Consider the following 57,671-nt stretch of genomic DNA (forward strand, 5'->3'; position numbering starts at 1 on the left):
GTCAGGCCGGGCGTTTGCCGCTTTCAGACCTTGCGGGTTTCGCCGCGGGGCAGTAACAGGTAACAAAATCATGGCAAAAGAATACAGCCGTACCCAGCGTATCGGCGATCAGATGCAGCGCGAGCTGGCTCAACTGATCCGTCGCGAAGTCAAAGACCCGCGCGTCGGCCTGGTCACCATTACCGCAGTAGAAGTCAGCCGTGACGTCGGTCACGCGAAGATCTTCATCACCGTGATGGGCCAGGACAACGCCGAAGATATCGCTCAAAGCATCAAGGTGCTGAATGCCGCCGCAGGTTTCCTGCGCATGCAACTGGCCCGTGAAATGAAACTGCGCAGCGTGCCGCAATTGCACTTCCACTACGACGAATCCGTTGTCCGTGGTGCGCACCTGTCGGCCCTGATCGAGCGTGCCGTGGCTGAAGACAATCAGCATCCGGTCGCTGCTGAACCTGAAGACACCAAGGAGTAATTCGGTGGCTCAGGTCAAACGTATCCGTCGTAACGTCAGCGGTATCATCTTGCTCGACAAGCCGTTGGGGTTCACCTCCAACGCCGCGTTGCAGAAGGTTCGCTGGCTGCTCAATGCCGAGAAGGCCGGTCACACCGGCAGCCTCGATCCATTGGCCACCGGTGTCTTGCCGTTGTGCTTTGGTGAGGCAACCAAGTTCTCGCAGTACCTGCTCGATTCCGACAAGGCGTATGAAACCCTGGCGCAGCTGGGCAAGACCACCACCACGGCGGATGCCGAGGGTGAGGTTTTGCAGGAGCGCCCGGTGACCGTTGGTCGCGCCGATGTCGAAGCAGCATTGCCGAAATTTCGCGGGCAAATCAGTCAGATACCGCCGATGTACTCGGCACTCAAGCGTGATGGCCAGCCGCTGTACAAGTTGGCGCGTGCAGGCGAAGTAGTGGAGCGCGAACCGCGTTCTGTTACTATTGCGCGCTTGGAATTACTGGCCTTCGAAGGCGATACTGCGCGACTTGCGGTGGACTGCAGCAAAGGCACCTATATTCGCACCCTGGTGGAGGATATCGGTGAGCAACTCGGTTGTGGTGCGTACGTCGCTGAATTGCGCCGTACCCAGGCCGGGCCTTTCACCCTGGCGCAGACCGTGACCCTCGAAGAGCTGGAAGCGGTACATGCCGAAGGCGGCAACGAAGCGGTTGATCGCTTCCTGATGCCATCGGACAGCGGCCTGCAGGATTGGCCGCTGCTGCACTTCTCGGAAGCGAGCGCGTTCTATTGGCTCAACGGCCAGCCGGTGCGTGCCCCGGATGCTCCGAAGTTCGGCATGGTGCGGGTACAGGATCACAATGGTCGCTTCATCGGTATCGGTGAAGTGAGCGAAGACGGGCGCATTGCGCCACGTCGACTGATTCGGTCGGAATGACCGAAACCGGTCTGTGTCAAAGCAGGCTGGCGAGGGTGGCTGTTAACAGGCACGGTCACTACTCATTTATAGATACAGGGATTTGTCCCTGGCCTGTTGAAGTTGTTTCCTTGAAACAGCTTCCTGATAAAAGGATTGCCTCATGGCTCTCGACGTTCAAGAAAAAGCTCAAATCGTTGCTGACTACCAGCAAGCTGTTGGTGACACTGGTTCGCCAGAAGTGCAAGTTGCACTGCTGACCCACAACATCAACAAGCTGCAAGGTCACTTCAAGGCCAACGGTAAAGATCACCACTCCCGTCGTGGTCTGATCCGCATGGTAAACCAGCGTCGCAAGCTGCTGGACTACCTGAAAGGCAAGGATCTGGGTCGTTATCAGACTCTGATCGGTCGCCTGGGTCTGCGTCGCTAATCAGCGATTGCGCTATGAGGTTGGTTGTCTGTCGGACGTCTGCGGTTTACCGCCGGCGGCTTGCAGGCTCCCAGCCTCAAGTTTTATCTGGATACACGTTTTACCCCGGACAAGGGTTGGGCCGATTCCCGACATTGCCCAAGAATTCGCAAGAAACCAGTTCCCCCAAGAGCCACAAAGAAGGTAGGACACCGTGAACCCGGTAATCAAAAAATTCCAGTTCGGTCAATCGACCGTTACCCTCGAGACTGGCCGTATCGCCCGTCAGGCCTCCGGCGCAGTATTGGTCACCGTTGACGACGACGTCAGCGTATTGGTGACTGTAGTCGGTGCAAAACAAGCCGATCCAGGCAAGGGCTTCTTCCCTCTGTCCGTTCACTACCAGGAAAAGACTTACGCTGCCGGTAAGATCCCTGGCGGTTTCTTCAAGCGTGAAGGCCGTCCTTCCGAGAAAGAAACCCTGACTTCCCGACTGATCGACCGTCCGATCCGTCCGCTGTTCCCAGAAGGCTTCATGAACGAAGTGCAGGTTGTCTGCACCGTCGTTTCCACCAGCAAAAAGACCGATCCGGACATCGCTGCGATGATCGGTACCTCGGCTGCCCTGGCTATCTCGGGCATTCCGTTCGACGGCCCGATCGGTGCCGCTCGCGTAGCTTTCCACGAAAGCACTGGCTACCTGCTGAACCCGACTTACGAGCAGCAAGCGGCTTCGAGCCTGGACATGGTCGTTGCCGGTACTTCCGACGCCGTACTGATGGTTGAATCGGAAGCCAAAGAGCTGACCGAAGACCAGATGCTGGGCGCGGTACTGTTTGCTCACGACGAATTCCAGGTGGTGATCAACGCGGTTAAAGAACTGGCTGCCGAAGCTGCCAAGCCAACCTGGACCTGGGCTCCGGCTCCAGAAGCCACCGAACTGCTGGGCGCTATCCGTGCCGAGTTCGGCGAGGCGATCTCCCAGGCTTACACCATCACCGTTAAGGCCGATCGTTACGCTCGCCTGGGCGAGTTGAAAGATCAGGTGGTTGCCAAGCTGTCCGGTGAAGAAGGCCAGCCTTCCTCCAGCGAAGTCAAAGCCGCTTTCGGCGAAATCGAATACCGCACCGTTCGCGAAAACATCGTAAACGGCAAGCCACGTATCGACGGTCGCGACACCAAGACCGTACGTCCGCTGAACATCGAAGTCGGCGTTCTGCCGAAGACTCACGGTTCGGCACTGTTCACCCGTGGTGAAACCCAGGCTCTGGTAGTCGCGACTTTGGGTACTGCCCGTGACGCACAGTTGCTGGACACCCTGGAAGGCGAGAAAAAAGACCCGTTCATGCTGCACTACAACTTCCCTCCGTTCTCGGTGGGCGAGTGTGGTCGCATGGGTGGCGCTGGTCGTCGTGAAATCGGTCACGGCCGTCTGGCTCGTCGTTCGGTTTCGGCCATGCTGCCAGCCGCCGACGTATTCCCGTACACCATCCGCGTGGTTTCGGAAATTACCGAATCCAACGGTTCGAGCTCGATGGCTTCCGTTTGCGGCGCTTCCCTGGCCCTGATGGACGCTGGTGTGCCGATGAAGGCGCCAGTTGCCGGTATCGCCATGGGTCTGGTTAAGGAAGGCGAGAAATTCGCAGTCCTGACCGACATCCTCGGTGACGAAGACCACCTGGGCGACATGGACTTCAAAGTAGCCGGTACCGCCAAAGGTGTGACCGCGCTGCAGATGGACATCAAGATCAAGGGCATCACCGAAGAGATCATGGAAATCGCTCTGGGCCAAGCCCTGGAAGCGCGCCTGAACATCCTCGGCCAGATGAACCAGATCATCGGCCAGTCGCGTACCGAGCTGTCGGCCAACGCTCCGACCATGATCGCGATGAAGATCGACACCGACAAGATCCGTGACGTTATCGGTAAAGGTGGCGCGACCATCCGTGCGATCTGCGAAGAAACCAAGGCTTCGATCGACATCGAAGACGACGGTTCGATCAAGATCTTCGGCGAAACCAAGGAAGCTGCAGAAGCTGCTCGTCAGCGCGTTCTGGGTATCACCGCTGAAGCCGAGATCGGCAAGATCTACGTGGGCAAGGTTGAGCGCATCGTCGACTTCGGCGCATTCGTCAACATCCTGCCAGGCAAGGACGGTCTGGTGCACATCTCGATGCTGAGCGACGCTCGCGTAGAGAAAGTGACCGACATCCTGAAAGAAGGCCAGGAAGTGGAAGTGCTGGTACTGGACGTGGACAACCGCGGCCGTATCAAGCTGTCCATCAAAGACGTGGCAGCGGCCAAGGCTTCGGGCGTTTAATCACCCCCAGGCTTTAGCGCAATGAAATGCCCCGCCGTGAAAACGGCGGGGCATTTTTTTGTCTTCCGCAAACATCAGAAGATCGCAGTCTGCGGCAGCTCCTGCAAAAGCGCGGTGATAACCCGATCATGTAGCAGCTGCCGCAGGCGGCGATCTTTGCTTTTGTGAAAACCGGTGCTAGGTTTAGCCCACTGCCCGTGTAGCTCAGCCGGTAGAGCAGCGCACTCGTAACGCGAAGGTCGCAGGTTCGATTCCTGTCTCGGGCACCACCTTCTTCATCACTCTCACTTTTCGCCATGCGGATTTATGTTCCGCAGGTCAGCTTTTTGTGGGAGAGATGTAAAGAGCCGTGTAATTCGTCATGCAAACGTCCTATATTCGGTGCCTGCATGAGCATCGCCCAGCAGTTTTCAGATGATCCCGAATGGTTCCGAAGGCCGGACAATCCGCGTCAGAGAGATCCTTGATGATCCAGATCCATCCTCCATTCCTAAGATCAGCGAGAACGCCATGACCGAATTAACTCAAGAGCAACGTCACGAACAAGCGCTGGAAAAGTACATTCTGGACGTACCGGACCTGAAAGAAGAGATCAAGGACCTGAGTCCTGATGATCAGAAAGACCAGATCCAGTGGGCCTTCGAAGACGAAGCCGAAGCCCAGGGCTTGCAGCCATGGGAACTGACGCTCAAGTACACGAGCACGCCGGAGGAGTTTGAGGCGCAGCGCCTCGTGCTGCACAAAGAGGCGGCCGAAGTGCTGGGTGTCGAGTGGGACGAGTACTGCGAGATGAACAATCTGGTGGTCTGAAATAAAAACGCCAGCCTCAATCGGGCTGGCGTTTTTTATTGCGTGCAATCTTCAGAGGCTGAGGCGCATCGACAGGTCCACCGCTTTGACATCCTTGGTCATCGCGCCAATCGAAATGTAATCCACCCCGGTCTCGGCAATCGGCAGCAACGTACTTTCGTTGATGCCACCGCTCGCTTCCAGCTTCGCCTTGCCGCCGTTCAGGCGCACGGCTTCGCGCATGTCATTCAGGCTCAGCTCGTCGAGCATGATGATGTCGGCACCGGCGGCCAGTGCTTCCTTCAGTTCATCCAGACTTTCCACTTCGACTTCCACCGGTTTGCCCGGCGCGATCTTGTGCGCGGCGGCAATGGCTTGTGGAATGCCACCGCTGGCAGCGATGTGGTTTTCCTTGATCAGGAACGCATCGTACAGACCGATGCGATGGTTGTGGCAGCCGCCGCAGGTGACCGCATATTTCTGCGCCAGGCGCAGGCCTGGCAGGGTTTTTCGGGTGTCGAGCAACTTGACCTGAGTGGCGCCGACGACATCCGCCAGGTACTGCGCGCGCGTCGCCACACCGGACAGCAGTTGCAGGAAGTTCAGCGCACTGCGTTCTCCCGTCAACAGCGACCGTGCCGGACCTTCCAGATGAAACAGCGGCTGATTGGGCTTGACCCGTTCGCCATCGATCACTTGCCAGTGCACCGCTACGCGCGGATCAAGCTGACGAAACACCGCATCGACCCAAGCGGTGCCGCAGATGACAGCCGCGTCGCGAGTGATGATGGTGGCTTTGGCCAGACGTTCGGCCGGGATCAGTTGCGCGGTAATGTCGCCGCTGCCGATGTCTTCGAGCAACGCACGGCGCACGTTGGCTTCGATTTCGGCGGTCAAATCGGCGAGACGTAGATTCGGCATAACGGGCTCCACAAACAAAGTGATTCGATTATAGGGCCATGGGACGAGCCAACCCAAGGCGAGAACGCGCGCGCTTGCCTGCATCCGGTCGATTTTCTTTGAGCAAACCGCGCCGGGACATGGTCATTGAAAGGGCATAGGGGAAACCCTGACGGCTATGGCGTCGGGTGCAAGTTATGAAAGATAATCCGCCTTGCATTTGACGTCATAGCTTTGACGTCCTGATTGAACTTGTGGAAGCGAGCCGGGTCGGCTTGACCGAACGAATCACCGTTTCAGGAGGCTTGGATGCACAACGACGGGAAAGTAGTGCCTTTGCACAGGGGCACTATCGAACAGGCGAATCATTCGCCGCTCGCCCGCCTGCCTGTCATTCTGCTTCAGGTTCGCGACAAGGCTGCCCAGCAACTGCGTCACGGTTTGCAGGAGCTGTTTGATAACGCCGACGACACGCTGTTTGAAATGGCCGACCGGGCGCGCAATGACGTCGAGCAGAACATCTTCTTCGAAGCCATGCGCGATTTGCGTCTGAAGCGAAAAAACATCGAGCGCGGTTTTCTTGAGCAGTTTCTCGAAGCCTTCATCGGCTTGACCCAATACGATCCCACGCACAACACGCTACCGCATGCCCTGTTTTACGACGAACTGGCTCCGCGCAGCGATGACATGGAGCGCAGCGTGGCGGTCGAGACCATGGTCGGTCGCGTACTCAAGCGTGACGGCTTCGCGCTCGATCAACTGACCGCGCGGCTTAACGCGCTGCTCGGCAACACCCTCGACAATCAGCACAACCCGCTCGGCCCGGCGATGCTTTGCGAGTTTTTCCTGCAAGCCGGGCGTAACCTGGGCGTGGAGATCAAGGTCAAGCTGATCCTGCTCAAACTGTTCGAGCGTTATGTCTTGGCCGACACCGAACAGCTTTATGCCGAAGCCAATCAGTTGCTGCTCGCCACCGGTGTGTTGCCCGAGTTGCAGCCAGCCCCGGCGCGCCGTGCGATTGATCGTGCGATAGCCAATGTGAACAGCGAGGACAGTGACGACACGCCGCCCGTCGACGAAGGCGTGCAGGAGGTCTTCGCCGCGTTGCAACAATTGCTCGCACAGGTGCGCGGAAGTGTCGCGCCGACGCTGGAACCCAGCGTTGCGGCGCAACCGATTTCCACCCGCGACCTGCTGCGCCTGCTTTCGCACTTGCAACAATACGTGCCGGCACTGGCGGCGCAGGACGACTTCGATCTGCGCAATCAGCTCGAACAGTTACTGACCCGGGTCAGCGTCAGAAGCGGCAAATCGCGGATCGTGGGCGATGCGGACGAAGATGTGATCAACCTGATTGCCATGGTCTTCGACTGCATTCTTGAAGACCGCAATGTGCCGGATTCGCTCAAGGCCCTGATCGCCCGGTTGCAGATCCCGATGCTCAAGGTCGCGGTGCTCGACAAGAGTTTCTTCAGCCGTAGCACCCACCCGGCGCGGCGGCTGCTCAACGAAATTGCCGCAGCGGCCATGGGCTGGGGCGATTGCGACGGCGAGGCGCGTGACAATTTGTACCTGCGCATCGAGCAGGTGGTGCAGCGCCTGCTGACCGATTTTGTCGACGACCCGGCGATCTTCTCCGAGTTGCTGGCCGATTTCCTCGCGTTCACCAGCGACGAGCGCCGCCGCAGCGAACTGCTTGAACAGCGCCTGCGTGACGCTGAAGAAGGGCGAGCGAAAACCGAGCTGGCCCGGCGCCGTGTCGAGCGCGCGTTGAATCAAGCGCTGCTGGGTAAAACACTGCCGCCGACCGTGGTCACCTTCTTACAGGACGCCTGGAGCAAAGTATTGCTGCTGACGTGCCTCAAGCATGGTGATCAGTCAGCCGAATGGCAGGCTGATGTACAGACCATGGAGCAATTGATCTGGAGTGTGCAGCGTCATGCAGACGCTGAATCCAGCCTGCGCTTGCTGGCACTGGTGCCGGGGTTGCTCAAGTCGCTGCGTGATGGTCTGAGCAGTTCGGCGTTTGACCCCTTCGCCACCAGCGAGTTTTTCAGTGAACTGGAAGCCCTGCATGTCCGTGTGCTGGAGCGTTCCGTCGAAGCGGATCAGGCCACGCCAATGATCGAAGTGTCGCAGCAGATCGTGCTGCATACCGCCGATGAGGGCGATATGGCGATGACATCGGTACGCTTGCCCCACGACGCCGTCGGTCTGCGTCAGGTCGAGCAACTGCGCCTGGGCAGTTGGGTGGCGTTTCAGGAAGACGATGAACACAGTCTGCGCTGCAAGCTGGCGGCTATCATCGAAGCCACCGGCAAGTATGTATTTGTCGATCGCACCGGCATGAAGGTGCTGGAGCGCAGCCGCATCGCGCTGGCCGTGGAATTCGAGCGCGGCGCGGTGCGTGCGCTGGACGACACCTTGCTGTTCGACCGCGCGCTGGAGTCGGTGCTCGGCAATCTGCGGCGACTCAATCGCGGCAAGTGATCGCGCGCCGGGGGCCGTCACGGCATACTGGGCGCCAACACAGTCGGCGTTGAAGGAATCGGTATGCAGTTGGATCCCGCTAGCGGGTGGTGTCACGGGGTGCAGGTCTGCCCATCGCCCAACTTCAATGAACGCCCTGCGGGCGAAATTTCCCTGTTGGTCATCCACAACATCAGCCTGCCGCCGGCGCAGTTCGCCACGGGCAAGGTGCAGGAATTTTTCCAGAATCGTCTGGATGTCACCGAACATCCCTACTTTGCAGGGATCGCTGACCTGCGCGTCTCGGCGCACTTTCTGATTGAACGTGACGGCAAGGTCACCCAGTTTGTCTCCTGTCTTGAGCGGGCGTGGCACGCCGGCGTGTCGGTCTTCGAGGGACGGGAAACCTGTAACGATTTTTCCGTGGGCATCGAGCTGGAAGGCACGGATGATCTACCGTTCACCGACGCGCAGTATCAGGCGTTGACGGCGTTGACCCGCCAGTTGCAAAACGCATTTCCGGCCATCACCGGCGCCCGCATCTGTGGGCACAGCGACATAGCACCCGGGCGTAAGACCGATCCTGGCCCGGCATTCGACTGGGCGCGTTACCGCGCAGCCCTGGCACAAGAGGAAGGACAATGAGTTTTCTGGTGTTACTGCTGGCGCTGTGGATCGAGAAGTTTTCGGCCCTGCGTCATCGGGTTCAACGCGATGGCGGATGGATCCGCGAACTGAACAAGCTCGAAACCAGCGCGCGGCTGGCCAAACAGCCCTGGCTGGTGCTGACGATTCTGGTGCTGTTTCCGGTGGCGTTGCTGGCGCTGCTGTTGCTGGTACTGGAGCCGGTGGCCTACGGCTTGCTGGCGTTGCCGGTGCATTTGCTGGTGGTGATTTACAGTCTGGGGCGCGGCGACTTGCTTGGCGGTCTCGGGCCGTTTCGCGATGCCTGGCGCCGTGAGGATCTGCAAGCGGCGGCGCATGTCGCCAAGCGCGATTTGAACATTTGCGCCGACAGCGGCGAGCAATTGCTTGAAAGCGTGCAGGGGCATCTGCTGTGGCAGGCCTATCAGAGCTTTTTTGCGGTGATCTTCTGGTATTTCGTGCTCGGCCCGGTGGCAGCATTGGCGTATCGCCTGTTGGCGCTGGCGCAGGAGCACGGCCAGAATCCGGCATTGGTCGAGCGTGCCGCGCAAATGCGGCATGCCTTTGACTGGCTACCTGTACGCTTGCTGGCCGCGAGTCTGGCGCTGGTCGGCAACTTTGTCGCGGTCAGCCGGGTGATGCTGCATGAATTGCTCAACTGGAACATCGGCGCTGCGCAACTGATCAACCGTGTCGGCCTGGCAGCGGGGGAGATTCCACCTCCGGTGGTCGGGCCGGACGGCATCAATACCCTCGATTGCCTGTGGGAACTGCTGCTGCGTGCGGCGGTGCTGTGGTATGCCGGGTTTGCCTTGTGGACAGTTTTGATCCACTGATTTAAAGAAAGATCAAAAGATCGCAGCCTGCGGCAGCTCCTACACAGGGATTGTGTATTTCCTGTAGGAGCTGCCGCAGGCTGCGATCTTTTTTCGTTAACCTTAAGTTACAAAACCTCCCTTCGATTTGAGCTATACAGAGATGGCGCCCGATAGTGGCTATCTGCTGTCGCCCCGCGCCTGCCAATAAAAACAAGAAAAACCAAGGGAGACTTCCAGTGAAGAGCTTGCTCTATCCCGCCGTCTCGCTGATGAACCGTCTGAGCTTCGGCATGAAGTTCAGCCTGATCAGCGTGCTGTTCCTGGTACCGATGCTGGTGACCAATTTCTATCTGGTGCGCGATTCCTATCGTGAATTCCAGGGTACTCGGGTCGAGCTGCAAAGCCTTGATCTGTTGGGCAGCAGCCTGGCCCTGCGCCGGGATCTGGAAACCCTCAACAACCTGGTGCAGATCAACGTCACCCTCGGCCAGTCCGGCAAGGCCGGGAATGTCGAGGCGCAGATCACCACGCTCGAACAAGCGGTTCTGGCGCGCCTGCAAGGGCTGGCCGCAATGACCGACGATCCCGAGCAGATCAAGGTATTCGAAGGCAAGCGCGATGAGATGATCGCCGCGTTCAAGGCGCAGCAAGTGGAAAACTCGCTGCAGAGCAAAAGCGCCTTGATCGGTAAATTGTTGGCCAGTGCGCAGATTTTCAGCCAGATCATCACCAGTCAGGCCGGGCTGAGCCGCGACAACCAGAGCGACATCCGTCAGCTCAGCGAACTGGTCACTCTGATCACGCCGAGCGTCACGCAAACCCTCGGCGAAGGCCGGGCGATGGGCTCGTATTCACTGGGCCAGGGTTTTCTCAACAGTTCTTCGAGTACCCGTTTCGATGAGCTGTTGGTGCAGATCGAAAAACTCCAGGCCGAGTACGCTCTGAAACTGCAGGACGCCCTCGGCTCCAGCAAAGCCGCACGGGAAAACCTCGCCGCTGTGGCTGATAGCAGCAAAGCCTCGCTCAAACAGGCCAGTGAGCTGTTCGAAGAGCAGGTGGTGATGGCCGATACGCTCGATGCGCCATGGCAGGCGTTTTACGATCAGGTCACCGCGCTGATCGACCGGACTTACCAGCTCAACGAAGCCACGTTGAAATTCCTCGACACCCAATTGCAGCAGCGTCTGGCGCAGAACCGCACGCACATGGTCTTGCAGGCGGTGGCGCTGTCGGTGGTGTTTGTGCTGATTTTCTACCTCTATGGTGGCTTCTACGCCTCGACCCGCACCACGCTTAAACGCTTGGGCGCGATGATGGATAAGGTCGCGGCCGGTGACATGACGGTCAACTTCAAGGCCAACAGCCGCGATGAATTGGGGGAGTTGGGCGAAGTGTTCAATGGCACGGTGAGGAAGATTCACGACTTGATCGAGCGCGTAGGTCAGACCGTCGCCGAGGTCGAGCGTCAGGCCGGGCAGGTCGAGAATGTCTCCGCACAGAGCAATCAGGCGGTAGCGGGGCAACGCACGCAGATCGAGCAAGTGGCAACGGCGATGAACCAGATGTCGGCCACTTCGCTGGAAGTGGCGCGCAGTGCGGCGGCAGCGGTGAGCAGTGCCCACAGCGTGAATGACGAGACCATCAGTGGTCGTGGCCTGGTCGAGTCGCAGCAGGGCAGCATTGCCGCGCTGGCCAGCGAAATCGACCAGTCGGTGCTGGTGATCAACCAGTTGGCCAGTGACAGCCAATCGATCAGCCGCGTACTGGAAGTGATCAAGAGCATCGCCGAACAAACCAACCTGCTGGCGCTTAATGCCGCGATCGAAGCGGCTCGCGCTGGCGAGCAGGGGCGTGGTTTCGCCGTGGTCGCAGACGAAGTGCGCACCTTGGCCAAACGCACCCAGCAATCGACCGAAGAAATCGAACAGATGATCGCCAAACTGCACGGCGGCGTCGGCGCGGCGGTAAAAGCCATGGGCGTCAGCCATCAGATGGCCAGTGGCACGGTTGGCCAGTCGGAAAAGGTCCAGCAGGCGCTGGAGAACATCCTCGGCGCGGTGGGCATGATCGTCGATCAGAATCAGCAGATCGCTGCAGCGGTTGAACAGCAAACGGCGGTGGCCCATGACATTGACCAGAACATCGTCGAGATCAACCGCGCCGGCGAACGCACGGCGCAAGGTGCGCACCAGACCGAAGACGCCAGCCGGGCGCTGTCAGCCCAAGTGGTAGAGCTTAAACAGCTGATCAGCGCCTTCCGCGTCTAAGTCGTACGCACTACCTGTGGGAGCGAGCCTGCGCGCGAATGCAATCTGTCAGTGACATTGCTGTCACCTGACACACCGCTATCGCGAGCAGGCGAAGGCCCACAATGGGCCGGGTTTTGTCAGAACCTTTTGTAGTACTTTTTCACCTTCTGCCGTAAGCCCAGTCCTGTTTTTCTCCGTGCTCTGGCTTTTTTCCGTCAATGAACCAGTATCCATGCTCGACTGATCGCGTAGAGGAGGCCGCTCATGTCTGTTGCAACCTTGGGAGTCCAGGGCCGGTGTGCTCATTGCCAGACCACACTGTTGCTCAAACCCTGGCAACTCAATGCCATCTCGATCAATGAACCGTTCACCTGCGACCATTGCCAGCAAACTCTGGAGTTACGCTGTCCGCAACAGATCAAGCGCTTCAAGTCCCTCGATTCACTGGCACTGCTGCGTTTCAGCGCTTCAGTAACAGTCTGCACTGCGCTGCTGGTGGCGTTGGTGATGGAATGGGTGGGACTGCTGAGCGTCACCGAGCAACTGAACGCGTCACTGATCACGATTTTCGTGTACTTCGTGGTCGTCCGTTATGCGCGTCAGCGTCAACACATGACGCTGATTCTCGAAGCCGCCAAGGCCCACGCCGATTGACTCACACCGACTGACTCACATCGACTGACTAACGCGGACTGACTGTAGGAGCTGTCGAGTGAAACGAGGCTGCGATCTTTTGATCTTAAGGCAGAATCAAAAGATCGCAGCGTGCCGCAGCTCCTACAGGGGCGTGTTACCAGCCAAACACTGCGCAGCTGTTGGCGGTACTTGCCGTGGCCAGTTGTTGCGGGCTGATATTCATCAGCTCCGCCAACGCCTCGCAAATCGCCGGCAAGTGCGCCGGACTGTTGCGCTGACCGGGAAACATCGCGGGGGCCATGTCCGGCGAATCGGTTTCCAGCACGATCGAATCCAGCGGCAATTCCGCCAGCACCCGATGCATGCGCAACGCCTGCGGCCAGGTCGGCGCGCCGCCCAGGCCCAGTTTGAAACCGAGTTTGATGTACTCCCGCGCTTCTTCACGGCTGCCGGCAAAGGCGTGGATGATCCCCGCGCGTTTGAGCTTGAAGCGCTTGAGCGTGGCGATTACCGCCGCATGGCTGCGCCGGACGTGGAGCAGCGCTGGCAACTGAAAGTCTGCGGCCAATTGCAGTTGCGCCTCGAACAGCACCTGCTGCCGTTCGCGATCCAGCGTTTCGATGAAGTAATCCAGACCGATCTCTCCCACCGCACACAACTGCCGATGACCACGCAGCCGCGTCAGCCAATCGCCGAGCGCCGATAAATCCTCAGGCCGATGCTGATCGAGATACACCGGATGCAGACCGAATGCTGCGTACAAATCCGCATCGCTCTGCACCAGATCCCACACCCGTTGCCAGTTACCCTCATAGACGCCCAGCACCACCATTCGCCGCACCCCGAGGGCGCGGCTTTCGGCGAGCAACGCCAAGCGATCGGCGTCGAAGTCGGGGAAGTCGAGGTGGGTATGGCTGTCGATCAGCTCCACGGCTCAGTCCCGGTGAATACGCTGCTTGAAGGTCCGCGCAATGGCCTGCACGCCGGGTTTGTATTGCGACTGCTCGACCGCCGCCAGTGCCAGTTCCAGCGCCTTGTCGGCGATCAACTGGTGTTGCTGGGCCATGGCGTTGACTGGCAGCGGCAGGAAATCCAGCAATTGCGTATCGCCGAAGGTGCCGAGGCGCAGCGGGCGGGATTTCAGCGGGAAGTCATGCAGTGCGTCGAACACACCTTGCAGCAGCACGTAGGAAGTCGTCACCAACGCATCGGGCAAATGCCCCAGACGTTGCAGGAGTTCTTCCATCAATTGCTTGCCGCATTCACGGCTGAAGGACTCGGCGTGCTCGACCAGCACTTCGCCTTTGAAGTCGACCAGCGCCTGTTTGAAACCGGCGGCACGTTCCTGGCTGATGCTCAGTTCCGGGCGCGCGCCGAGCAGCACAATCTGCTTGGGTTGCGGATCGAGCAGGCTCTGGGTCAGATGCAGGCTGGCTTCGCGGTCGTCACTGATCACCGAGCAGAAATGCTCCGGCTCCATAACGCGGTCGATGGCGATGATCGGCAGCCCTTTGGCCTGCAACTGACGATAGCTGTCATCCCCGGCGGGCAGGCAACTGGCAACGATCAACGCATCGCAGCGGCGCGCCTTGAACAATTGCAGCAATTGGCGCTCGCTGTCGGGCGCATCGTCGGAGCTGGCGATCAGCAATTGATAGCCGCGTGCCCGCGCACCTTGCTCGAGCAGCTTGGCGATCCGCGCGTAACTGGGGTTTTCCAGATCCGGCAGAATAAAGCCCAGCGTGCGCGTGTGCCGACTGCGCAGCCCGGCCGCTTGAGGGTTTGGCGTGAAGCCATGCAGATCGACCACCGCCCGCACCCGCTCGACGGTCGCGGTGCTGATGCGTTGCTGTTCGGCCTTGCCGTTGATGACGTAGCTGGCGGTGGTCACGGACACTCCGGCCAACCGCGCGATATCACTGAGTTTCAACCCGGGATTTCCTTGTTTATTCGAGCTTGCCGCAACATTTTCGCCAATCCTACCCGATTAGGGCAGGCGACTTATTGCCTGCGCGCATCCGACAAGTTGGACTTCAAGGATGGGACATTATCGAGTAACGTGCCGAACAATCTAGATTAAACGTTTCAGCAAGCGTATTTTCTACGTTTTAGACGCCGTTGGCCGGTGCTGCCGTGAAACCGCCAAAACTGCCGCTGAAAAGCAAAGCGGCAGAGCGCCTAAGCTGCAACCATCCAAAACAATACCTGGCACTCATACAGCGCCAAAAAGGAGATCGCATGCTCGAGCTCACTATAGAGCAGATATCCATGGGCCAATCGGCTGTGGATAAACCCGCAGCCCTGCAACTGCTGGCCAATCACCTTGTGGCCGATGGTCTGGTCGCCGACGGTTACCTCGCCGGCCTGCAGGCTCGGGAAGCCCAGGGCTCGACCTTTCTCGGTCAAGGTATTGCCATTCCCCACGGCACTCCGCAAACCCGCGATCAGGTGTTCGCCACCGGCGTGCGCCTGATGCAGTTCCCCGAAGGCGTGGATTGGGGCGATGGCCAGATCGTTTATCTGGCGATTGGCATCGCCGCCAAATCCGACGAACACCTGCGTCTGCTGCAACTGCTCACCCGTGCCCTCGGCGAGACCGATCTGGGCCAGGCCCTGCGTCGCGCCAGCTCCCCTGAAGCGCTGCTGAAACTGTTGCAAGGCGCGCCGCAAGAGCTGGCGCTGGATGCACAGATGATTGGCCTCGGTGTATCGGCCGACGATTTCGAAGAACTGGTCTGGCGTGGCGCGCGTCTGTTGCGTCAGGCCGATTGTGTGAGCAACGGTTTCGCCGGTGTGTTGCAGCAGGTCGAAGCGCTGCCGCTGGGCGATGGTTTGTGGTGGCTACACAGCGAACAGACCGTGAAGCGTCCGGGCCTGGCGTTTGTCACCCCGGACAAACCGATGCGCTACCTCGGTCAGCCGCTCAGTGGGTTGTTCTGTCTGGCCAGCCTTGGCGAAGCGCACCAAGCGTTGCTTGAACGCCTGTGCGCGCTGCTGATCGAAGGTCGCGGCCATGAACTGGGCCGCGCTACCAGCAGCCGCAAAGTCCTCGAAGTGCTCGGCGGTGAATTGCCCGCCGACTGGCCGAGCGCGCGCATTGCCCTGGCCAATGCTCACGGGTTGCATGCACGTCCGGCGAAGATCCTCGCGCAACTGGCAAAGAGTTTTGACGGCGAGATTCGTGTGCGCATCGTCGATGGTCAGGACAGTGCCGTGTCGGTGAAGAGTTTGAGCAAGCTGCTTAGCCTCGGCGCCCGTCGCGGTCAGGTGCTGGAACTGATCGCCGAGCCGAGTATTGCCGCTGATGCCTTGCCGGCATTGCTCGCTGCTATCGAAGAAGGCCTCGGCGAAGAAGTCGAGCCGTTGCCTGCCGTAAGCCAGCAGCGCGAAGTCATTGCCGACATCGCCGAAGTGCTGATCGCTCCGGCATCCGGCGCTCTGTTGCAGGCGATCCCGGCAGCACCGGGCATTGCCATCGGGCCTGCGCATATTCAGGTTCAGCAAACCATCGATTACCCGTTGCGCGGCGAGTCCGCCGCCGTTGAGCGCGAGCGTCTCAAGCAAGCGCTCAGCGATGTGCGCAGCGACATTCAGGGCCTGATCGAACGCAGCAAAGCCAAAGCTATCCGCGAGATCTTCATCACCCATCAGGAAATGCTCGACGACCCGGAACTCACCGACGAAGTCGACACCCGTCTCAAACAAGGCGAAAGCGCCGAAGCTGCGTGGATGGCGGTGATTGAAGCGGCGGCCAGACAACAGGAATCGCTGCAGGACGCGTTGCTCGCCGAACGTGCAGCGGATCTGCGTGATATCGGTCGCCGCGTGCTGGCGCAACTGTGCGGCGTGCAGACCGCGAGCGAGCCGGAGCAGCCTTACATTCTGGTGATGGACGAAGTCGGCCCGTCCGATGTCGCGCGGCTGGATCCGGCACGCGTCGCGGGGATTCTCACCGCACGCGGCGGCGCCACCGCGCACAGTGCAATTGTCGCGCGGGCTCTCGGCATTCCGGCGCTGGTCGGTGCGGGCGCGGCAGTCTTGCTGCTGCAACCGGGCACGCCGTTGCTGCTCGACGGCCAGCGCGGTCGCCTGCACGTCGATGCCGATGCCGCGACCCTGCAACGCGCCGCCGAAGAACGCGACACCCGCGAGCAACGCCTGAAGATTGCCGCCGAACAACGCCATCAACCGGCACACACTAGCGACGGTCACGCCGTCGAAGTGTTTGCCAACATTGGCGAAAGTGCTGGCGTGCTCAGCGCGGTGGAGCAGGGCGCCGAAGGCATCGGTCTGCTGCGCACCGAACTGATTTTCATGGCCCATCCACAAGCACCGGACGAGGCCACGCAAGAAGCCGAATACCGTCGCGTCCTCGACGGTCTCGCCGGGCGTCCGCTGGTGGTGCGCACGCTGGATGTCGGCGGTGACAAACCGCTGCCGTATTGGCCGATCGCCAAGGAAGAAAACCCGTTCCTCGGCGTGCGCGGCATTCGCCTGACCTTGCAGCGCCCGCAGATCATGGAAGCGCAATTGCGCGCCTTGCTGCGTTCTGCCGACAACCGTCCGCTGCGGATCATGTTCCCGATGGTCGGCAGCGTCGAAGAGTGGCGTCAGGCTCGCGACATGACCGAACGTCTGCGCCTGGAAATCCCGGTCGCCGATCTGCAACTGGGGATCATGATCGAAGTGCCGTCTGCCGCATTGCTGGCGCCGGTGCTGGCCAGGGAAGTCGACTTCTTTAGCGTCGGCACCAACGATCTAACGCAGTACACCCTGGCCATCGACCGAGGTCACCCGACGCTGTCGGCACAGGCAGACGGCTTGCACCCGGCGGTGCTGCAACTGATCGACATCACCGTGCGCGCGGCCCATGCCCATGGCAAATGGGTCGGTGTCTGCGGCGAACTGGCGGCGGATCCTTTGGCGGTGCCAGTGCTGGTCGGCCTCGGTGTCGATGAACTCAGTGTCTCCGGGCGCAGTATTGCCGAAGTGAAGGCGCGCATCCGCGAACTCAGCCTGACCCAGGCGCAAACCCTTGCTCAACAGGCCCTGGCCGTGGGCAGCGCGAATGAAGTGCGCGCACTAGTGGAGGCCCTGTAATGGCCAAGATTCTTACTCTGACCCTCAACCCGGCGCTCGACCTCACCGTCGAACTGCCACGCCTGGAGGCCGGTCAGGTCAATCGCAGCGACGAGATGCACACCCACGCCGCCGGCAAAGGCGTGAACGTCGCGCAGGTGTTGGCGGACCTCGGCCATCAACTGACGGTCAGTGGTTTTCTCGGTGAAGACAATCTGCAAGCGTTCGAAACCCTGTTCGCCAAGCGTGGTTTTGTCGACGCGTTTATCCGCGTGCCGGGTGAGACACGCAGCAACATCAAGGTCGCCGAACAGGATGGCCGCATCACCGATATCAACGGCCCGGGGCCGGTGGTCGACGCCGCCGCGCAGCAGGCGTTGCTCGAGCGTCTGCTGCAGATTGCGCCAGGTCACGACGCCGTGGTGGTCGCCGGCAGTTTGCCCCGTGGCGTGACCGCGCAGTGGTTGCGTGAATTGATCGAACGGCTCAATCAGCTCGGTCTGAAAGTCGCCCTCGACAGCAGCGGCGAAGCGTTGCGCGCGGCGTTGCAGGCCAGTCCGTGGCTGATCAAACCGAACACCGAAGAACTTGCCGATGCACTCGGTTGCGATGTGGTTTCACACGCAGCGCAAGCGCAAGCGGCGGCGCGCTTGCATGCTCAAGGCATCGAGCACGTGGTGATTTCCCACGGCGCTGACGGCGTGAACTGGTTCAGCGTCGGTTCGGCGCTGCACGCCACGCCACCGAAGGTCAGCGTCGCCAGCACGGTCGGTGCCGGTGATTCGTTGCTGGCCGGCATGCTCCACGGTTTGCTCAGCGCCGACACGCCTGAACAAACCCTGCGCACGGCCACCGCGATTGCGGCGATGGCGGTGACCCAGATCGGTTTTGGCATCAACGACGCCGCGCAACTGGCGCAGCTCGAACAGGGTGTGCGCGTGCGCCCCCTGACAGAACAATAAGAGGGTTTGTCATGAAATTAGCCATTGTTACGGCTTGCCCGAACGGCATGGTCACCAGTGTGCTGTGCGCGCGACTGCTCGATGCGGCGGCGCAGCGTCAGGGCTGGAGCACCAGCGTTGAAGTGGTCGATGCGGCGCACCCGGAACGTGAATTGTCGGCGGCGACCATTGAGGCGGCCGAGTGGGTTTTGCTAGTCGCCACAGGCGCGGTCGACATGACGCGTTTTGTCGGTAAACGGGTTTTCCAGATTGCCCCGGCGCAGGCGCTGCAGGATGTTGAAGCGGTGCTGCGTCGTGGTGCTGAAGAGGCAGAGGTTTACCTCGCCAGTGAGGTTCAACCGGCGACGGAGGCGCCGCGTGCACCACGCCTCGTCGCCATCACCGCGTGCCCGACCGGTGTCGCGCACACCTTCATGGCCGCCGAAGCCCTGCAGCAGACGGCCAAGCGTCTGGGTTACGACCTTCAGGTCGAAACCCAAGGCTCGGTGGGCGCGAAAACCCCGTTGAGCGCAGCGGCGATTGCCGACGCTGACGTGGTGTTGCTGGCCGCGGACATCGAAGTCACCACCGAGCGTTTCGCCGGCAAGAAAATCTATCGTTGCGGCACCGGGATTGCGTTGAAGCAGTCCGAAGCCACGCTGAAAAAAGCCTTGGCCGAAGCGGTTGTGGAAAACGCTGCGGGCGACGGCAAGGCCCCGGCCAAGCAGGAGAAAACCGGCGTCTACAAACACCTGCTGACCGGTGTGTCGTTCATGCTGCCGATGGTGGTGGCGGGCGGTTTGATGATCGCGCTGTCGTTTGTGTTCGGCATCACCGCGTTCAAGGAAGAAGGCACGCTGGCCGCTGCGCTGATGCAGATCGGCGGCGAGACCGCGTTCAAATTGATGGTGCCGCTGCTGGCCGGTTACATCGCCTATTCGATCGCCGACCGTCCGGGCCTGGCGCCGGGGATGATAGGTGGATTGCTGGCGAGCACCTTGGGTGCCGGGTTCATCGGCGGCATCGTCGCCGGGTTTATCGCCGGTTACGCGGCGAAGGCAATCAGCCGTTATGTTGTCTTGCCGCAAAGTCTTGAGGCGCTGAAACCGATTCTGATCATCCCGTTGTTCGCCAGTTTGTTTACCGGCCTGGTGATGATTTACGTGGTCGGCAAACCGGTCGCGGGCATGCTCGGGGCGCTCACGCATTTCCTCGACAGCATGGGCACCACCAACGCGATTCTGCTCGGTGTGCTGCTCGGCGGCATGATGTGCGTCGACCTCGGCGGGCCGATCAACAAAGCCGCGTATGCGTTCTCGGTGGGGCTGCTGGCGTCGCAGAGTTATGCGCCGATGGCGGCGACCATGGCGGCGGGCATGGTGCCGCCGATTGGCCTGGGTATCGCTACGTTTATTGCACGACGCAAGTTCGCCCAGACCGAGCGAGAGGCCGGTAAAGCGGCGCTGGTGCTGGGGCTGTGCTTTATCTCCGAAGGCGCGATTCCGTTTGCCGCGAAAGACCCGTTGCGGGTGATTCCGGCGAGCATTGCCGGTGGTGCGTTGACCGGTGCGTTGTCGATGTACTTCGGCTGCAAACTGATGGCGCCGCATGGTGGCTTGTTCGTGTTGGCGATTCCGAATGCGATCAACCATGCGTTGTTGTATTTGCTGGCGATTGTGGCGGGGAGTTTGTTGACCGCTGTGGTCTATGCAACGGTCAAACGCCCAGAGGCCGTCGAGCTGGCGCTGGAACCGGCCAAGGCCTGACTGACAACACAAATCCCCTGTGGGAGCGAGCCTGCTCGCGAATGCAATCTGCCAGCGACATGTATGTTGACTGGCACACCGCTTTCGCGAGCAGGCTCGCTCCCACAATGGTTGGTGGTGTCATGGCGAGTTCATGTAGGCGTGCTTAAGTTTTCCTTTTTTCAGGGAGAACAGCATGAGCGATTTCAACCCCGGTCGCCGGCGTGTCGTGCAAGGTATCGGTGCCGGTCTGCTGATGCCGGGGCTGGCGCCGGCGGTGATTGCGTCGGTCAAGGATCGGCCACAACTGACCGACGGCGTGCAGTCCGGCGACCTGCAAGGCGACCGCGCGATGATCTGGAGCCGTAGCGATCGCCCGGCGCATATGGTGGTCGAGTGGGACACCCGCAGCCAGTTTCGCCATCCGCGTCGGCTGGTCTCGGCGCTGGCCGATGCGCGAACAGACTTCACCGCCCGCGTCGAACTCACCGGACTGCCCGCCGATCAGGCGATTTTCTACCGCGTATATTTCAAAGACGCCCGCACCGGCGTCGCCAGCGAACCGTGGCTGGGCCACCTGCGAAGCGCTCCGACGGCGCGGCGCAATATTCGTTTCGTCTGGAGCGGCGACACCGTCGGCCAGGGTTTCGGCATCAACCCGGACATCGGCGGCATGCGCATCTACGAAGCCATGCGTCTGCGCCTTCCGGACTTCTTTATCCACAGCGGCGACACCATCTACGCTGACGGCCCGGTGCCCGCGCAGCTCACCACCGAAGGTGGGCGCATCTGGCGCAACCTCACCACCGAAGCCAAGAGCAAAGTCGCGCAGACCCTCGACGACTATCGCGGCAACTACCGCTACAACCTGATGGACGAAAACATCCGCCGCTTCAACGCCGAAGTGCCGCAGATCTGGCAGTGGGACGACCATGAAGTGGTCAACAACTGGTCGCCGGGCAAGCAACTCGACGAGCGTTATCAGGAGAAAGATATCCACACCCTGGTCGGCCGTGCACGCAAGGCCTGGCTGGAATATTCACCGATGCGTTTGCAGGCTGCCGACGGTGGCGGACGGATTTATCGCAAGTTGAGTTACGGGCCGATGCTCGATGTGTTCGTGCTCGACATGCGCAGTTATCGCGGCGCCAATGACGACAACCTCGGCGCGGCGAAAGCCTTTCTGGGGCGTGAGCAACTGGACTGGCTCAAGCGCGGCTTGAAGAAATCCAAAGCCCAATGGAAAGTCATTGCCGCCGATATGCCGATCGGTCTTGGCGTGCCGGATGGCGAGGTCAGCCCGGGTGTCCCGCGTTGGGAAGCGGTGGCCAATGGTGATCCGGGACCGGCGCAGGGGCGCGAGCTGGAAGTCGCTGAACTGCTCGGCTACCTGCGCGCGCAACAGGTGCGCAATTTCGTCTTTCTGACCGCCGATGTGCATTACTGCGCGGCGCATCACTATCACCCGGATCGCGCGGCGTTTCAGGATTTCGAACCGTTCTGGGAGTTTGTCGCCGGGCCGTTGAACGCCGGGAGTTTCGGGCCTAATCCACTGGATAAGACTTTTGGCCCGGAGGTGGTGTTCGAGAAGGCGCCAGCGGTGCAGAACAGTTCACCGTTTGCCGGGTTCCAGTTTTTTGGCGAGGTGAATATTGAAGGGCAGAGCGGGGAGATGAGTGTGGTGTTGCGGGATTTGAATGGGGTGGCGGTGTTCGAGAAAAAACTGCAACCAGTCTGAAGATCAAGAGCGACCCTCATCGGAACGCCGCCCGCCCAGCCCTCTCCCGGAGGGAGAGGGGGCTGACCGAGTTTTCTTGCGTCATACATCGACCTGAAAGACCGAGTCGATTATGAGATCAGCACAAAGCGTTGTTGCCGATTATGGATTCGGTGAAAGACGTTCAGGTCGGTGTATAGCGTGAATCTCTCGCGGTCAGTCCCCTCTCCCTCCGGGAGAGGGTTAGGGTGAGGGGCTTTTAATAAACATCACGCCGATAGCGGCCTTGCTCAATCAACCGCTCGACTTCAGCGCTGCCGAGGATGTCGTTGAGCACCTGATCCACACCCGAGGCCATGCCTTGCAGGCTGCCGCAGATGTAAATCACCGCACCGTCTGCCAGCCATTTTTTCAGTTCATCGGCCGACTCACGCAAGCGATCCTGCACATAAACCTTCTCTGCCTGATCCCGCGAAAACGCCAGATCCAGCCGTTCCAGATCCCCATTGATCAACCATTCTTCCAGCTCCGCACGGCAGAGGAAGTCGTGCTCGCGATTGCGCTCGCCAAACAGCAACCACTGGCGCTGTTGGCCATCGGCAATCCGCGCCTTGAGCAAGCTGCGCAAGCCAGCGAGACCGGTGCCGTTGCCGATCAGAATCATCGGCAGCGGTGCGTTTGGCAGATGGAAACCACTGTTGCGCCGCACCCGCAAGCTGATGCTGCCGCCCACTGGCGCATGCTCAGTCAGCCAGCCGGAACCGATGCCCAGGCTGCCGTCCGAGTGCTGCTCCTGACGCACGATCAACTCCAGCACGCCGTCGGCGGCAATCGAGGCGATCGAGTATTCGCGCATGGCCAGCGGCACCATCGCATCGACCAGCGATTGCGCATGCAAACCGACCAGATGCGCGCGGTGCTCGGGCAACTGACGCGAAGCCAGTGCCACTTCCAGCGGTTCATCAAGGCCGTTGATTTTCACCGTGGTCTCGCCGCGAATGCCGAGACCGTCGAGGAAGTGCTCGATGACCCACGGGCAGTTGCGCGGCAGCACTTCGACCAAGTCGCCGGCCAGCCAACTGCTGGTGTTCGGAGCGCTCAGCCCCAGCAGATAAACCGGCGAACCGCTGCTGTCCGGGTTCATCAACTCGCGGCGCAGCAGCGTCCAGTTATCGTAGCTCGGCGCTTGCCAGGTATCGACGGGGGCTTGCCCGGTGAGCAGTCCCAGTTGAGTCTGCCAATGGCGCAGCGCGTACGGATCGCCACTGTCGACTTCCACCGGCGCGAAAAGGGTCTTGCCGCCGTGTTCGCTCAACCATTGATGCAGGCGTTTGGCGAAACCACAGAAGTGCTGATATTGACGATCACCCAGGCCGAGCACCGAGTAATTCAGGCTGTCGAGGGTTGCCGCTTTGGACAGCACTTTGCGTTCGAACCCACGCGCGCTGTCCGGTGCTTCGCCGTCGCCAAACGTGCTGACCACGAACAGTGCGTTGTTCGATTCACGCAAATCCTGCTCGCTGACATTCGCCAGCGGCTGCACTTTCACCGGCAGTCCGGCGGCCTGCAATTGGCCGGCGGTCTGCCACGCCAGTTGCTCGGCAAAACCACTCTGGCTGGCAAAACCGATCAGCCATGCCGAGGCACCGCCGGCCGGTTGCGCGAGGTCTTTGCGTGCGTCCTTGATCTGTTTCTTCTTGCGCCGACGATCGAGGTACAGCAGCCATCCGGTGATGAAGAACAACGGCATGCACACCGCTGCGAGCGTGATGATGATCCGCCCGACGAGACCGAAATAGCTGCCGACGTGCAGCGCATAAATACTGGTCAGCAGTTGCGCCTTGAAGCTCTTGTCGGCGTAGCGGTCAACGCGTTTGACGATGCCAGTGGCCGGGTCGAGGGTGATCTGGTTCAGCGCGCGATCATGCGGCGAGCTGTCGAGCAGGTAGAACACGGTCGCCGGTTGGCCCGCGACGGCCGGCATGCGGATGTTGTAGGCGGCCAGACCCGGACCGGCAGCGCTGTAGATGCTGCTCCACATCGCTGCGTAATCGGCGGTGGGCGCCGGACCTTCTGGCGCCGGACCGCGACCACCGCGCACGCGCTCGTTTTGCGGTGCATCGGAAAGCAGCTTGGTCAGGCCTTTGTTGTACCACTCGTACGACCACGACAACCCGGTCAGCGCCAGCAGCAGATACACCAGCAGACACCAGGTGCCGGCCACCGAATGCAGATCCCAGTTGAAGGCGCGGCCCTTTTTCTTCCAGTCGAGGGTCAGCCACACGCGCCAGCTGTTCCACTGGCGCGGCCAGCGCAAATACAGACCGGAGAGGCAGAAAAACAGCAGGATTAGCGTGCAGGCACCGGTGATATTGCGCCCGGTATCGCCCATGGCGAGGAAGCGGTGCAGTTGCAGCATCAGGCCGAAGAAATCCTGGCCGACGGCATCGCCCATGAACTCGCCGGTGTACGGATCGAAGTAGCGCATCTCACCGCGCCGCTCGCCTTTGGGCGGGGTGAAGAACACGCGCGCAGCGTTGCCGCTGTCGGTCTCGACCCAGAGCATCGAGACTTTTTTACCGGACGTGGCTTCGATGCGCTCGACCAGTTCGACCGGTGGCAAGACCCCGGCGACCTGTTTGTCTACCTGCAGAACCGACGGATTCATGGCCCGCAGGATTTCGTCCTGAAACGAATAGGCCGCGCCGGTGATGCCCATCAACGCCAGCACCAGGCCTGCGGTGATGCCAAAAAACCAGTGCAACTGGAACAGGGTTTTCTTCAACACGTCACTCGCCGTCCGTTCGAAAATTGTCTTCACGGCGCGCATTATGCCGTGGGTTATCGAGAAGCGTTCTTTATTACGCACAAAAGCCCCGTTCAATTGAATGAACGGGGCTTGCTCTTCTGTAGGAGCTGCCGAAGGCTGCGATCTTTTAATCTTTGTTTTTCAACATCAAAAGCAGAATCAAAAGATCGCAGCGTGCCGCAGCTCCTACAAGTTGTTTAGAAGTGGAAGTTGGTGCTCAACAGCGCCGTACGGCCCGCCGCCTGGTTGGCGAAGTGGGTCGAGAAGGCTTTGTCGTAGTAGGTTTCGTTGGTCAGGTTCTGCACGTTGAGTTGCAGGTCGACATTCTTGGTCAGCTTGTACGCCGCCATCGCGTCGTAGCGAACATACGAATCGACCATGGTGGTGTTGGCCACGCTGCCGTACACGTCGTCGACGTAGAACGCACCGCCACCGATGGTCAGCTTCGGCGTGACCTGATAAGTGGTCCACAGGCTGGCGCTGTTTTTCGGCGTGTTCGGCAGTTCGTTGCCGTTGTTGGCCTTGTTGGCCGGCAGGTCACCACCGTCAACCTGTTCGCTGTCCATGAATGCGTAACCGGCGAACACTTGCCACTTGTCGGTGATCTTGCCGCTGGCCGACAACTCGATACCTTGTACACGGGTCTTGCCGGCGTTTTCGTACGAGGTGGTGTCGACTTGCACACGCGCGTTTTCTTTCTCGGTGCGGAAGATGTCGGCGGTCAGCGACAGGCGATCATTGAGCAGATCCCACTTGGTGCCGATTTCATAGTTCTTGGTGGTTTCCGGCTCCATGTCGCTGCTCAGCAGGTTGCCGCTGCGATCCGGGGTGCCGCCCAGCGGGTTGCCTTCCTGACCTTCGCCCAGGGTGTTGCCCGGTGGCGTGGCCGAGGTGGCGAAGGAGGCGTAGATGCTGCCGTTTTCCGCAGGCTTGTAGACGACGCCGAACTGCCCGGTGACGAACTCGCTGGTGTCATCACCCTTGGACGTGGTGGTGCCGGCAGCGTTGTAGGTCTTGTAGTCGGTGTCGAAGTGGTCGTAACGCAGGCCCATGTTCACCAGCCACTGCTCGTTCAACTCCAGCGTATCGAACACATACAGCGCGTAGGTGTTGGCCTGGGTATCAGTGCCGGCGTAATTACGCGAGATCGCGCCGTTCCACGGATCGTTCGGATTCGGGTTCGACAGCGAGGTGCAGTTGTAGCCGCTCGAGGCGCCGATCATCGACGGGGTGCAGTTGGTGGTCGCGGCGCTGGTGCGCGGCGTGGTGTCGGTATTGACGTTGTACGAAGACTTCTGGCTTTCCTCACGGGTGTATTCAACGCCGGTGGAGAAGCTGTTCTTGAAGCCGGCGACGTAGAAGTTGCCGAACAGGTCAGTCTGGTTGGTGGTGGTCTCGGTGTTGCTTACGCGGGTATTCGCCCGGCGCCAGAGACTGCCATTGTTGACGTTGCCCTTGCTGTCGTCCGGCTGGGTCAGGATGTAATCCTGCATGCTGGTGCCATGGCGCAGGGTGTTCTTGATCGTCAGCGAGTCGCTCAGGTCATGTTCGATGGCGAAGGTCGCGGTGTCGGTGCGGCCCTTGCGGAAGTCGCGATCCAGACCGTAGAAATTGCTGTGATCGCCGCCGGCGTAGGGCTTGTCCGGGTTGGACTTGGTGCGTGCAGCCGAACCGCCGGCCGGGATGGTGTAAGGGATGCCCGAATCCGGCGTGTCGTTGCTTTCGAGATGGTAGTAATCGAGGTTGACGCGGGTGTCGGTGCCCAGGCCAAACGCCAGGGAAGGCGCGATGCCCCAGCGGTCGTAGTCGACTTTGTCGCGACCGGCGACGTTGCTCTCGTGGCTCATCAGGTTCAGACGGCCAGCCGCGGTGTCGCTGAACTGGTAGTTGCCGTCGAGGGTGTAACGCTGAGTCTGGTCGGAGCCCCAGGTGAAACCACCGTCGAACGAGTTACCCAGGTGCGCTTTCTTGCTCACCAGGTTGATGCTGCCGCCCGCTGCGCCACGACCGCCGATGGCGGAGTTCGGGCCCTTGCTGACTTCGATGTTTTCCACGGCGAAGATTTCGCGGCTCTGCGAACCGGTGTCGCGCACGCCGTCGAGGTAGGTGTCGCCCTGGGCGTCGAAACCGCGGATGAATGGACGGTCGCCCTGTGGGTTGCCGCCCTCACCGGCGCCGAAGGTGATGCCCGGCACGGTGCGCAGCGCGTCCTGCATGTTCAGGGCGCCGGTGTCTTTGAGCACCTGTTGCGGAATAACGGTGACCGAGCGCGGCGTGTCGACCAGCGGCGCGGTGTACTTGGGCGAGGAGGCTTTCTCGACCTGGTAGGACGTCGAGTCCTGGGCCTGGCCAGTGATCGAGGTGGCGTCCAGGGCGATGGCATTGCCGGCGGCTTTGCTGTCGGTTTTTTCCGCGGCGAAGACCATCTGGCCAGCGGAGCCGGCGGTGATTGCCACACCGATTGCAGAAGCGAGCAGGCGTGGTGAACTGACCGGTAATTGTGCGTGTTGACGTGCCATTTTTATTCCCCTCCCCAAGGATTTGAGGCGGCGGAATATAGGGTAAACAGGTATTCGTATCAATTGCGAAACATTGTTATTCGCACTGAATTTACATTCTTTACAATTTAACCTTACGGTTTTTGCCAGTTCATCCGTCTCTCGGGTTTTACACGGCCAATAAGAATCAATACCATTGCCGCCTCTTTGCCATCAGGTGACATCGCCATGCTGTTGCACATCCCCGGTCTGTTCGCAAAAGACGAAGTGCAGCGCATCCGCGAGGCGCTGGAGCAGGCCGATTGGGCCGATGGCAAGATCACCGCCGGCTTTCAATCGGCCAAGGCCAAGCACAATCTGCAACTGCCCGAAGGCCATCCGCTGGCGAAGGAGATCGGCGCGGCGATGCTTGAGCGGCTGTGGAAAAATCCACTGTTCATGTCCGCTGCGCTGCCGCACAAAGTGTTTCCGCCGTTGGTGAACTGTTACACGGCCGGTGGCAGTTTCGACTTCCACATCGACAACGCCGTGCGCCAGCCCAAGGGCAGCATCGAGCGCGTGCGCACTGATTTGTCGGCGACTCTGTTTTTCAGCGAGCCTGAGGATTACGACGGCGGCGAACTGGAAATCCAGGACACCTACGGTACTCAACAGGTGAAGTTGCCCGCCGGCGACATGGTGCTGTACCCGGGCACCAGCCTGCACAAGGTCAATGCGGTCACTCGCGGCGCGCGTTATGCGTCGTTCTTCTGGACGCAAAGTCTGGTGCGCGAAGACAGTCAGCGCGCGTTGCTGTTCGAGATGGACGGCGCGATTCAGCAACTTACCCATGACATGCCAGATCACCCGTCGCTGATCCGCCTCACCGGCACGTATCACAACTTGCTGCGTCGCTGGGTCGAGGTATGAGCTTTCAACTGCGTCGCGAGGAGGTCCTCGACGCCTCGGGGCTGGCGGCGATGCTCGAAGAAGGTCCGGCTCGGGCAGCGCAGGCAATTCTGCTCGCGGCGGGTGAGGGCGAAGTCGAAGCGCAGGCGTTGCTCGGGCAGATTCTTCTCGACGGCCGAGGCATCGCGCAGGATCAACCGCTGGCGCTGCGTTGGTTCGGCATCGCCGCTGGGCGCGGGCATCTGATGGCGCGCAACATGCTCGGTCGTTGTCATGAGCATGGTTGGGGCGTTGCGGCGGATGGGGCGATTGCCGCGCAGCATTATCAAATCGCAGCGGAAGCCGGACTGGATTGGGCGATGTACAACTTTGCCAATCTGCTGGCGACCGGGCGCGGTGTGGCGGTGGATCATCTTCAGGCGTTTACGCTGTATCGACGCGCGGCTGAACTGGGCCATGCGAAATCGATGAATCTGTTGGGGCGTTACCTGGAGGAAGGGCAGGTGTGCCCGGCGGATCCCTCGGCGGCTCGCGATTGGTATCGGCGTTCGGCTGAGGGCGGGGATTTTCGCGGGCAGTTCAGTTTTGCGGCGGTGTTGGCGGGTGAAGGGCGGATTGATGAGGCCGTCATGTGGCTTGAGAAAGCCTTGGCGGGAGGCAATCTGAATTTTCTGCGGGTGGCGAGTCAGACGCTTTCAAGTGCGACAGATCCCAGAATCCAAGGGATGGCTGCTCAGTTCGCGCATCGATGCACAGACTTGCAGCGCGTCTGAATTCGCAAGCCCTCACCCTAACCCTCTCCCAGAGGGAGAGGGGACTGACCGAGTTGATTGTTTGAGGTACACCGACTTGCGATACCGAGTCGAACTCAGGTTTTGAACTGCACTGGGTCGGCTCCCTTTCCCCCTCGCCCCCTTGGGGGAGAGGGCTGGGGTGAGGGGGATCGATATCGGCCCCACCACAGAAATCACGCCAAACACACATGTCTAGTCCTGAAATAGGTTTACACCTGTTTCACCCCAACGCCCGATGCACCGCATCGGGCGTTTTGTATTTTAAGGACAGGTGCGGGCGTTCCTGGTTGTAGATCAGGATCGCTTGTCGCACCATTTGCTCCGCTTGCGCCAAGTCTGTCGGCCGGTGGAGTAATAGTTCTGTTTTCAAGATGCCGTTGACCCGCTCTGCCAAGGCGTTTTGGTAGCAGTCGTAGCCATCCGTCATCGAACACGTGATGCCATGCTTGGCGTGGAGCTTTTGATACAGCGCCGAGCAGTACTGGACTCCTCGATCCGAGTGATGGACCAGTTTCTGACGTGTTCGACGTGCCTTTAACGCCATGCGTAAGGCTTGGGCCACCGAGTCGGCATGCAGGCTGCCATGCACGTGATAACCGACAATTTTTCTTGAGAAGGCATCTGTGACCAGGCTCAGGTAGACCGGATCGTCACGCTGGGTGGACAGGTAAGTAATATCGGCCACCCAGACCTGTTCCGGACCGGTTGCAACGACTTGCTGCGGACCTGGCTTTAGCAGATTGGGATGGCAGCGAAAGTGATGATGGCTGTCGGTCGTCTTGTGATAGGCCCGTTTCCTGCGAACCAACTGCCGGTGCTCGCGCAGCACTTCAAACAAGCGATCCCGGCCAACATGCAACTCAGGTTTCTCACGCTCCGCGTGCATCAATGACTGGAGCTTGCGTGCGCCAATGCAGGGTTGGCGCACTCGGATTGCCTGCACAAACTTGATGAGTTTCTGATCTTGATCGACTCGCGCCCGATAGACGCGATCACGCTTGTAAAAGGCTTGGCGACTGATCCCCATAAACTGGCAAGCCCTGCTGACACTCAGGGTTTGGGTTTGCGCAACGACTTGCCGGGCCGCTTTTTTACAATGGATACGCCGTAGTCATTCTTCAAGACATCAACCACATCTTCAAAGAATTTGGCTTTCTGATTTGCTAGTGCCAGTTGCTCCTCAAGCTCTTTGATTCTCTGCTCGGGGGTCAAAGGCAAAGTTGGCTCGTCCATCGGTCGAGTCCTCTGCGTACGAATGGAGGCGCCTTGGCTCCAATCTTGTCGACCATGCTTGCGTAACCAGACCAACACCGTCGATCGACCCTGAATCCCATAACGCCGTTGAGCCTCTTTATAACTCAACTCGCCTTTTTCTACTTGGTCGACAACCGACAATTTAAAAGTCAGCGTGTAATCGCGCTGACTACGTTTTGCGCCCGTATCCATTGCACCTTCCTGATAAAAAGCCAGAAGGTGTAAACCTTATCCAGGACGAGACAACAGACACAAAAAAGCCCATGACACGTCATGGGCTTTTCACTTGCAGCTAGAGGCTTGAAACTCGTAGCTGCTCTTAAACGTAGAACGACTTCAACGGCGGGAAGCCATTGAACTCAACCGCGCTGTAACTGGTGGTGTACGCACCGGTCGACAGCCAGTACAACCGATCACCAATCGCCAGGTTCAGCGGCAGACCGTACTTGTAGTTCTCGTACATGATGTCGGCGCTGTCGCAGGTCGGGCCGGCGATCACGACTTCTTCCATCTCGCCTTTCTTCTCGGTCCAGATCGGGAACTTGATCGCTTCGTCCATGGTTTCGATCAGGCCGGAGAACTTGCCCACATCGGTATACACCCAACGTTCAACGGCAGTGCGCGACTTGCGTGCAACCAGTACCACTTCGCTGACCAGAATACCGGCGTTGGCGATCAACGAACGGCCCGGCTCGAGAATGATTTCCGGCAAGTCATCACCAAAATCTTCTTTCAGGAAGCGGATGATTTCTTCGGCGTAGGTTTCCAGGCTGTTGGTGCGGGTGATGTAGTTGGCCGGGAAGCCGCCGCCCATGTTGATCAGCTTCAGATGGATGCCGTCTTCTTCTTTCAGACGTTCGAAGATCACTTTGACCTTGGCGATCGCTGCGTCCCAGACGCTGATGTCGCGCTGTTGCGAGCCGACGTGGAAGGAGATGCCGTAAGGCACCAGGCCCAGATCGCGAGCGAGGATCAGCAGGTCCATGGCCATGTCGGTCTGGCAGCCGAATTTGCGCGACAGTGGCCAGTCAGCGGTGGTCGAGCCTTCGGTGAGGATGCGCACATAGACTTTCGAACCCGGCGCAGCCTTGGCGATGTTGCGCAGGTCGGCTTCGGAGTCGGTGGAGAACAGACGCACGCCCTTCTCGTAGAAGTAACGGATGTCCTTGGATTTCTTGATGGTGTTGCCGTAGCTGATGCGGTCCGGGCTGACGCCGCGATCCATCACCTTGTCCAGCTCGTAGATCGAGGCGATGTCGAAGCTCGAGCCTTTCTCTTTGAGCAGGTCGATGATCTCGACGGCCGGGTTGGCCTTGACCGCGTAGTAGACCTTGGCGAATTCGAAACCGGCGCGCAGGTCATCGTAGGCCTGGGCGATCATCGCGGTGTCGATCACCACGAACGGGGTTTCCTGTTTGTCGGCGAACGCTTTCATTTTGTCGAATGTAGCGCGCGCGAAATAGTCTTCGACCTGGATCGACATACTTGGGAACTCCTACTGGCAAACGTTAGTAATCAATGGGTGCAAATGAACGCCCTCCGTATCCCCACTTTGGTTCGCCTACTTCCCAAGGCATGTCGCCGAAAGCAAAAAGGCCATGGGAAATGCAGCTTCTTTCCCTTGGCCTTGCTGTCTCGTCGTCAGTACTTGAGCCGGATGGATCGTTTCCAGCATGGACGTTCGGCGCGAACTTTAGGGCGTGAGGGGCCTGAGATCAACTAAAAATGTCGCGTTTTTGCACGCTTCTGACGTACGTCGCGGATATCACTCTTTGTAGCCGACCGAGATGACGGACAGATGTTCCCCGGGAATTTTCGAGTGTTAAAAATACCTGCACGTTCGCGGATTTTGTCGGCGAAGTCGTGGGTAAGTGTGATGGCTGCAACATCGGCGACGTTGGCGGCGAGGGGAGGGTGTGAGGGGGATTTTGCCGGTTTCGAGCAACAGGTTCGAGAGCAATTCAGAGAGGTGGGTGTTGAGATTCTTTTCCGCCCTGTGAATGACGTGGTAACGCCCCCGATCCTGTAGGAGTGAGCCTGCTCGCGATGACTTTTTTTCAGCCGACATCTTCATTGACTGATATTGCGCTATCGCGAGCAGGCTCACTCCTACAGGGGGTGTGTTCTTACCGGGTAATCAGGCGACCACAGCCTCAGCCGGCGAGACGATATTGGTCTTCATCCCGCGCGAACGCCCCGAACTCAGATAAGCCGCAATCGACTCCTGCGTGACCTCGCCGAGGAACACCCGCTCGGCATCCATCACCGGCAGCCATGCGCGATTGAACTCGTACATCCGCGACAAGAGGATGCGCAAATGTTCGTCGTACGCCGCTGTGGCGTTGAACTCGCGCAGATATTGCGCGCAAGTGCCGGTCTGACGGTGCAGATCACGACGGCGCACGTAACCCAGCGCCTTGTTCTCGGCACAGGTGACCACCACGTAGCGACGGTCATGCTCGTCCATCAACTCCAGCGCATCGGCTACCGGCGTCTCCGGGCTCACCGACGGCGCGTTGTCCGCCGCATCTTCCGCTTTCACCAACAACAGACGCTTGAGCGTGCTGTCCTGGCCCACGAAGCTGCTGACAAAGTCGTCCGCCGGGTGCGCGAGCAGCGTGTCCGGATGATCAATCTGCAGCAGTTTGCCGGCGCGGAAGATCGCGATCTTGTCGCCGAGTTTGATCGCTTCGTCGATGTCGTGGCTGACCATGATCACGGTCTTGTTCAACGCGCGCTGCATCTCGAAGAACTCGTTCTGGATCATCTCGCGGTTGATCGGGTCGACTGCGCCGAACGGTTCGTCCATCAACAACAGCGGCGCATCCGCCGCCAGTGCGCGGATCACACCGATGCGCTGTTGCTGACCGCCGGACAATTCACGCGGGTAGCGATGCAGATATTGCTTGGGTTCCAGCTTGATCATGCTCATCAGTTCGCGGGCGCGGTCGTGGCATTTCTGTTTGTCCCAGCCAAGCAGTTTCGGCACGACCACGATGTTTTCTTCGATGGTCATGTTGGGGAACAGGCCGATCTGCTGGATCACGTAACCGATGTTGCGACGCAGGGTCACTTCGTCGAGGTCGGTGGTGTCTTCGCCGTTGATGAGGATCTTGCCCGAGGTCGGCTTGATCAGGCGGTTGATCATCTTCAGCGTGGTGCTTTTGCCGCAACCCGATGGCCCGAGGAACACGCAGATTTCGCCTTCATTGACGGTCAGGCTCACCGAGTCCACGGCTTTGACATCTTTGCCGTTGCTTTGGAAAGTTTTGCTGAGGTTTTGAAGTTCGATCATTTGAGTAGTCCTTTTGGAGTCAACGAGCGTTGCAGCCATTGGAGAAACAGGTCAGCGAAAATGGCCAGAAGACTGACCAGCAGCGCGCCGACGATCAGCATCGACATGTCACTGCGGCTGATGGAGGCGAGGATCAACACGCCGAGGCCACCGGCGCCGATGGTCGCGGCGATGGTCATCACGCCGATGTTCATCACCACGGCGGTGCGCACGCCGGCGAGGATCACCGGTACGGCGATCGGCAACTCGACCATGCGCAGGCGCTGGCCGAAGGTCATGCCGATGCCGCGTGCGGCTTCACGGATGCCCGGTTCCACGCCGGTGAGGGCGAGGTAGGTATTGCGCATGATCGGCAGCAGCGAATAAAGGAACACGGCGGTGATCGCCGGCATCGGCCCGAGGCCCTGACCGAACTTGGAGTAGAACGGCAGCAGCAGGCCGAACAGGGCAATCGATGGCACGGTCAGCAGCACCGTGGCGCTGGCCTGCAAGGGACCGGCGAGAGTCGGGAAGCGTGTCATCAGAATGCCCAGCGGCACGCCAACGACAATCGCCAGGGTCACGGCGATACCAACGAGGGTGATGTGCTGCCAGGTCAGGTGCATCACCTGCTGCCAGTCGAGATGGGAAAAGGCGTTCAGGAATTCCATGACTTCTCCTCTCTTAATTCAGCGGATGTTGGCGCAGGAAATCGGCGGCAACTTTCGATGGGCTTTCGTGATCGACATCGACCCGCGCGTTGAGCTGGCGCATGGTTTCGTCATCGAACAGTTCCGCCAGTGGCTTGAGTTGCTCGGCCAGTTGCGGGTGCGCGTCGAGGTAGGCCTGACGCACCACCGGTGCGGCGGTGTAGTCGGGGAAGTAGTGCTTGTCGTCTTCCAGCAACTTGAGGCCGAAGGCGTTGAGGCGACCATCGGTGGTGTAGACCAGACCGGCGAACACCTGGCCGTTACGCAGCGCGGTGTAGACCAGTCCGGCGTCCATCTGGCGGATATTCTTGCGGGTCAGGTTCATGTCGTAGAGCTTGACCATGCCGTCCAGACCGTCGGAGCGGTTGGCGAACTCGGTGTCCAGTGCCACCAGGTGATTGGTCTTGGCTTCAGCGCGCAGGACCTCGTTCAACTGGCTGATGTTGTTGATCTGCGGATAGGCCTCGGCGACCTTTTTCGGCAGCGCGAGGGCGTAGGTATTGCTGAATTTCGACGGCGTCAGCCAGACCAGGCCTTTTTTCGCGTCGAGTTCCTTCACCCGGGCATAGGACTGGGCGCTGTCGAGTTTTTCAGTTACATGGTTGTAGGCCACCAGCGACACGCCGGTGTACTCCCAGAGCATGTCCAGTTGCCCGCTTTCGTGGGCGCTGCGGGCGAGGTTGCTGCCCAGACCGCCGGTGATCTGCGCGTCGTAACCTTTGCTGCGCAGGTATTGCGCGGTGATTTCCGCGAGCAGCGTTTGCTCGGTAAATACTCGGGCGCCGAGACGGATGACCGGTTTTTCAGCGGCTTGGGCAATACCTGCGAATAGCAGGATACAGCCCAGAATCAAGCTCAATCGTTTCATAGGTATTCCTTCACAAAAGCCTTAAGACGGGCGCAAACCGCGTTCCAGCCAGAGACGGCTGGCGAGGGTGACGACGCCATCGAGCAGCAAGGCCAGTAGCGCGGTGCACGCGGCGCCGAGCAGCAGTTGCGGCTGATTGTTCAGGGCGATGCCAGGGAAGATCAGGCTGCCGAGGCTGTTGGCGCCGATCAGGAACGCCAGCGGCGCGGTGCCGACGTTGATCGCCAAAGCCACCCGCACACCACCGACGATGATCGGCACGGCGTTGGGCAATTCGACTTTCCACAGCACTTGGCGCGGGGTCATGCCGATGCCGACGGCCGCTTCTTTCAGCGAGCCCTGGACGTTTTTCAGGCCTTCGTAGGTGTTGCGCACGATCGGCAACAGGGAGGCGAGGAATAGGGCGAAGATCGCCGGGCCACTGCCGATGCCGAGGACGCCCAGGGCAATCGCGAGCACGGCCAGCGGAGGCACGGTGTTGCCGATATTGAAGATTTGCATGAAGCGTTCAGCGCGGCCGACCATGGTCGGGCGACTGAGGAAGATGCCGGCGGGGATGCCCACGACCAGGGCGGCCAGCATTGAAGCGAGGACGAGAATCAGATGAGCTTGCAGGTAAAACAACAAATCGTCGCGGTAGTGTTCGATCGTGTTGATGCCGATCCAGTGGACCAGCAGGGCCAGGAGCGCGATCACCACCGCACCTCCCATCAGCCCTTTGCCATAGCGGATAGCCACAGGCGGACTCCTTTTTTTGTAGTCGGCGAACGCTCTCCCGTGTGGCATGCCATACATGGCTGCCGGGAATAAACGTTCGCGAGAAGCAGCTCCCTCAGCACCGGCAAAAAGCGGTCTGAAAGCGAGCCATGAGCGCAGCCTCGTCAGGCTAACTTGCTGATTTTTCAGCCCCTGACGAAAATTCGTAACAGGGGATGGACGTCTCCGTGCTTTAAAAGGTTCCCACGTTAGACATTGTTTGGCCACCCTGTTGGAGCTGCCGCAGGCTGCGATCTTTTGATCCGGCATTTAAAAACAAAATCAAAAGATCGCAGCCTGCGGCAGCTCCTACAGGGGTTTGCGGGTCCGAGGGACGGTGGTTTGGCGATCACTTTTTAAGCTATACTCGCCGCCCTTTTTTGAATCACCGCCAGGCGATTTCCCATGACCAACCAGGCCGCCGAAGTCGCGAAACGCCGCACTTTCGCCATTATTTCCCACCCCGATGCCGGTAAAACCACGATCACCGAAAAGCTCCTGTTGATGGGCAAGGCGATCGCTGTGGCCGGTACGGTGAAATCCCGTAAATCCGATCGCCATGCGACATCCGACTGGATGGAGATGGAGAAACAGCGGGGTATTTCCATTACCACGTCGGTCATGCAGTTCCCGTATCGCGAACACATGATCAACCTGCTCGACACCCCGGGCCACGAAGACTTCTCCGAAGACACCTACCGCACCCTGACGGCGGTCGACTCGGCATTGATGGTCCTCGACGGCGGTAAAGGTGTCGAGCCACGTACCATTGCGCTGATGGACGTCTGCCGTCTGCGGGACACGCCGATCGTCAGTTTCATCAACAAACTCGACCGTGACATCCGCGACCCGATCGAACTGCTCGACGAAATCGAAGCCGTTCTGAAGATCAAGGCCGCGCCGATCACCTGGCCGATCGGTTGCTACCGCGACTTCAAGGGCGTGTACCACCTGGCCGACGACTACATCATTGTCTACACCGCCGGTCACGGTCACGAACGCACCGAAACCAAGATCATCGAGAAGCTCGATTCGGACGAGGCGCGCGCGCATTTGGGCGACGAGTACGACCGTTTCATCGAGCAGCTTGAGCTGGTGCAGGGCGCCTGCCACGAATTCAACCAGCAGGAATTCCTCGACGGTCAGTTGACCCCGGTGTTCTTCGGTACGGCATTGGGCAACTTCGGTGTCGACCATGTGCTCGACGCCGTCGTTGATTGGGCACCGCGCCCGCTGGCCCGTGTCGCTAACGAACGTACTGTCGAGCCGGTCGAAGAGAAGTTCTCGGGCTTCATCTTCAAGATCCAGGCGAACATGGACCCGAAACACCGCGACCGCATCGCCTTCATGCGCATCTGCTCCGGCAAGTACGAGAAAGGCATGAAGATGCGCCACGTGCGCACCGGCAAGGACGTGCGCATCGGCGACGCCCTGACGTTCTTCTCCTCCGAGCGTGAACAGCTTGAAGAAGCCTTTGCCGGTGACATCATCGGTTTGCACAACCACGGCACCATCCAGATCGGCGACACCTTCAGCGAAGGCGAAACCCTTGGGTTCACCGGTATCCCGCACTTCGCCCCGGAGCTGTTCCGTCGCGTACGTCTGCGTGATCCGCTGAAGTCCAAGCAGCTGCGTCAGGGTCTGCAGCAGTTGGCCGAAGAGGGGGCAACGCAGGTGTTTTTCCCGGAGCGCAGCAACGACATCATTCTTGGCGCCGTGGGTGTGCTGCAGTTCGATGTGGTCGCCAGTCGTTTGAAGGAGGAATACAAGGTTGAGTGCTCGTATGAGCCGATTACTGTGTACTCCGCGCGCTGGATTGAATGCAGCGACAAGAAGAAGCTTGAGGAGTTTTCCAACAAGGCTGTGGAGAACCTGGCAGTCGACGGCGGTGGTCACCTGACTTACCTTGCGCCGACGCGGGTTAACCTGGCGTTGATGGAAGAGCGTTGGCCGGATGTGAAATTCCGGGCGACGCGTGAGCATCACTAAGCTTTTAGTTGGTTTGTCCGAAGCCCTCTAGGTGCCTGCCTAGGGGGCTTTTTTTGTTTGGTTGGTTTTGGGGGTATATCCGTTTCTGCGGGTGTTGCTGATTACGGTTTCGCCCTTACGGCGACTCACTTTTTTGACAAACGCCTCAAAAAAGTAAGCAAAAAAACGCTTGCTCCTACGTGCGGCCCGCTCGCTGGGGCTCGGGGTTCCTTCGCTCCGGGATCGATCCGGGCGCAGCGCCTACGGTTTGCTTCGCTGCACCTCCTCTCGCTGTGTTTGGCTTCGCCAAACGGTCGCTGCGCTCCCACGCCCGGATCAATCCCTCCGTTCAGCCTTCCGACGTCGCCCGTGGATCAAGATCAAGAGCTGCAGCCGAGCTAACGCTCATCCTGTTGAGTGGTGGAAGAGCATGCATGCGGTCGGCTTTTGTTCCGTGTTGGATTCGCCCCTCATCGGAACGCCGCCCGCCCAGCCCTCTCCCGAGGGAGAGGGAGCCGATTGGTGGGCCTCTCAAAATTTGCGTTCAACGCGGTATCGCACGTCGGCGTAGCTCCCCCAAACAACTCGATCAGTCCCCTCTCCCTTTGGGAGAGGGCTAGGGTGAGGGGCTTTTGATCTCGAATCGTTTTGTTGTTCGTATGGTTTCCTGGATGGCGCGAAGAACCTTTTAGTGCGCGCAATGGCTGTAAGACGACTCGGTTTTCTGTGGTCTCGATGTTCTTGAACGCGACAACCGGCAAGCTGGCCGTTAGTGTTCCAGTTCCACGCAAGTCGCTTTGAGAGGTCAATGGAATGGCGAGTCGACTGACTCACTTGCTAAGGCTGAATGGCTATTTCGGCGTAATGGCCTGGGTGCTCGCAGCGCTGTTGTTCATCAATCGCCTGAGCAGCATGGTCAAGCTGTTCATGGCGTTGTACTTGCGTCAGGAACTGGGGCTGGCGATCGAGACGGTGGGCTGGTTGTTGTCGGCGTACGGTGCGGGTTTGCTGGTCGGTTCGATGCTCGGTGGCTGGCTCAGTGATCATGTGCGCACGGCGCGGCTGACGGCGGCGTTGTTCTTTGTTTCGGTGTGGGTGTTGATTCTGCTGGGGCTGGTGACGCAGGTGCCGTTGCTGGCGGCATTGCTGTTGCTCAGCGGCACCATCGATGGGGCTATTCGTACGCTGCACCAACGCCTGATCATGGAATATTGCGAAGTCGCTCAACGCTCGCGTGCGCAGGCCTTGAGTCGGGTGGCGCGCAATCTCGGTATGGCCGCCGCCGGGGTGGCGGGCGGGGTGTTGGCGCAGACCGATTTTCGCTGGGTGTTTTTTGGCAGCGCGGCGATGACAGTGCTTGCGTTGCTTTGGTTTGTCCGCACCACGTGGCATCGTCCGGTGCTGAGCAATGACGAACCCTCCACCACCGGCGCGGATGGAGCAGTTGTGCCCTATCGCGACAAACCGTTCCTTTGGTTGCTGGCAGCGACCGCTGTGCTCGGCATCGCGTTCGACACGGTCTACAGCACGCTGGGGAATTATCTGCGTGATTACTATCACTTGAGCACCGAGGCCATCGGCTGGCAGTTCGGGCTCAATGCGCTTTTGGTGATCGCGCTGCAGATTCCGCTGTCCCACTGGGGCGAGCGTTGGGGCACGCGTCGGCAAATGCTGGCGGGAAGTGTGTTGCTGGCTTGCGGGTTGGGCATGCTGCCGTTCGGTTCCGGGCTGTTTTACGTCTGCCTGTCGACGCTGATCTGGACCTTGGGCGAGGCCTTTTTCATGCCGCCGCTAAATGTGCTGGCCATGCGCTTTGCCCAGGGCGGCAAAAGTGGTCAGTACTTTGGCCTGTTCTTCATGAGCTGGAGCGCCAGTGCGCTGTTGTCACCGGTACTCAGTGGCCAGTTGTATGGCCAGTTTGGCGGTCACAGTGTGTGGCTGGCGAGTGCGCTGCTGGTGATGATTTCCATGCCGTTGACGTGGCAGGCAACGCGATCCCGCGGCGGCGCTTAGCTGTTGCGGCTATGGGCATTATTCGAAAACTGTCTTTCCATGAAGGGCATTTCTGCCTGCTCGTTAGCGTCCTATCTGGTGAACCCGATGGATCGGAACTAGATTTCACACAGCGCCAGTCAGGCACGAATGTCTCACCTGAAAAAGGATGGAGTCGGCTATGAAAAGCAGATTGCTACGGGTTTTATTGCTGTTGAAAGTGATGGTCATGCTGTCCCTCGGCACCGCGACGGCCTGGGCCGAGTGCGAGGATCACGATTCCCAGGCCTTTAGCGGACAGGTCGGGCACAGCGGATTGATGCTTGCCAAGTCCGAGTCCGAGCCGGGCGATCAGGGGCAGGGTGGTAGCGCCGATGACGACGACTCGACCACCGATGATCCGGACTCTGATGATCCGGACGATGGCGATAGCCAGACGTAGATTACAGACAAAAGAAAACCCCTTCTGCCTCGACTGATGCGCAATCGAGGTGGAAGGGGTTTGGTTAACACTTTATCCCTGAAGAAATACGATCCCTGTAGGAGCTGCGGCACGCTGCGATCTTTTGATCCTGATTCTGACAATCAAAAGATCGCAGCCTCGTTTCAGCTCCTACAGGTTTTGTATCGCTCTCCAGATTTGTTTATGCCGCGCCGTCAAGGAACTGCTCGGCGTAGTGGCAAGCCACCTGCCGGCTGTCGAGCTGGCGCAACGCCGGCTCTTCGCTGCTGCAACGCTCGGTCGCATACGGGCAGCGCTTGTGGAAAGCGCAGCCCGGTGGCGGGTTCAGCGGGTTGGGCAGTTCGCCGACGATCTTGATTTTCGGCTTGTTCGGGTCCGGGTGAATGGTCGGGGTTGCCGACAGCAGCGCCTGGGTATACGGGTGCAACGGACGCTCGTAAATGTCGTTTTTCGGGCCCAGTTCCACTGGACGACCGAGGTACATCACCATCACGTCATCAGCCACGTGTTGCACCACCGCGAGGTTATGCGAGATGAACACGTAGGCCGTGTTGAACTCTTGCTGCAGATCCATGAACAGGTTGAGCACCTGCGCCTGAATCGACACGTCGAGCGCCGAGGTCGGTTCATCCGCCACCAGTACTTTCGGTTGCAGCATCATCGCGCGAGCCAGGGCGATACGTTGACGCTGACCGCCGGAGAACATGTGCGGATAGCGCTGATAATGCTCAGGACGCAAGCCGACCTGCTTCATCATCGCCTGGACTTTCTCGCGACGTTCGGCAGCGCTCAGGTTGGTGTTGATCAGCAGCGGTTCGCCGAGCTGGTCACCGACTTTCTGCCGTGGATTCAACGACGCATACGGGCTCTGAAACACCATCTGCACGTCTTTGCGCAGTTGCTTGCGCTGGGCCTTGTCGGCGCCGGCGACTTCCTGGCCGGCGATTTTCAAGGAGCCGGACGACGGATCTTCAATCAGCGTCAATGCGCGGGCGAGGGTGGATTTGCCGCAGCCCGACTCGCCTACAACGGCGAGGGTCTTGCCGGCTTCCAGTTCGAACGACACGCCATTCAGCGCGCGTACAGTCGCGTGGCCCTTGAACAGGCCACGGGAGACTTCATAGTGACGGGTCAGGTCGCGGGCGGTAAGTACGACGGCCATTACGCCACCTCCTGGTTCAGCGGGAAGAAGCAGCGGGCGAGGCTGTGGGCTTTCGGATCAAGGCCTGGACGCTGCGCGCGGCAGCTGTCCTGCACGTACGGGCAGCGCGGCGACAGCAGGCAGCCCTGCGGACGGTCGTAGCGGCCCGGAACGATGCCCGGCAGGGTCGACAGGCGTGAGGCGCCGAGGCTGTGTTCGGGAATTGCCTTGAGCAACGCTTCGCTGTACGGGTGCGCCGGGATGTCGAACAGTTGCGGCACTTGGCCGACTTCAACGGCTTGCCCTGCGTACATCACACAGACGCGCTGAGCGGTTTCTGCCACGACCGCGAGGTCGTGAGTGATCAGCACCAGGCCCATGTTCTGTTCTTTCTGCAACGCCAGCAGCAGATCCATGATCTGCGCCTGAATGGTTACGTCCAGCGCCGTGGTCGGTTCGTCGGCGATCAGCAGTTTCGGCTCGCCGGCAATCGCCATGGCGATTGCGACGCGCTGGCTCATACCGCCGGACAGCTGATGAGGGTAAGCGTCCATGCGGCTGGCGGCGCCCGGGATTTCGACTTTTTCCAGCAGTTCGATCGCACGTTTACGCGCTTGCTTGCCGGACATTTTCAGGTGCAGGCGCAGCACTTCTTCGATCTGGAAACCGACGGTGTAGCTCGGGTTCAGCGCGGTCATCGGGTCCTGGAACACCATCGACAGGTCTTTGCCGACGATTTGCCGGCGCTGACGGTTGCTCAGCTTGAGCATGTCTTTGCCGTCAAAGCTGAGCGAGTCGGCGGTGACGATGCCGGGATGTTCGATCAGCCCCATCAGCGCCATCATGGTCACGGATTTACCCGAACCCGACTCGCCTACGATGGCCAGTACTTCGCCTTTGTCGACTTTCAGGTCGAGGCCGTCGACCACTGGGGTCGCGGTCTTGTCGCCGAAGCGAACGTTGAGATTCTTGATTTCTAGCAGTGACATGGGAATCTCCTCAGGCGGCGTTCTTGAGTTTCGGGTCCAGCGCATCGCGCAGACCGTCGCCCATCAAGTTGATTGCCAGCACGCTGAGCAAAATGGTCAAACCAGGCAGGCTCACGACCCACCAGGCGCGTTCGATGTAGTCGCGGGCCGAGGCCAGCATGGTGCCCCACTCAGGAGTTGGCGGTTGTACGCCAAGGCCGAGGAAGCCCAGTGCGGCGGCATCGAGAATCGCCGAGGAGAAGCTCAAGGTCGCTTGAACGATCAGCGGTGCCATGCAGTTGGGCAGCACGGTGATGAACATCAGGCGTGGCAGACCGGCACCGGCCAGGCGCGCGGCGGTCACGTAGTCGCGGTTCAGTTCGCCCATGACGGCGGCACGGGTCAGACGCACGTAGGACGGCAAGGACACCACAGCAATGGCGATCACGGTGTTGATCAGGCCAGGGCCGAGGATGGCGACAATCGCCACAGCCAGCAGCAGCGACGGCAGGGCCAGCATGATGTCCATCAGACGCATGATGGTCGGGCCGATCATTTTCGGGAAGAAACCGGCGAACAGACCGAGGAGTATCCCCGGAATCAGCGACATCACTACCGATGACAAGCCGATCAGCAGCGACAGACGCGAGCCCTGGATCAGACGCGATAGCAGGTCGCGACCGAGTTCATCGGTGCCGAGCAGGAACTGCATCTGCCCGCCTTCCAGCCACGCCGGTGGCGTCAGCAGGAAGTCACGGTATTGCTCGCTCGGGTTATGCGGCGCGACCCATGGCGCGAAGATCGCGCAGAAGATGATCAGCAGCATGAACAGCAGGCCGGCAACCGCGCCCTTGTTCTTGGAGAAGGCTTGCCAGAATTCTTTGTACGGAGACGGGTACAGCAGGCTTTGATCCGCGCTTGCGGCGGACGTGGCTACTGAGGATGTTGGAGTGCTCATGGTATGGACCTCAGCGCTGATGACGGATGCGTGGGTTGGCAAAGCCGTAGAGGATGTCCACTACGAAGTTGACCAGAATCACCAGGCAGGCGATTAACAGGATGCCGTTTTGCACAACCGGATAGTCCCGGGCGCCGATGGCTTCGATCAGCCATTTACCGATGCCGGGCCAGGAGAAAATGGTTTCGGTCAGTACCGCACCGGCCAGCAGGGTGCCGACTTGCAGGCCGACCACGGTCAGTACCGGAATCAGCGCATTGCGCAGACCGTGCACGAATACCACGCGCGACGGCGACAGGCCTTTGGCTTTGGCGGTGCGGATGTAGTCTTCACGCAACACTTCGAGCATCGACGAACGGGTCATCCGCGCGATCACCGCCAGCGGAATGGTGCCGAGCACGATGGCCGGCAGAATCAGGTGATGCAGGGCATCGAAGAACGCGCCGACGTCATCGGCCAGCAGGGTGTCGATCAACATGAAACCGGTGCGCGGCTCGATGTCATAGAGCAGGTCGATCCGTCCGGAAACCGGCGTCCAGCCCAGGCTCACCGAGAAGAACATGATCAGGATCAGGCCCCACCAGAAGATCGGCATCGAATACCCCGCCAGGGAGATGCCCATCACCCCGTGGTCGAACAGGGATCCTCGCTTGAGTGCCGCAATCACCCCGGCCAGAAGCCCGAGAATGCCGGCGAACAGCAGGGCGGCCATGGACAGTTCCAGGGTCGCCGGGAAAAGGGAGGTGAACTCGGTCCATACGCTCTCACGGGTACGCAGGGATTCGCCGAGATCGCCGTGGGCCAGTTTGCCGATGTAGTCCAGATACTGGGCATACAGTGGCTTGTTCAGACCTAGGCGTTCCATTGCCTGAGCGTGCATTTCGGGGTCGACCCGACGTTCGCCCATCATCACTTCCACGGGGTCGCCCGGAATCATGCGAATCAACGCGAAAGTCAGCAAGGTGATGCCGAAAAACGTGGGGATCAACAACCCCAGTCGGCGGGCAATAAAACTAAACATCGTGTGTGGTACCTCATCAGCCGGTTAGGCGTGCCCGGCGTCCCTGGGGTCAGGGACGCCGGGAGTTTCTTATCTACTTCACCTGGGTGGTGGCGAAGTTATTAGTGGTGAGAGGGCTGATGTGATAGCCCTCTACGTTGTTGCGCATTGCGGTAAACATCCTGGTGTGGGCCATGCTGATCCATGGCTGGTCCTGATTAAACAGCACTTGCGCCTGTTCGTAGAGCTTGGCGCGTTCGGCCGGATCTACTTTAGCCCGTGCTTCATCCAGCAGTGCCTGGAATTTCTCGTTGCACCAGCGTGCGTAGTTTTCGCCGTTCTTGGCGGCTTCACAACTGAGCATAGGCGTCAGGAAGTTATCCGGGTCGCCGTTGTCGCCCGCCCATCCGGCCGACACCATGTCGTGTTCGCCAGCCTTGGCGCGTTTGAGCATTTCGCCCCATTCCATCACGCGGATATCGATCTTGATCCCGACTTTCGCCAGGTCAGCCTGCATCATTTGCGCGCCGAGCATCGGGTTGGGGTTGGTCGGGCCGCCGCCGTTGCGGGTAAACAGGGTAAACACGGTGCCTTCCGGAACCCCGGCTTCCTTGAGCAGGGCGCGCGCCTTGTCGAGGTCGCGTGGCGGGTTCTTCAGGTCGTGGTTGTAGCCCAGCAGGGTGTCCGGGTACGGGTTGACCGCAACGGTCGCATTGCCCGGGCCAAACAGTGCGTTGACATAAGCGGCTTTGTCGAAGGCGATATCGATCGCTTTACGCACGCGCACGTCGCTCATGTATTTGTGCTGAGTGTTCATGGCGATGTACGAGACGGTCATCGCGTTCAGCTCGTCGACCTTGAGCTTGTCGTCTTTCTTGATGCTCGGGATGTCATCCGGTTTTGGATACAGCGCGATCTGGCACTCGTTGGCCTTGAGCTTTTGCAGGCGCACGTTGTTGTCGGTGGCGATCGCCAGGATCAGCGCATCGGCCGGTGGCTTGCCACGGAAGTACTCCGGGTTGGCCTTGAAGCGCACCTGCGCATCCTTGGCGTAACGCTGGAAGATGAACGGGCCGGTGCCGACCGGTTTGTTATTGAGGTCGCCGGTCTTGTTGGCCTTGAGCAACTGATCGGCGTACTCGGCGGAATAGATGGCAGTGAACGGCATCGCGACGTCGGCCAGGAACGGCGCTTCGCGACGGGTCAGGGTGAACTTGACCGTGTTGTCGTCGACTTTTTCTACGCTTTTGAGCAGTTCCTTGAAGCCCATGCTTTCAAAGTACGGGAAGCCCACGCTCGACAGTTTGTGCCACGGGTGATTCGGGTCCAGCTGACGCTGGAAGCTCCAGACCACGTCGTCGGCGTTCATGTCGCGGGTCGGCTTGAAGTATTCAGTGGTGTGAAACTTGACGCCTTTACGCAAATGGAACGTGTAGGTCAGGCCGTCTTCGCTGATGTCCCAGGTGTCTGCCAGGGCCGGAACGATTTCCGTGGTGCCGGGCTTGAAGTCCACCAGACGGTTGAAGATGGTTTCGGCCACAGCGTCCGCCGTGACTGCAGTTGTGTACTGGACCATATCGAAGCCTTCCGGACTGGCTTCGGTGCAGACCACCAAGGGTTTGGCCGAGACGCCGACAGCGACACTCAGCAACGCAGCCGCGATGGCCGCACGTAGGGGAAGCATTTTCATCGATAACCCTCTGCAATCGGTTGAAGACAAAAAACCGAACGGCCGACTCATCATGAGTCAGCCGTCGGTTGGCGTTTTTTACAGGATGTTGAATGGAATCGTGGTCACGAGACGGAACTCGTTGATGCTGCCGTCGGACTGGAATTCGCTCGCACGGTGCGCGGTGTAAGTGCCGCGAATGGTGGTGGCCTTCAGAGGACCGCTCTGTACGGCATAGGTGGCCCCGATACCGTATTCATAGTGGTGTTCGCCATCCTGTTCCTGGATGCCGTCATAACCCTTGCCTGCCACGCCTTTGTTGCCGTTGTAGTGGGTGCCGTCGATGCCCCAGCCACGCGCCTGGTAGATGTTGAACTTCAGGCCTGGAACGCCGTATTCAGCCATGTTGATGGCGTAGGAAATCTGGAAGGATTTCTCGTTTGGGCCGTTGAAGTCCGACAGCAGGGAGTTGGCCAGGTAGATGCCGTTGGTTTCGTGCAGGTAGTCGAAGTACTCGTTACCGTTCACTTGCTGGTAGGAGAAGGTCAGGTTGTGGGCCTGGTGAGTCAGGCCGAACGACAGCGAGTAAGTATCGTTGTCGATGTCGCCCAGCAGCTTTTTGCCTTCATCCACGGTCTTGTAGTAGTTCAGGCCGGTGGTCAGGGCGAGGACACTGCTGTCACCCAATTCATGGGTGGCACCGAAGTAGTACTGGTTCCACAGGTCTTCGACCTGAGTGCCCCACAGGCTGGTTTTCAGGCTTTCGAGCGGCTGATACGTGATGCCGGCGGTGTTTACGTGGTCGGATTCGACACGGCCGTTGGCATATTCAGCACGGAATTTCTGCAGGCTTTGTTCCGAACGTGGCGAAACACGGTCGAAAGTGGCCAGGTCGAAGGACAGGTTGTTCAGTTCTTCGCTGTGCAGGGAAATACCCTCGAAGCTCGAAGGCAAGGCACGGTTACCGATCACGTCGACTTGCGGGCTGCTGAAGCCCATGCGGCCGGCGGTCAGGGTGGTGTTGGAAACGCGGGCCTTGATGTTGGCCAGGCCCAGCTTACTCCACTGATCGACCGCATCACCGCTGCCCTTGTGTGTCAGCGTACGGTTGTTGCCTGACGCCGCGCCAGTTTTTGGCGCGCCACCGTTACCGGCCGCGAGGTTCTCGCGGTCACGCTCCAGGGCGATCGCGTTGTAGGCTGCCACTTCAGTGCTGAAACCTACTGTGCCCTCGGTGAAGCCGGAGTTGTACTTGACGATGGTGCCCTGAACCCAGTTGATCCGGCGGTCGGTTTCGGCCAGCGAACCATTCTTCTTGTAGGCGAACTTGCCGCCGCGCTCCAGTTGTTCGTTGGCATACCAGTTACGCGTTGTACCGGTGATCGACTGACCTTCGACGAAGCCGGTCGCTTCAGCCTGGGCGCTCTTGGTATTGACGGTCACCGGAGTGAACGCCTGACTTTGGGTTTCTGCGTACGCCGTGGCGGTGACGCTGCTGATGGCCAGGGCCAGTATCGCGGTGCTGCTCAGTTTCATGGGTGAAGCTCCTTTACTTTCTTTTTATGCCGGCTTTTTTTGGTATGCCGGTTATTGGTTTAGAACTCATTCACACATCGCAAACGTTTGCAAAAGGCCGGATTGGCGAATTTCGGCAAAGCGCTTGCGTGAGGGGCTAGACAGCGCCCCCCAGCGTTGCGGCTAATCGGTTGCTTTAATCGATACCGACACCCGAGAACACGTTGCGACCGAACGGGCTGACTTTGAAGCCCTCGATCCTCGCGCTTAACGGTTGGTTGACCGTCGAGTGGGCGACAGGCGTGATCGGCACTTGCTGTTTAAGCAATTGCTGAGCCTGTTTGTAGAGCACGGTGCGCTGGTCGCGATCAGTGACGACCTTGGCCTGCTTGATCAGCTTGTCGTAAGCCGGATCGCACCACATGGAGTAGTTGTTGCCGCCGATGGCATCGCAGCTATACAGCGTGCCGAGCCAGTTGTCCGGATCCCCGTTGTCACCGGTCCAGCCGATCAGGCTGATGTCGTGCTCACCATTTTTGGTGCGCTTGATGTACTCGCCCCATTCGTAGCTGACGATCTTCACTTTCAGGCCGATCTTGGCCCAGTCCGCCTGGAGCATTTCGGCCATCAGTTTGGCGTTCGGGTTGTACGGGCGCTGCACCGGCATTGCCCACAAGGTGATCTCGGTGCCTTCCTTGACGCCAGCAGCCTTGAGCAGCTCTTTGGCTTTTTCCGGGTTGTAGGCGGCGTCTTTGATGCTGTCGTCGTAGGACCATTGGGTCGGCGGCATGGCGTTGACGGCCAATTGGCCAGCGCCTTGATAAACAGCGTTGAGAATGCCTTGTTTATTCACCGCCATGTCCAGCGCTTGGCGCACTTCGAGCTGGTCGAAGGGCTTGTGGCGCACGTTGTAGGCGATGTAACCGAGGTTGAAGCCCGGCTTGGAGATCAGTTGCAGTTTCGGGTCGGCCTTCAGCGCTTCAACATCGGCAGGGCGCGGATGCAAGGTGATCTGGCATTCGCCGGCCTTGAGCTTCTGCACGCGCACCGAGGCGTCGGTGTTGATTGCGAAGATCAGGTTGTCGAGTTTGACCCGGCTCGGATCCCAGTAGTGTTTATTACCGGTGTAACGAATGTTCGAGTCTTTCTGATAACTCTTGAACACGAACGGCCCGGTGCCGATCGGTTTCTGGTTGATGTCACTCGGCTTGCCTTCGGCCAGCAGTTTGTCGGCGTATTCGGCGGACAGGATCGCGGCGAAGCTCATGGCGATGTTCTGAATGAACGCGGCGTCGACGCTGTTGAGCGTGAACTCCACGGTCAGCGGCCCGGTCTTCTCGACCTTGGCAATGTTCTTGTTCAGGCTCATTCCGTTGAAGTACGGGAACTCGGTGGGATAGGCCTTACGGAAAGGTTGCTGTGCATCCAGCATGCGATTAAACGTGAACAACACGTCGTCGGCGTTTAAGTCGCGAGTCGGCTTGAAGTAAGGCGTTGTATGAAATTTCACACCTTCACGCAGGTGAAAGGTGTACTTGAGGCCATCCTCGGAAATATCCCACTTGGTTGCCAGGCCCGGGACGACATTGGTCGCGCCTTTTTCGAACTCGACCAGACGGTTGTAGATCGGTTCGGCGGCGTCGTTATCGGTCGCTGTCGTGTACTGCGCGGTATCAAAACCTGCCGGGCTGCCTTCAGAGCAGAACACCAGGCTTTTGCTGGCGGCGAAACTGGCGGACGAGGCGGCCATCAAACCGGCGCCCAGCAATGCGGAAAAAACCAAGGTATGGCGCATGACGCTCCCTCTTTTTTTAGTGTTGTTTCGATGCGCCGCGGTCCCGTCCAGGGACGTTGTGGTGGCATCGAGCTCAAACCAGTTCGTACAGCAAACCGTTAGCGCACGCAGTCACTGGTCAGAACCCGACGGTAGGGGCCGTGGGTCTGGCAGTAAATGCGTTGAGTCCTAAAGACTCGTAGGAAAAGGCAACACATCCTGTACCACCCTGGTAAGACAGGGCGGAAACGGCTGTAGGCAAATTCCTAACTAATCGGCAGAAAAAAACAGCGGCGACGCTGGAAACGTCGCCGCTGTCTCTTTTTAATTGCTGACGCTGACGCCGTAGAAGGAGTTCAAGCCGAATGGGCTGATCTTGAAGTCCTGCACGTTGGCGCGCATGGGTTGATACACCGTCGAGTGAGCGATAGGTGTCATAGGGACTGCATCTTTGAGGACGTGTTGCGCCTCTTTGTACAGTTCGGTGCGCTTGGCCTGATCGGTCGTGCGCTTGGCTTCCTTGACGAGGCCGTCGAACTTCTTGTCGCACCACTTGGAGAAGTTGTTGCCGCTGAGCGAGTCGCAACCGAACAGCACGTTCAGCCAGTTGTCCGGATCACCATTGTCACCGCTCCAGCCAATGATCATGGCCTGGTTCTCGCCACCTTTGGAACGCTTGATGTACTCGCCCCACTCGTAGCTGGTGATCTTCACTTTCAAGCCGATCTTGGCCCAGTCGGACTGGAGCATTTCAGCCATCAGTTTGGCGTTCGGGTTGTACGGACGCTGCACCGGCATCGCCCACAGCACGATCTCGGTCCCTTCCTTGACGCCGGCTTCCTTGAGCAGCTGTTTGGCTTTCTCAGGATCGTATTTGGCATCTTTGATGGTGGTGTCGTAAGACCATTGGGTCGGCGGCATGGCGTTGACGGCCAGTTGGCCTGCGCCCTGGTAAACCGAATCGATGATCTGCGGCTTGTTCACCGCCATGTCCAGCGCCTGGCGAACGCGCAGGTCAGCCAGCGGGTTCGCCTCGTTGCTGCCCTTGACCTTGTCCATCACGTTATAGGCGATGTAGCCCAGGTTGAAGCCAGCCTGGTCAGGCATCTTCAGGGATTTGTCTTCTTTCAGCGCTTTCAGGTCGGCTGGACGCGGGAACAGGGTGACCTGGCACTCGTTCTTTTTCAGCTTCTGAATACGTACCGACGGGTCGGTGGTGATGGCGAAGATCAGGTTGTCGATCTTCACGTCTTCAGGCTTCCAGTAATCCTTGTTGCCGGTGTAACGGATGTTGGAATCTTTCTGGTAGCTCTTGAACACGAACGGACCAGTGCCGATCGGCTTCTGGTTGATGTCGGCAGCCTTGCCTTCTTTCAGCAGTTGCGCTGCGTATTCGGCGGACTGTACCGACGCGAAGCTCATGGCCATGTTCTGGATGAACGCAGCGTCGACTTCTTTCAGCGTGAACTTGACGGTGTGGTCGTCGACTTTATCGATCTTGGTGATGTTGGTGTCCATCCCCATGTCGGTGAAGTACGGGAATTCGGTCGGGTACGCCTTACGGAACGGGTCATCCTTGTTAATCATGCGATTGAAGGTGAACAGCACGTCGTCGGCGTTGAACTCACGAGTCGGCTTGAAATACGGGGTGGTGTGGAACTTGACGCCTTCACGCAGGTGGAAGGTGTAAGTCAGGCCGTCATCGGAAATGTCCCACTTGGTCGCCAGACCAGGAACGACGGCGGTGCCGCCACGCTCGAACTGGGTCAGACGGTTGAACATGGTTTCGGCTGAGGCGTCGAAGTCGGTTCCGGTGGTGTACTGGCCTGGGTCGAAACCGGCCGGGCTGCCTTCGGAGCAGAACACCAGGTTAGTCGCAGCGGATGCGAAAGGTGCGGAGGCTAACAAGCCTGCGCCGACTAAAAACGGAATGACCGCGTGTTTAAGCATGTTGGCCTCATGATTTGTTGTCATTTTTTAGTTGTGAGGTACGACCTCGTGAGTCGTGCCTGCGGATACTTATGCAGGGGCCATACCCATTGCAAGATCCAGAGTGACTAGCGGCCTCAAAGCGTGGCACGAACGTACCTTAATGTCGCATCTGTATAACTTCTGACGCATTTGACCGTTTGCGGGTGGTTTTTACGGTGCAAATGAAGCCCCAAAACGGTGCGTTGGTCACGTTGTGCGCGCCGCCTTGGGGCTTGGTGTTACTTATTTATACCCACGCCATAGAAGGGGGTTAGACCGAACGGGCTGATCCGGAAGTCAGTGACTTCCTTGCGCAGCGGCTGGAACACCGTGGAGTTGGCAATCGGTGTGATCGGCACCTGCTGCTTAAGGATCAGTTGCGCCTGTTGATACAGTTTTACCCGTTGTTGCTTGTCCGTGGATAACTTGGCCTGTTGCACCAGTTTGTCGTAGGCCGGATCGCACCATTTGGCGTAGTTGCTGCCCTTTACAGCCGCGCAGCTGTAGAGCACGCCAAGCCAGTTGTCCGGGTCACCGTTGTCACCTGTCCAACCATAGATCATAGCGTCGTGTTCGCCATTTTTTGCGCGTTTGATGTACTCACCCCATTCATAGCTGACGATGTTGGCCTTGATGCCAATCTTCTCCCAATCCTGCTGGATCATCTGCGCCGACATCCGTGCATTCGGGTTCGAAGCGCGTTGCACTGTCATCGCCCAGAGGTTGATGGTTGTACCCGGCGCAACCCCTGCTTCTTTCAGTAGCACCCGCGCTTTGACCGGGTCGTAGGGGGCATCCTTGATGGTCGGGTCATACGACCATTGCGCCGGCGGCAAGGCGTTTTGGGCCAACTGGCCGGCGCTTTGGTAAACGGCTTTGATGATCGCCGGTTTGTCGATGGCCATGTCCAGCGCCTGCCGAACCTTGAGCTGATCGAGTGGCGCGTGGGTGGTGTTGTAGGCGAGGAACCCGAGGTTGAAACCGGCCTGTTTGAGCACGCGCAGGTTCGGGTCTTTCTCCATCACTTCGATGTCGGCCGGGCGTGGGTAGCCGCTGACCTGGCACTCGCCGGCCTTGAGTTTTTGCAGGCGCACGGCGGCGTCCGGGGTGATTGAGAAGATCAGGTTGTCGATCTTCACGTCCTCGGGTTTCCAGTAGCTCCGGTTGGCGGCGTAGCGGATCTGCGAGTCCTTCTGGTAGCGCTTGAACACGAACGGGCCGGTGCCGACGGGTTTCTGGTTGAGGTCGGCGGCTTTGCCTTCCTTTAACAGTTGTGCGGCGTATTCGGCGGACTGTATTGAGGCGAAGCTCATCGCGAGGTTTTGCACGAAAGCCGCGTCGACGTTGTTGAGGTTGAAGCGCACGGTGTGGTCGTCGAGTTTTTCTACCGATTTGATCGTGGTGTTGAGGCCCATGTCGGTGAAATACGGGGATTCGGCGGGGTAGGCCTTGCGGAAGGCGTTGTCCGGGTCGAGCAGGCGCTGGAAGGTGAAGAGGACGTCGTCGGCGTTGAAGTCGCGGGTCGGGGTGAAATATTCCGTTGTGTGGAATTTCACGCCTTGGCGCAGGTGGAAGGTGTATTGCAGGCCGTCCGGGGAGATGTCCCATTTTGTCGCCAGGCCGGGTTCGATGTCGGTGCCGCCGCGCTGGAATTGGGTGAGGCGGTTGAAGACGGTTTCGGCGGAGGCGTCGAAGTCGGTGCCGCTGGTGTATTGGCTGGGGTCGAAGCCGGCGGGGCTGGCTTCGGAGCAGTAGACCAGGGTGGTGGCTGCGTTTGCCAGCGGGGCGGTTGTGGCCAGGGCCAGGGAGATCAGGAGCGGTTTGAGGGTGGATCTTGGCATGGAGTCCCCGGGGCGTTGGAGGTGGTTGTGTTTTTAGGGTAGCGGGGATTTGGGGGGCTTCGGAAATATCGTTTTTCTTGGGGGAGTGTCTATCTCGGTATATCTGGGCGGTTTTTGTTGGGGGCATATCCGTTGCTGCGGTAACGGCGGCTTAGGGTTCCGCCCTTACGGCGGGTCACTTTTTCCAGACGCCGAAAAAGTAACCAAAAAGGCTTGCTGGTATGACTCACCCACATAGGTAACAAAACAGTTCAAGCACATAGGTAACAGTTTTTAACTGGCACTGGTCGATTCCGAGGATCTGACCATGCCGTGGCGAGAGCTGAAACCTATGGACCTTAAAGTGATGTTCATCGCCGACTATCTGTCCGGTCGGCTCAACTTCAGTCAACTCTGTGCGGCTCACAGCATCAGTCGCAAGACTGGCTACAAGTGGGTGGCCCGCTACAACGCGGACAGCATCAATGGCTTGGCGGAGTGCAGTCGCAAGCGTCATTCTCAAGCACAGGCTGTGCCGTTTGCGGTCAAAGAAGCCATTCTTGAGCTGCGGCGCCAAGGTCAAACCACGCCGGGCCCGAAAAAGATCCAGACAGCCCTGCAAGAGCGGTTTCCAGATCAGCCGCCGCCCTCCAAAACCACGATCTACAACGTGCTTAAAAAAGCGGGGCTAGTGGTGTCTCGACGGTTGCGTCAGCGTGTCGCTGTCTATCCAAAACCACTCCAGAAAGCCGACCTTCCTAATCAGCTCTGGAGCGCTGATTACAAAGGCCAATACCTGACAGGAGACGGTGTCTGGTGTTACCCGTTGACGGTAATGGATCACGCCAGTCGATTTTTACTGGCTTGTGAAAGTATGCCGAGCACGACTTTCAAGGACGCCAAAGCCACCTTCGAACGGTTATTTAAGACGTATGGGATGCCTGAGCGGATCCGCACTGATAACGGTGTCCCTTTTGCCAGCGGCGGGCGTGCGGGGTTATCACAATTATCCATTTGGTGGGCTCGTCTAGGCATCATTCATGAGCGGACTCAACCTGGGCGACCTGAGCAAAACGGACGGCATGAACGCATGCACCGCACGCTTAAAAGTACATTGCCAAGACCGCCGGAAATTGAGTGGGGAGCTCAGCAGAAGCATTTTGATCTGTTCATGCAGCACTATAATCATGAGCGTTTTCATGAGGCATTGGGGCAGAAAACCCCGGCCTCTTGCTACATCAGCTCTTCACGGGTATTTCCGAGAAAGTTGCCGGAGATGAAATACCCCAGCCATGTTGAGGCATACCGAACGGACTCCAACGGCGTAGTGAACAAAGGAAGGCTCAGAATCTATGTGGGCTATGTCCTGAAACATCAGATAGTCGGATTGGAGAGCATCAGCGAGGGTGTTTGGGACATCATCTTTGGGCCTGTTCTACTGGGACGTGTTGATGAACGAGACGCTAAGGATGGTTATCTGACGCTCAAAGTAATCAAAAATAAGTGATCAGGTGTTACCCATGTGCCTGAACTTAACTGTTACCTATGTGGTTGTCCCGTTCATGCTCCTACGTGCGGCCCGCTCGCTGAGGCTCGGGGTTCCTTCGCTGCGGGATCGATCCGGGCGCAGCGCCTACGGTTTGCTTCGCTGCACCTCCTCTCGCTGTGTTTGGCTTCGCCAAACGGTCGCTGCGCTCCCACGCCCGGATCAATCCCTCCGCTCAGCCTTCCGATGTCGCCCGTGGATCAAGATCAAGAGCAGGCGAGCTGACACTCGGCCTATTGAGTGGTGAAGAGCACAGCGTGCTCGGCTTAGATTCTGTGGTGGGGCTACCCCTCACCCCAACCCTCTCCCGAGGGAGAGGGGGCCGATTTGTGTGCTTTTCAAAGCCTGAGTTCAACTCGGACTTTCACGTCGGCGTAGCTCCCCCAAACAACTCGATCAGTCCCCTCTCCCTCCGGGAGAGGGCTAGGGTGAGGGGCTTTTGATCTGTTTCAGCGTCTGAGTTCGGCTCGGTATTTCACGTCGGCGTAACTCTAACAAACACCTCGGTCAGTCCCCTCTCCCTCTGGGAGAGGGCTAGGGTGAGGGTTGGCTTTTGGCTGTTTAAATTTGTGCCAGATAATCAGAACCTTCCCACAAGGTTTTCAGGTTGTCCGTCGGACGTGGGCTCTCTAGTCTCAGGGTGTCGCTGAATGTTCAGTGATCGGGTGTGAGAACCCGCCGAGCTTGAAACTGGCACCAGTAAGACCATAATTGCGGCCGGCTTATTAGCTGTCGCAATGCCTTATGGCGGCTGTGTGCGGGCAGACTTCGGTCTGGCCGGTTTTCTGCTCACCGGTTTCTCACTCCGCACATAGCTGCCACCCTTTGCCACGTGAGAAATGGCTAAGGGCGGCTCGAATGACGAGCAGATTTATATGAAAGATAAAATTGTCCCCGATCCACCCCTCGAACCCACAACCCCGCTCGAAGACGCCATCCGCGCCGACGACCAGATCAAAACCCGCGAAGCCATCAAACGCGCCCTGGATTTCTACCTCAGCCCCGACCCGGTCAAACCCCGGCAACCCCGCACGATGTTTCTGATCCAGCCGAACATCGACACCGAAAGCCTGCTGGCGCATGCCTGTGAGTCACTGGCGTCGGCGAACACGCTAACGGGTAACTTTGCCGATCAGCTTGGCCGGCCCGAGCGTCATACGGCACTGGCGATCCAGCAGATCATCATGCTGGCCGAGCTGGCGGTGAACCGGGCGCTGGATCGGGTTGATCCACAAGCTTGAGACCGCGGTATCGTTCATCGCGAGCAGGCTCACTCCTACATTTGGAATGCGTTCCCCTGTAGGAGTGAGCCTGCTCGCGATGACGCCAGAACAAACAACACAAATCCCGGACACAAAAAAACCGCCGATCATTCACCGATCGGCGGTTTTTCATTCAGCCCACGTCACATCACTGCATCAACACTTCAATCGAGCCATCAGCGGTCATGCTCACCTGGCTGGTGCCGGCTTCAACTTCCGGCGTCACTGGCGCCGAATCCATCGCCGCTGCTTTCATCATCATCGGTGCGCGCAGGTACGGTTGTGGATAACCGTTGCTGTTGAGGTTCAGGTTGACGATTTTGTAACCCTTGCCGCCCAGCGCATCGGTGGCCAGTTGGGCGCGGGCCTTGAAGGCGGTGACGGCTTCTTTGAGCAGCGCGTCTTCGCTGGACTTGCGCGTCGGGTCGGCAATGGCGAAGTCCATGCCGCCCATTTTCAGGTCGGTCAGCAGTTCACCGGTGAGTTTGGACAGGGCGGTGAAGTCGGCGCTTTCCAGGCGCAGTTCGGCGCGTTCACGCCAGCCGGTGATTTTCTGGCCTTTGGTGTCGTAGATCGGGTAGCTGTTGCGGCTGCCCTGGCGCAGGGTGATGTCTTTGACTTGCTTGGCCTGGGCCAGTGCCTTGTTCATGGTGGTGCTGACGTCGGCGGCGAGTTTGGCCGGGTCGGTGTTTTGCTCTTCGGTGTAGAGGGTGACGATCATCAGGTCGCGGGCGACTTCCGTGCTGACTTCGGCGCGCAGGGAAATCTGGTTGTAGTGCAGCTCATCGGCGGCCAGGGCCGGAAGGCTGGCGACGCTGCCGACGGTCAGGGCGAGAAGGGCGGCGCTGCGGCGGAATGTGTGCATGAAAGCTCCTTGATGAGGGCGCAGGTGATGGTTCGGGGGCCTGCGTGAAACCATCAGACTCTAGCTTTTATGATCCGGTTCGCCCAGTTACAACTTCTATACAGATAACAGCGAAGCTGCGAGCGACAAGCTCAAGCTTTGACCAGTAGCTTGCAGCTCGAAACTTGCAGCTTGTACGGTGTGGTCGTTTGCCGCACTTTCGCCTCTCAAGGCCGCGGCTTGGTTATACTCCGTGCGATCCGCCTGGAGCGCTCATCAGGAGAGCTCATGCTCGCCCCCGTACAACTGACTTCCGCCACTCGCCAGAACCTCTGGCGGCTGACTTTCATTCGCACCCTGGTGCTCGGCGCGCAGGCCGGTTCCGTAGGCCTGGCCTACTGGCTGCAACTGCTGCCGTTGCCGTGGGTGCAACTGGCGATGACCCTCGGCTGCTCGACGCTGCTCTGCGTGTTCACCGCCGTGCGCCTGCGCACTTCGTGGCCGGTGACCGAACTCGAATATGCGCTGCAACTGGCCTGCGATCTGGTGATCCACAGTGCGCTGCTGTATTTCTCCGGTGGTTCAACCAACCCGTTCGTTTCCTATTATCTGGTGCCGCTGACCATCGCGGCGGTGACGCTGCCGTGGCGCTATTCAGTGATTCTGTCGGGCATCGCGCTGGCGCTGTACACGGTGATGCTGACGCGCTTCTATCCACTGGAAACCCTGCCGGTCGCCCGCGAGAATCTGCAGATCTACGGCATGTGGCTGAGCTTCGCGCTCGCAGCGGCGGTGATCACCTTCTTCGCTGCGCGCATGGCTGAGGAGCTGCGTCG

The 57,671-nt window shown here is 59.3% G+C and carries 42 protein-coding genes, 1 tRNA gene and 1 pseudogene (1 of these 44 cut by a window edge); 23 read left to right on the top strand and 21 right to left on the bottom strand.

Annotation, left to right across the window (positions count from 1 at the left end; all coding sequences use genetic code 11):
• The first annotated feature begins 70 nt into the window (after window positions 1–70).
• From rbfA to P3G59_RS04040, 6 genes are all read left to right on the top strand, one after another.
• Window positions 71–472 carry a 30S ribosome-binding factor RbfA gene (gene rbfA, locus P3G59_RS04015; protein WP_007915259.1) on the top strand — a complete coding sequence of 134 codons (402 nt, stop codon included), beginning with the start codon at window positions 71–73 and terminating at the stop codon, window positions 470–472.
• Between the two features lie 4 nt (window positions 473–476).
• Window positions 477–1,394, top strand: a complete 918-nt coding sequence (truB, locus tag P3G59_RS04020) for a tRNA pseudouridine(55) synthase TruB (RefSeq protein ID WP_008088346.1) — start codon at window positions 477–479, stop codon at window positions 1,392–1,394.
• A 142-nt stretch (window positions 1,395–1,536) separates the two neighbouring features.
• Entirely contained in the window at window positions 1,537–1,806 is a 270-nt protein-coding gene (rpsO, locus tag P3G59_RS04025) for a 30S ribosomal protein S15 (protein ID WP_003177875.1), read from the top strand.
• 193 nt (window positions 1,807–1,999) lie between these two features.
• On the top strand, window positions 2,000–4,105 hold the full coding sequence (gene pnp, locus P3G59_RS04030; protein ID WP_007915263.1) for a polyribonucleotide nucleotidyltransferase: 2,106 nt from the start codon (window positions 2,000–2,002) through the stop codon (window positions 4,103–4,105).
• 193 nt (window positions 4,106–4,298) lie between these two features.
• Window positions 4,299–4,374: transfer RNA gene (locus P3G59_RS04035), tRNA-Thr, on the top strand.
• 241 nt (window positions 4,375–4,615) lie between these two features.
• The gene (locus P3G59_RS04040) at window positions 4,616–4,915 is read left to right on the top strand and encodes a DUF6388 family protein (RefSeq protein WP_034154593.1); all 300 of its coding nucleotides are present in this window, start codon (window positions 4,616–4,618) and stop codon (window positions 4,913–4,915) included.
• 51 nt (window positions 4,916–4,966) lie between these two features.
• Here the strand turns inward: P3G59_RS04040 and nadC are convergent, their stop codons facing one another.
• Window positions 4,967–5,815, bottom strand: coding sequence for a carboxylating nicotinate-nucleotide diphosphorylase (gene nadC, locus P3G59_RS04045; protein WP_277760543.1), 849 nt, complete (start codon window positions 5,813–5,815; stop codon window positions 4,967–4,969).
• A 288-nt stretch (window positions 5,816–6,103) separates the two neighbouring features.
• Here nadC and P3G59_RS04050 point away from each other — a divergent pair, with 288 nt between their 5' ends.
• The 5 genes from P3G59_RS04050 to P3G59_RS04070 all read left to right on the top strand — a co-directional run bounded on the left by P3G59_RS04050 (window position 6,104) and on the right by P3G59_RS04070 (window position 12,629).
• Window positions 6,104–8,284 (top strand): DUF1631 domain-containing protein, encoded by a 2,181-nt coding sequence (locus P3G59_RS04050; RefSeq protein WP_277760544.1) that lies wholly within the window; start codon window positions 6,104–6,106, stop codon window positions 8,282–8,284.
• Window positions 8,285–8,347: 63 nt separating this feature from the next.
• Window positions 8,348–8,908, top strand: a complete 561-nt coding sequence (gene ampD / locus P3G59_RS04055; RefSeq protein WP_277760545.1) for a 1,6-anhydro-N-acetylmuramyl-L-alanine amidase AmpD — start codon at window positions 8,348–8,350, stop codon at window positions 8,906–8,908.
• The gene (gene ampE / locus P3G59_RS04060; RefSeq protein WP_277760546.1) at window positions 8,905–9,744 is read left to right on the top strand and encodes a regulatory signaling modulator protein AmpE; all 840 of its coding nucleotides are present in this window, start codon (window positions 8,905–8,907) and stop codon (window positions 9,742–9,744) included. The genes ampD and ampE overlap by 4 nt, the downstream gene beginning before the upstream one ends.
• 218 nt (window positions 9,745–9,962) lie before the next feature.
• The gene (locus P3G59_RS04065; protein ID WP_277760547.1) at window positions 9,963–11,993 is read left to right on the top strand and encodes a methyl-accepting chemotaxis protein; all 2,031 of its coding nucleotides are present in this window, start codon (window positions 9,963–9,965) and stop codon (window positions 11,991–11,993) included.
• Between the two features lie 246 nt (window positions 11,994–12,239).
• Window positions 12,240–12,629, top strand: coding sequence for a hypothetical protein (locus P3G59_RS04070; protein ID WP_277760548.1), 390 nt, complete (start codon window positions 12,240–12,242; stop codon window positions 12,627–12,629).
• Between the two features lie 136 nt (window positions 12,630–12,765).
• Here the strand turns inward: P3G59_RS04070 and P3G59_RS04075 are convergent, their stop codons facing one another.
• A complete protein-coding gene (locus P3G59_RS04075; RefSeq protein WP_277760549.1) occupies window positions 12,766–13,542 on the bottom strand; it encodes a TatD family hydrolase in 777 nt (258 codons plus the stop codon).
• A 3-nt stretch (window positions 13,543–13,545) separates the two neighbouring features.
• Window positions 13,546–14,541, bottom strand: coding sequence for a catabolite repressor/activator (gene cra, locus P3G59_RS04080; RefSeq protein ID WP_277760550.1), 996 nt, complete (start codon window positions 14,539–14,541; stop codon window positions 13,546–13,548).
• 308 nt (window positions 14,542–14,849) lie between these two features.
• On the opposite strand from cra, the gene ptsP reads away from it, so the two are divergent.
• The 4 genes from ptsP to P3G59_RS04100 all read left to right on the top strand — a co-directional run bounded on the left by ptsP (window position 14,850) and on the right by P3G59_RS04100 (window position 22,114).
• Window positions 14,850–17,711, top strand: a complete 2,862-nt coding sequence (gene ptsP, locus P3G59_RS04085) for a phosphoenolpyruvate--protein phosphotransferase (protein WP_277760551.1) — start codon at window positions 14,850–14,852, stop codon at window positions 17,709–17,711.
• The gene (gene pfkB / locus P3G59_RS04090) at window positions 17,711–18,652 is read left to right on the top strand and encodes a 1-phosphofructokinase (protein WP_277760552.1); all 942 of its coding nucleotides are present in this window, start codon (window positions 17,711–17,713) and stop codon (window positions 18,650–18,652) included. Before ptsP ends, pfkB begins: the two co-directional genes overlap by 1 nt.
• An 11-nt stretch (window positions 18,653–18,663) precedes the next feature.
• Entirely contained in the window at window positions 18,664–20,397 is a 1,734-nt protein-coding gene (locus P3G59_RS04095) for a PTS fructose-like transporter subunit IIB (RefSeq protein WP_277760553.1), read from the top strand.
• A gap of 175 nt (window positions 20,398–20,572) precedes the next feature.
• Window positions 20,573–22,114 (top strand): alkaline phosphatase D family protein, encoded by a 1,542-nt coding sequence (locus P3G59_RS04100; protein WP_277760554.1) that lies wholly within the window; start codon window positions 20,573–20,575, stop codon window positions 22,112–22,114.
• A 238-nt stretch (window positions 22,115–22,352) separates the two neighbouring features.
• Here the strand turns inward: P3G59_RS04100 and P3G59_RS04105 are convergent, their stop codons facing one another.
• Complete coding sequence (locus tag P3G59_RS04105) at window positions 22,353–24,881, bottom strand: sulfite reductase flavoprotein subunit alpha (RefSeq protein WP_277762112.1); 2,529 nt, start codon at window positions 24,879–24,881, stop codon at window positions 22,353–22,355.
• A gap of 218 nt (window positions 24,882–25,099) precedes the next feature.
• The gene (locus tag P3G59_RS04110; protein ID WP_277760556.1) at window positions 25,100–27,421 is read right to left on the bottom strand and encodes a TonB-dependent siderophore receptor; all 2,322 of its coding nucleotides are present in this window, start codon (window positions 27,419–27,421) and stop codon (window positions 25,100–25,102) included.
• Between the two features lie 207 nt (window positions 27,422–27,628).
• Here P3G59_RS04110 and P3G59_RS04115 point away from each other — a divergent pair, with 207 nt between their 5' ends.
• Both P3G59_RS04115 and P3G59_RS04120 read left to right on the top strand, forming a co-directional pair.
• On the top strand, window positions 27,629–28,309 hold the full coding sequence (locus P3G59_RS04115) for a Fe2+-dependent dioxygenase (RefSeq protein WP_277760557.1): 681 nt from the start codon (window positions 27,629–27,631) through the stop codon (window positions 28,307–28,309).
• Window positions 28,306–29,061: a tetratricopeptide repeat protein gene (locus tag P3G59_RS04120; RefSeq protein ID WP_277760558.1), complete on the top strand. Its 756-nt coding sequence runs from the start codon at window positions 28,306–28,308 to the stop codon at window positions 29,059–29,061. Before P3G59_RS04115 ends, P3G59_RS04120 begins: the two co-directional genes overlap by 4 nt.
• Window positions 29,062–29,274: 213 nt before the next feature.
• Here the strand turns inward: P3G59_RS04120 and P3G59_RS04125 are convergent.
• The 6 genes and pseudogenes from P3G59_RS04125 to P3G59_RS04150 form a co-directional block, all read right to left on the bottom strand.
• Window positions 29,275–30,528: pseudogene (locus tag P3G59_RS04125) on the bottom strand (IS3 family transposase).
• Between the two features lie 127 nt (window positions 30,529–30,655).
• Window positions 30,656–31,819 carry a type III PLP-dependent enzyme gene (locus P3G59_RS04130; protein ID WP_007915304.1) on the bottom strand — a complete coding sequence of 388 codons (1,164 nt, stop codon included), beginning with the start codon at window positions 31,817–31,819 and terminating at the stop codon, window positions 30,656–30,658.
• Between the two features lie 654 nt (window positions 31,820–32,473).
• Entirely contained in the window at window positions 32,474–33,631 is a 1,158-nt protein-coding gene (locus P3G59_RS04135) for an ABC transporter ATP-binding protein (protein WP_277760559.1), read from the bottom strand.
• On the bottom strand, window positions 33,628–34,281 hold the full coding sequence (locus P3G59_RS04140) for an ABC transporter permease (protein WP_007915307.1): 654 nt from the start codon (window positions 34,279–34,281) through the stop codon (window positions 33,628–33,630). The genes P3G59_RS04135 and P3G59_RS04140 overlap by 4 nt, the downstream gene beginning before the upstream one ends.
• A gap of 13 nt (window positions 34,282–34,294) precedes the next feature.
• A complete protein-coding gene (locus tag P3G59_RS04145; RefSeq protein ID WP_277760560.1) occupies window positions 34,295–35,188 on the bottom strand; it encodes a glycine betaine ABC transporter substrate-binding protein in 894 nt (297 codons plus the stop codon).
• Window positions 35,189–35,209: 21 nt separating this feature from the next.
• The gene (locus P3G59_RS04150; protein ID WP_169844036.1) at window positions 35,210–35,899 is read right to left on the bottom strand and encodes an ABC transporter permease; all 690 of its coding nucleotides are present in this window, start codon (window positions 35,897–35,899) and stop codon (window positions 35,210–35,212) included.
• 450 nt (window positions 35,900–36,349) lie between these two features.
• Between P3G59_RS04150 and P3G59_RS04155 the strand changes: the two genes are divergently transcribed.
• The 3 genes from P3G59_RS04155 (at window position 36,350) to P3G59_RS04165 (ending at window position 40,346) form a co-directional block, all read left to right on the top strand.
• A complete protein-coding gene (locus P3G59_RS04155) occupies window positions 36,350–37,933 on the top strand; it encodes a peptide chain release factor 3 (protein WP_095049730.1) in 1,584 nt (527 codons plus the stop codon).
• A 792-nt stretch (window positions 37,934–38,725) separates the two neighbouring features.
• Window positions 38,726–39,925 (top strand): MFS transporter, encoded by a 1,200-nt coding sequence (locus tag P3G59_RS04160; RefSeq protein ID WP_277760561.1) that lies wholly within the window; start codon window positions 38,726–38,728, stop codon window positions 39,923–39,925.
• Window positions 39,926–40,085: 160 nt separating this feature from the next.
• Entirely contained in the window at window positions 40,086–40,346 is a 261-nt protein-coding gene (locus tag P3G59_RS04165) for a hypothetical protein (protein ID WP_277760562.1), read from the top strand.
• 202 nt (window positions 40,347–40,548) lie between these two features.
• Here P3G59_RS04165 and P3G59_RS04170 read toward each other — a convergent pair whose 3' ends face one another.
• The 9 genes from P3G59_RS04170 to P3G59_RS04210 all read right to left on the bottom strand — a co-directional run bounded on the left by P3G59_RS04170 (window position 40,549) and on the right by P3G59_RS04210 (window position 53,204).
• The gene (locus P3G59_RS04170; RefSeq protein WP_127925811.1) at window positions 40,549–41,529 is read right to left on the bottom strand and encodes a peptide ABC transporter ATP-binding protein; all 981 of its coding nucleotides are present in this window, start codon (window positions 41,527–41,529) and stop codon (window positions 40,549–40,551) included.
• On the bottom strand, window positions 41,529–42,497 hold the full coding sequence (locus P3G59_RS04175) for an ABC transporter ATP-binding protein (protein WP_277760563.1): 969 nt from the start codon (window positions 42,495–42,497) through the stop codon (window positions 41,529–41,531). Before P3G59_RS04175 ends, P3G59_RS04170 begins: the two co-directional genes overlap by 1 nt.
• Window positions 42,498–42,507: 10 nt before the next feature.
• Window positions 42,508–43,434 carry an ABC transporter permease subunit gene (locus tag P3G59_RS04180; RefSeq protein WP_277760565.1) on the bottom strand — a complete coding sequence of 309 codons (927 nt, stop codon included), beginning with the start codon at window positions 43,432–43,434 and terminating at the stop codon, window positions 42,508–42,510.
• Window positions 43,435–43,444: 10 nt separating this feature from the next.
• A complete protein-coding gene (locus P3G59_RS04185; RefSeq protein ID WP_008085273.1) occupies window positions 43,445–44,455 on the bottom strand; it encodes an ABC transporter permease subunit in 1,011 nt (336 codons plus the stop codon).
• A gap of 73 nt (window positions 44,456–44,528) precedes the next feature.
• Complete coding sequence (locus tag P3G59_RS04190; RefSeq protein ID WP_277760566.1) at window positions 44,529–46,124, bottom strand: ABC transporter substrate-binding protein; 1,596 nt, start codon at window positions 46,122–46,124, stop codon at window positions 44,529–44,531.
• 78 nt (window positions 46,125–46,202) lie between these two features.
• Complete coding sequence (locus tag P3G59_RS04195; RefSeq protein WP_277760567.1) at window positions 46,203–47,639, bottom strand: OprD family porin; 1,437 nt, start codon at window positions 47,637–47,639, stop codon at window positions 46,203–46,205.
• Window positions 47,640–47,814: 175 nt separating this feature from the next.
• On the bottom strand, window positions 47,815–49,413 hold the full coding sequence (locus P3G59_RS04200) for an ABC transporter substrate-binding protein (protein WP_277760568.1): 1,599 nt from the start codon (window positions 49,411–49,413) through the stop codon (window positions 47,815–47,817).
• Window positions 49,414–49,716: 303 nt separating this feature from the next.
• Entirely contained in the window at window positions 49,717–51,342 is a 1,626-nt protein-coding gene (locus P3G59_RS04205; RefSeq protein WP_277760569.1) for an ABC transporter substrate-binding protein, read from the bottom strand.
• A 260-nt stretch (window positions 51,343–51,602) separates the two neighbouring features.
• Entirely contained in the window at window positions 51,603–53,204 is a 1,602-nt protein-coding gene (locus tag P3G59_RS04210) for an ABC transporter substrate-binding protein (protein WP_277760570.1), read from the bottom strand.
• Between the two features lie 307 nt (window positions 53,205–53,511).
• On the opposite strand from P3G59_RS04210, the gene P3G59_RS04215 reads away from it, so the two are divergent.
• Window positions 53,512–54,690, top strand: coding sequence for an IS481 family transposase (locus P3G59_RS04215; RefSeq protein WP_277758418.1), 1,179 nt, complete (start codon window positions 53,512–53,514; stop codon window positions 54,688–54,690).
• 914 nt (window positions 54,691–55,604) lie between these two features.
• Window positions 55,605–55,970 carry a DUF6124 family protein gene (locus P3G59_RS04220; protein WP_277760571.1) on the top strand — a complete coding sequence of 122 codons (366 nt, stop codon included), beginning with the start codon at window positions 55,605–55,607 and terminating at the stop codon, window positions 55,968–55,970.
• Between the two features lie 169 nt (window positions 55,971–56,139).
• Here the strand turns inward: P3G59_RS04220 and P3G59_RS04225 are convergent, their stop codons facing one another.
• On the bottom strand, window positions 56,140–56,856 hold the full coding sequence (locus P3G59_RS04225; protein ID WP_277760572.1) for an SIMPL domain-containing protein: 717 nt from the start codon (window positions 56,854–56,856) through the stop codon (window positions 56,140–56,142).
• A gap of 267 nt (window positions 56,857–57,123) precedes the next feature.
• Here P3G59_RS04225 and P3G59_RS04230 point away from each other — a divergent pair, with 267 nt between their 5' ends.
• Window positions 57,124–57,671, top strand: partial view of an ATP-binding protein gene (locus P3G59_RS04230; RefSeq protein ID WP_277760573.1) — the beginning only. 715 nt of this gene lie beyond the right edge of the window; 548 of the gene's 1,263 nt are visible here — the first part of the coding sequence; the start codon lies at window positions 57,124–57,126; the stop codon falls past the right edge of the window.

Source organism: Pseudomonas sp. A34-9 (assembly GCF_029543085.1).
GTDB lineage: Bacteria > Pseudomonadota > Gammaproteobacteria > Pseudomonadales > Pseudomonadaceae > Aquipseudomonas.

Bases quoted from the DNA above. Each gene is read 5' to 3' on its own strand.
- P3G59_RS04195 (WP_277760567.1), bottom strand. From the start codon at position 47,639: ATGAAACTGAGCAGCACCGCGATACTGGCCCTGGCCATCAGCAGCGTC.
- P3G59_RS04175 (WP_277760563.1), bottom strand. From the start codon at position 42,497: ATGTCACTGCTAGAAATCAAGAATCTCAACGTTCGCTTCGGCGACAAG.
- P3G59_RS04130 (WP_007915304.1), bottom strand. From the start codon at position 31,819: ATGTCGATCCAGGTCGAAGACTATTTCGCGCGCGCTACATTCGACAAA.
- P3G59_RS04165 (WP_277760562.1), top strand. From the start codon at position 40,086: ATGAAAAGCAGATTGCTACGGGTTTTATTGCTGTTGAAAGTGATGGTC.
- P3G59_RS04160 (WP_277760561.1), top strand. From the start codon at position 38,726: ATGGCGAGTCGACTGACTCACTTGCTAAGGCTGAATGGCTATTTCGGC.
- P3G59_RS04150 (WP_169844036.1), bottom strand. From the start codon at position 35,899: ATGGGAGGTGCGGTGGTGATCGCGCTCCTGGCCCTGCTGGTCCACTGG.
- P3G59_RS04100 (WP_277760554.1), top strand. From the start codon at position 20,573: ATGAGCGATTTCAACCCCGGTCGCCGGCGTGTCGTGCAAGGTATCGGT.
- P3G59_RS04185 (WP_008085273.1), bottom strand. From the start codon at position 44,455: ATGTTTAGTTTTATTGCCCGCCGACTGGGGTTGTTGATCCCCACGTTT.
- rbfA (WP_007915259.1), top strand. From the start codon at position 71: ATGGCAAAAGAATACAGCCGTACCCAGCGTATCGGCGATCAGATGCAG.
- P3G59_RS04115 (WP_277760557.1), top strand. From the start codon at position 27,629: ATGCTGTTGCACATCCCCGGTCTGTTCGCAAAAGACGAAGTGCAGCGC.
- P3G59_RS04180 (WP_277760565.1), bottom strand. From the start codon at position 43,434: ATGAGCACTCCAACATCCTCAGTAGCCACGTCCGCCGCAAGCGCGGAT.
- P3G59_RS04135 (WP_277760559.1), bottom strand. From the start codon at position 33,631: ATGATCGAACTTCAAAACCTCAGCAAAACTTTCCAAAGCAACGGCAAA.
- ampD (WP_277760545.1), top strand. From the start codon at position 8,348: ATGCAGTTGGATCCCGCTAGCGGGTGGTGTCACGGGGTGCAGGTCTGC.
- P3G59_RS04225 (WP_277760572.1), bottom strand. From the start codon at position 56,856: ATGCACACATTCCGCCGCAGCGCCGCCCTTCTCGCCCTGACCGTCGGC.
- P3G59_RS04210 (WP_277760570.1), bottom strand. From the start codon at position 53,204: ATGCCAAGATCCACCCTCAAACCGCTCCTGATCTCCCTGGCCCTGGCC.
- P3G59_RS04200 (WP_277760568.1), bottom strand. From the start codon at position 49,413: ATGCGCCATACCTTGGTTTTTTCCGCATTGCTGGGCGCCGGTTTGATG.
- P3G59_RS04220 (WP_277760571.1), top strand. From the start codon at position 55,605: ATGAAAGATAAAATTGTCCCCGATCCACCCCTCGAACCCACAACCCCG.
- P3G59_RS04095 (WP_277760553.1), top strand. From the start codon at position 18,664: ATGAAATTAGCCATTGTTACGGCTTGCCCGAACGGCATGGTCACCAGT.
- P3G59_RS04205 (WP_277760569.1), bottom strand. From the start codon at position 51,342: ATGCTTAAACACGCGGTCATTCCGTTTTTAGTCGGCGCAGGCTTGTTA.
- P3G59_RS04155 (WP_095049730.1), top strand. From the start codon at position 36,350: ATGACCAACCAGGCCGCCGAAGTCGCGAAACGCCGCACTTTCGCCATT.
- ampE (WP_277760546.1), top strand. From the start codon at position 8,905: ATGAGTTTTCTGGTGTTACTGCTGGCGCTGTGGATCGAGAAGTTTTCG.
- P3G59_RS04145 (WP_277760560.1), bottom strand. From the start codon at position 35,188: ATGAAACGATTGAGCTTGATTCTGGGCTGTATCCTGCTATTCGCAGGT.
- P3G59_RS04040 (WP_034154593.1), top strand. From the start codon at position 4,616: ATGACCGAATTAACTCAAGAGCAACGTCACGAACAAGCGCTGGAAAAG.
- P3G59_RS04215 (WP_277758418.1), top strand. From the start codon at position 53,512: ATGCCGTGGCGAGAGCTGAAACCTATGGACCTTAAAGTGATGTTCATC.
- ptsP (WP_277760551.1), top strand. From the start codon at position 14,850: ATGCTCGAGCTCACTATAGAGCAGATATCCATGGGCCAATCGGCTGTG.
- rpsO (WP_003177875.1), top strand. From the start codon at position 1,537: ATGGCTCTCGACGTTCAAGAAAAAGCTCAAATCGTTGCTGACTACCAG.
- pfkB (WP_277760552.1), top strand. From the start codon at position 17,711: ATGGCCAAGATTCTTACTCTGACCCTCAACCCGGCGCTCGACCTCACC.
- P3G59_RS04120 (WP_277760558.1), top strand. From the start codon at position 28,306: ATGAGCTTTCAACTGCGTCGCGAGGAGGTCCTCGACGCCTCGGGGCTG.
- P3G59_RS04190 (WP_277760566.1), bottom strand. From the start codon at position 46,124: ATGAAAATGCTTCCCCTACGTGCGGCCATCGCGGCTGCGTTGCTGAGT.
- nadC (WP_277760543.1), bottom strand. From the start codon at position 5,815: ATGCCGAATCTACGTCTCGCCGATTTGACCGCCGAAATCGAAGCCAAC.
- P3G59_RS04070 (WP_277760548.1), top strand. From the start codon at position 12,240: ATGTCTGTTGCAACCTTGGGAGTCCAGGGCCGGTGTGCTCATTGCCAG.
- P3G59_RS04110 (WP_277760556.1), bottom strand. From the start codon at position 27,421: ATGGCACGTCAACACGCACAATTACCGGTCAGTTCACCACGCCTGCTC.
- P3G59_RS04050 (WP_277760544.1), top strand. From the start codon at position 6,104: ATGCACAACGACGGGAAAGTAGTGCCTTTGCACAGGGGCACTATCGAA.
- P3G59_RS04170 (WP_127925811.1), bottom strand. From the start codon at position 41,529: ATGGCCGTCGTACTTACCGCCCGCGACCTGACCCGTCACTATGAAGTC.
- P3G59_RS04140 (WP_007915307.1), bottom strand. From the start codon at position 34,281: ATGGAATTCCTGAACGCCTTTTCCCATCTCGACTGGCAGCAGGTGATG.